This window comes from Acidovorax bellezanensis (assembly GCF_025421555.1).
Lineage (GTDB): Bacteria > Pseudomonadota > Gammaproteobacteria > Burkholderiales > Burkholderiaceae_C > Comamonas > Comamonas bellezanensis.
The window spans coordinates 1-54,346 of the sequence record NZ_JAODYH010000006.1; the positions used below are offsets into that span (position 1 = coordinate 1).

Annotated in this window: 55 protein-coding genes and 2 riboswitches (1 of these 57 cut by a window edge); of the genes, 43 read left to right on the forward strand and 12 right to left on the reverse strand. The window is 66.3% G+C overall.

Going from position 1 to position 54,346, the window contains the following annotated elements; all coding sequences use genetic code 11:
• Both N0K08_RS13435 and N0K08_RS13440 read left to right on the forward strand, forming a co-directional pair.
• On the forward strand, positions 1–287 hold a 287-nt coding region (locus tag N0K08_RS13435; protein ID WP_408642953.1), incomplete at its 5' end, for an AMP-binding enzyme.
• Positions 288–467: 180 nt separating this feature from the next.
• Entirely contained in the window at positions 468–929 is a 462-nt protein-coding gene (locus N0K08_RS13440; protein WP_261500904.1) for a LapA family protein, read from the forward strand.
• A 197-nt stretch (positions 930–1,126) separates the two neighbouring features.
• Here the strand turns inward: N0K08_RS13440 and N0K08_RS13445 are convergent, their stop codons facing one another.
• Positions 1,127–1,432: a c-type cytochrome gene (locus tag N0K08_RS13445; RefSeq protein ID WP_315968005.1), complete on the reverse strand. Its 306-nt coding sequence runs from the start codon at positions 1,430–1,432 to the stop codon at positions 1,127–1,129.
• A 95-nt stretch (positions 1,433–1,527) separates the two neighbouring features.
• Here N0K08_RS13445 and N0K08_RS13450 point away from each other — a divergent pair, with 95 nt between their 5' ends.
• The 7 genes from N0K08_RS13450 (at position 1,528) to N0K08_RS13480 (ending at position 9,855) form a co-directional block, all read left to right on the forward strand.
• Positions 1,528–1,764, forward strand: coding sequence for a TIGR04438 family Trp-rich protein (locus N0K08_RS13450; protein ID WP_261500905.1), 237 nt, complete (start codon positions 1,528–1,530; stop codon positions 1,762–1,764).
• Between the two features lie 134 nt (positions 1,765–1,898).
• Positions 1,899–3,758, forward strand: coding sequence for a dihydroxy-acid dehydratase (gene ilvD / locus N0K08_RS13455; protein WP_261500906.1), 1,860 nt, complete (start codon positions 1,899–1,901; stop codon positions 3,756–3,758).
• 172 nt (positions 3,759–3,930) lie between these two features.
• Positions 3,931–4,746 (forward strand): prolipoprotein diacylglyceryl transferase, encoded by an 816-nt coding sequence (lgt, locus tag N0K08_RS13460; protein ID WP_261500907.1) that lies wholly within the window; start codon positions 3,931–3,933, stop codon positions 4,744–4,746.
• Positions 4,747–4,869: 123 nt separating this feature from the next.
• Positions 4,870–6,318, forward strand: a complete 1,449-nt coding sequence (locus N0K08_RS13465; RefSeq protein WP_261500908.1) for a malonyl-CoA decarboxylase — start codon at positions 4,870–4,872, stop codon at positions 6,316–6,318.
• A gap of 75 nt (positions 6,319–6,393) precedes the next feature.
• The gene (locus N0K08_RS13470) at positions 6,394–7,386 is read left to right on the forward strand and encodes a Bug family tripartite tricarboxylate transporter substrate binding protein (protein WP_261500909.1); all 993 of its coding nucleotides are present in this window, start codon (positions 6,394–6,396) and stop codon (positions 7,384–7,386) included.
• Positions 7,387–7,432: 46 nt separating this feature from the next.
• The gene (locus tag N0K08_RS13475) at positions 7,433–8,263 is read left to right on the forward strand and encodes an enoyl-CoA hydratase/isomerase family protein (RefSeq protein WP_261500910.1); all 831 of its coding nucleotides are present in this window, start codon (positions 7,433–7,435) and stop codon (positions 8,261–8,263) included.
• Between the two features lie 32 nt (positions 8,264–8,295).
• Complete coding sequence (locus N0K08_RS13480) at positions 8,296–9,855, forward strand: malonate--CoA ligase (protein ID WP_261500911.1); 1,560 nt, start codon at positions 8,296–8,298, stop codon at positions 9,853–9,855.
• Positions 9,856–9,952: 97 nt separating this feature from the next.
• On the opposite strand, the gene N0K08_RS13485 is transcribed toward N0K08_RS13480, so the two are convergent.
• On the reverse strand, positions 9,953–10,396 hold the full coding sequence (locus N0K08_RS13485) for a universal stress protein (protein WP_261500912.1): 444 nt from the start codon (positions 10,394–10,396) through the stop codon (positions 9,953–9,955).
• Positions 10,397–10,560: 164 nt separating this feature from the next.
• On the opposite strand from N0K08_RS13485, the gene N0K08_RS13490 reads away from it, so the two are divergent.
• From N0K08_RS13490 to N0K08_RS13525, 8 genes are all read left to right on the forward strand, one after another.
• Positions 10,561–12,987: a heavy metal translocating P-type ATPase gene (locus tag N0K08_RS13490; RefSeq protein WP_261501013.1), complete on the forward strand. Its 2,427-nt coding sequence runs from the start codon at positions 10,561–10,563 to the stop codon at positions 12,985–12,987.
• Positions 12,987–13,124 carry a cbb3-type cytochrome oxidase assembly protein CcoS gene (gene ccoS / locus N0K08_RS13495; protein WP_261500913.1) on the forward strand — a complete coding sequence of 46 codons (138 nt, stop codon included), beginning with the start codon at positions 12,987–12,989 and terminating at the stop codon, positions 13,122–13,124. Before N0K08_RS13490 ends, ccoS begins: the two co-directional genes overlap by 1 nt.
• A 63-nt stretch (positions 13,125–13,187) precedes the next feature.
• Complete coding sequence (ccoN, locus tag N0K08_RS13500; protein ID WP_261500914.1) at positions 13,188–14,627, forward strand: cytochrome-c oxidase, cbb3-type subunit I; 1,440 nt, start codon at positions 13,188–13,190, stop codon at positions 14,625–14,627.
• A 16-nt stretch (positions 14,628–14,643) separates the two neighbouring features.
• Positions 14,644–15,273, forward strand: coding sequence for a cytochrome-c oxidase, cbb3-type subunit II (gene ccoO, locus N0K08_RS13505; RefSeq protein WP_261500915.1), 630 nt, complete (start codon positions 14,644–14,646; stop codon positions 15,271–15,273).
• A 12-nt stretch (positions 15,274–15,285) separates the two neighbouring features.
• Positions 15,286–15,423: a cbb3-type cytochrome oxidase subunit 3 gene (locus tag N0K08_RS13510; RefSeq protein ID WP_261500916.1), complete on the forward strand. Its 138-nt coding sequence runs from the start codon at positions 15,286–15,288 to the stop codon at positions 15,421–15,423.
• Positions 15,424–15,452: 29 nt separating this feature from the next.
• A complete protein-coding gene (gene ccoP, locus N0K08_RS13515; protein ID WP_261500917.1) occupies positions 15,453–16,364 on the forward strand; it encodes a cytochrome-c oxidase, cbb3-type subunit III in 912 nt (303 codons plus the stop codon).
• 142 nt (positions 16,365–16,506) lie between these two features.
• The gene (locus N0K08_RS13520) at positions 16,507–16,794 is read left to right on the forward strand and encodes a FixH family protein (protein WP_261500918.1); all 288 of its coding nucleotides are present in this window, start codon (positions 16,507–16,509) and stop codon (positions 16,792–16,794) included.
• 85 nt (positions 16,795–16,879) lie between these two features.
• Positions 16,880–17,140 carry a hypothetical protein gene (locus N0K08_RS13525; protein ID WP_261500919.1) on the forward strand — a complete coding sequence of 87 codons (261 nt, stop codon included), beginning with the start codon at positions 16,880–16,882 and terminating at the stop codon, positions 17,138–17,140.
• Positions 17,141–17,220: 80 nt separating this feature from the next.
• On the opposite strand, the gene fnr is transcribed toward N0K08_RS13525, so the two are convergent.
• Entirely contained in the window at positions 17,221–17,943 is a 723-nt protein-coding gene (gene fnr / locus N0K08_RS13530) for a fumarate/nitrate reduction transcriptional regulator Fnr (protein ID WP_261500920.1), read from the reverse strand.
• A 191-nt stretch (positions 17,944–18,134) separates the two neighbouring features.
• On the opposite strand from fnr, the gene hemN reads away from it, so the two are divergent.
• The 5 genes from hemN to N0K08_RS13555 all read left to right on the forward strand — a co-directional run bounded on the left by hemN (position 18,135) and on the right by N0K08_RS13555 (position 25,283).
• Positions 18,135–19,529 (forward strand): oxygen-independent coproporphyrinogen III oxidase, encoded by a 1,395-nt coding sequence (gene hemN / locus N0K08_RS13535; RefSeq protein WP_261500921.1) that lies wholly within the window; start codon positions 18,135–18,137, stop codon positions 19,527–19,529.
• 3 nt (positions 19,530–19,532) lie between these two features.
• A complete protein-coding gene (locus tag N0K08_RS13540) occupies positions 19,533–20,240 on the forward strand; it encodes a sulfite exporter TauE/SafE family protein (RefSeq protein ID WP_261500922.1) in 708 nt (235 codons plus the stop codon).
• A gap of 111 nt (positions 20,241–20,351) precedes the next feature.
• Entirely contained in the window at positions 20,352–21,608 is a 1,257-nt protein-coding gene (locus N0K08_RS13545; RefSeq protein WP_261500923.1) for an HD-GYP domain-containing protein, read from the forward strand.
• Complete coding sequence (locus N0K08_RS13550; protein WP_261500924.1) at positions 21,608–24,100, forward strand: sensor domain-containing protein; 2,493 nt, start codon at positions 21,608–21,610, stop codon at positions 24,098–24,100. Before N0K08_RS13545 ends, N0K08_RS13550 begins: the two co-directional genes overlap by 1 nt.
• A gap of 46 nt (positions 24,101–24,146) precedes the next feature.
• On the forward strand, positions 24,147–25,283 hold the full coding sequence (locus N0K08_RS13555) for an aminotransferase class V-fold PLP-dependent enzyme (protein ID WP_261500925.1): 1,137 nt from the start codon (positions 24,147–24,149) through the stop codon (positions 25,281–25,283).
• 148 nt (positions 25,284–25,431) lie between these two features.
• Here the strand turns inward: N0K08_RS13555 and N0K08_RS13560 are convergent, their stop codons facing one another.
• The 4 genes from N0K08_RS13560 to N0K08_RS13575 all read right to left on the reverse strand — a co-directional run bounded on the left by N0K08_RS13560 (position 25,432) and on the right by N0K08_RS13575 (position 28,613).
• Entirely contained in the window at positions 25,432–26,022 is a 591-nt protein-coding gene (locus N0K08_RS13560) for a GNAT family N-acetyltransferase (protein ID WP_261500926.1), read from the reverse strand.
• A 90-nt stretch (positions 26,023–26,112) separates the two neighbouring features.
• A complete protein-coding gene (locus N0K08_RS13565; RefSeq protein ID WP_261501014.1) occupies positions 26,113–27,597 on the reverse strand; it encodes a sensor domain-containing diguanylate cyclase in 1,485 nt (494 codons plus the stop codon).
• A 426-nt stretch (positions 27,598–28,023) separates the two neighbouring features.
• Positions 28,024–28,401 carry a cell division protein ZapA gene (locus N0K08_RS13570; protein ID WP_261500927.1) on the reverse strand — a complete coding sequence of 126 codons (378 nt, stop codon included), beginning with the start codon at positions 28,399–28,401 and terminating at the stop codon, positions 28,024–28,026.
• Positions 28,398–28,613, reverse strand: a complete 216-nt coding sequence (locus N0K08_RS13575) for a cell division protein ZapB (RefSeq protein ID WP_261500928.1) — start codon at positions 28,611–28,613, stop codon at positions 28,398–28,400. The genes N0K08_RS13570 and N0K08_RS13575 overlap by 4 nt, the downstream gene beginning before the upstream one ends.
• 178 nt (positions 28,614–28,791) lie before the next feature.
• Positions 28,792–29,030, forward strand: a riboswitch (cobalamin riboswitch).
• A 78-nt stretch (positions 29,031–29,108) separates the two neighbouring features.
• Between N0K08_RS13575 and N0K08_RS13580 the strand changes: the two genes are divergently transcribed.
• The 14 genes from N0K08_RS13580 (at position 29,109) to cobT (ending at position 43,085) form a co-directional block, all read left to right on the forward strand.
• Positions 29,109–30,953 (forward strand): TonB-dependent receptor domain-containing protein, encoded by a 1,845-nt coding sequence (locus N0K08_RS13580; RefSeq protein ID WP_261500929.1) that lies wholly within the window; start codon positions 29,109–29,111, stop codon positions 30,951–30,953.
• Positions 30,935–32,380, forward strand: coding sequence for a cobyrinate a,c-diamide synthase (locus tag N0K08_RS13585; RefSeq protein WP_261500930.1), 1,446 nt, complete (start codon positions 30,935–30,937; stop codon positions 32,378–32,380). The genes N0K08_RS13580 and N0K08_RS13585 overlap by 19 nt, the downstream gene beginning before the upstream one ends.
• Before the next feature lie 3 nt (positions 32,381–32,383).
• A complete protein-coding gene (locus N0K08_RS13590) occupies positions 32,384–32,968 on the forward strand; it encodes a bifunctional adenosylcobinamide kinase/adenosylcobinamide-phosphate guanylyltransferase (RefSeq protein WP_261500931.1) in 585 nt (194 codons plus the stop codon).
• Positions 32,965–33,849, forward strand: coding sequence for an ABC transporter substrate-binding protein (locus tag N0K08_RS13595; RefSeq protein ID WP_261500932.1), 885 nt, complete (start codon positions 32,965–32,967; stop codon positions 33,847–33,849). The genes N0K08_RS13590 and N0K08_RS13595 overlap by 4 nt, the downstream gene beginning before the upstream one ends.
• Before the next feature lie 26 nt (positions 33,850–33,875).
• Positions 33,876–34,862: a FecCD family ABC transporter permease gene (locus tag N0K08_RS13600; protein ID WP_315968009.1), complete on the forward strand. Its 987-nt coding sequence runs from the start codon at positions 33,876–33,878 to the stop codon at positions 34,860–34,862.
• Positions 34,859–35,650, forward strand: a complete 792-nt coding sequence (locus N0K08_RS13605; protein ID WP_261500934.1) for an ABC transporter ATP-binding protein — start codon at positions 34,859–34,861, stop codon at positions 35,648–35,650. The genes N0K08_RS13600 and N0K08_RS13605 overlap by 4 nt, the downstream gene beginning before the upstream one ends.
• Positions 35,651–35,708: 58 nt before the next feature.
• Positions 35,709–36,278 carry a cob(I)yrinic acid a,c-diamide adenosyltransferase gene (gene cobO / locus N0K08_RS13610; protein ID WP_261500935.1) on the forward strand — a complete coding sequence of 190 codons (570 nt, stop codon included), beginning with the start codon at positions 35,709–35,711 and terminating at the stop codon, positions 36,276–36,278.
• A gap of 129 nt (positions 36,279–36,407) precedes the next feature.
• Positions 36,408–37,106 carry a 5,6-dimethylbenzimidazole synthase gene (gene bluB / locus N0K08_RS13615; RefSeq protein WP_261501015.1) on the forward strand — a complete coding sequence of 233 codons (699 nt, stop codon included), beginning with the start codon at positions 36,408–36,410 and terminating at the stop codon, positions 37,104–37,106.
• 16 nt (positions 37,107–37,122) lie between these two features.
• The gene (gene cbiB, locus N0K08_RS13620; protein WP_261501016.1) at positions 37,123–38,115 is read left to right on the forward strand and encodes an adenosylcobinamide-phosphate synthase CbiB; all 993 of its coding nucleotides are present in this window, start codon (positions 37,123–37,125) and stop codon (positions 38,113–38,115) included.
• Positions 38,108–39,118, forward strand: a complete 1,011-nt coding sequence (locus N0K08_RS13625) for an aminotransferase class I/II-fold pyridoxal phosphate-dependent enzyme (RefSeq protein ID WP_261500936.1) — start codon at positions 38,108–38,110, stop codon at positions 39,116–39,118. The genes cbiB and N0K08_RS13625 overlap by 8 nt, the downstream gene beginning before the upstream one ends.
• Entirely contained in the window at positions 39,115–40,668 is a 1,554-nt protein-coding gene (locus N0K08_RS13630) for a cobyric acid synthase (protein ID WP_261500937.1), read from the forward strand. The genes N0K08_RS13625 and N0K08_RS13630 overlap by 4 nt, the downstream gene beginning before the upstream one ends.
• Positions 40,669–40,958: 290 nt before the next feature.
• Complete coding sequence (locus N0K08_RS13635; RefSeq protein WP_261500938.1) at positions 40,959–41,246, forward strand: hypothetical protein; 288 nt, start codon at positions 40,959–40,961, stop codon at positions 41,244–41,246.
• A gap of 108 nt (positions 41,247–41,354) precedes the next feature.
• Positions 41,355–41,888, forward strand: a complete 534-nt coding sequence (locus N0K08_RS13640) for a DUF1697 domain-containing protein (RefSeq protein WP_261500939.1) — start codon at positions 41,355–41,357, stop codon at positions 41,886–41,888.
• Between the two features lie 120 nt (positions 41,889–42,008).
• Positions 42,009–43,085 (forward strand): nicotinate-nucleotide--dimethylbenzimidazole phosphoribosyltransferase, encoded by a 1,077-nt coding sequence (gene cobT / locus N0K08_RS13645; RefSeq protein ID WP_261500940.1) that lies wholly within the window; start codon positions 42,009–42,011, stop codon positions 43,083–43,085.
• Positions 43,086–43,094: 9 nt separating this feature from the next.
• Here cobT and nth read toward each other — a convergent pair whose 3' ends face one another.
• Entirely contained in the window at positions 43,095–43,733 is a 639-nt protein-coding gene (gene nth, locus N0K08_RS13650) for an endonuclease III (RefSeq protein WP_261500941.1), read from the reverse strand.
• A 121-nt stretch (positions 43,734–43,854) separates the two neighbouring features.
• Between nth and N0K08_RS13655 the strand changes: the two genes are divergently transcribed.
• Together N0K08_RS13655 and N0K08_RS13660 are read left to right on the forward strand one after the other, a co-directional pair.
• Complete coding sequence (locus N0K08_RS13655) at positions 43,855–45,051, forward strand: aminotransferase-like domain-containing protein (protein WP_261500942.1); 1,197 nt, start codon at positions 43,855–43,857, stop codon at positions 45,049–45,051.
• A 3-nt stretch (positions 45,052–45,054) separates the two neighbouring features.
• A complete protein-coding gene (locus N0K08_RS13660) occupies positions 45,055–45,291 on the forward strand; it encodes a SlyX family protein (protein WP_261500943.1) in 237 nt (78 codons plus the stop codon).
• A gap of 498 nt (positions 45,292–45,789) precedes the next feature.
• Here the strand turns inward: N0K08_RS13660 and N0K08_RS13665 are convergent, their stop codons facing one another.
• Entirely contained in the window at positions 45,790–45,933 is a 144-nt protein-coding gene (locus tag N0K08_RS13665) for a DUF3149 domain-containing protein (protein ID WP_213301719.1), read from the reverse strand.
• Positions 45,934–46,017: 84 nt separating this feature from the next.
• Positions 46,018–46,956 (reverse strand): HTH-type transcriptional regulator ArgP, encoded by a 939-nt coding sequence (locus tag N0K08_RS13670; protein ID WP_261500944.1) that lies wholly within the window; start codon positions 46,954–46,956, stop codon positions 46,018–46,020.
• A 70-nt stretch (positions 46,957–47,026) separates the two neighbouring features.
• On the opposite strand from N0K08_RS13670, the gene N0K08_RS13675 reads away from it, so the two are divergent.
• Positions 47,027–47,662, forward strand: coding sequence for a LysE/ArgO family amino acid transporter (locus tag N0K08_RS13675; RefSeq protein ID WP_261500945.1), 636 nt, complete (start codon positions 47,027–47,029; stop codon positions 47,660–47,662).
• Positions 47,663–47,825: 163 nt separating this feature from the next.
• Here the strand turns inward: N0K08_RS13675 and N0K08_RS13680 are convergent, their stop codons facing one another.
• Together N0K08_RS13680 and N0K08_RS13685 are read right to left on the reverse strand one after the other, a co-directional pair.
• Positions 47,826–48,152: a hypothetical protein gene (locus tag N0K08_RS13680; RefSeq protein ID WP_261500946.1), complete on the reverse strand. Its 327-nt coding sequence runs from the start codon at positions 48,150–48,152 to the stop codon at positions 47,826–47,828.
• A 200-nt stretch (positions 48,153–48,352) separates the two neighbouring features.
• Positions 48,353–49,141, reverse strand: a complete 789-nt coding sequence (locus N0K08_RS13685; protein WP_261500947.1) for a MetQ/NlpA family ABC transporter substrate-binding protein — start codon at positions 49,139–49,141, stop codon at positions 48,353–48,355.
• A 264-nt stretch (positions 49,142–49,405) separates the two neighbouring features.
• Positions 49,406–49,642, forward strand: a riboswitch (cobalamin riboswitch).
• Between the two features lie 216 nt (positions 49,643–49,858).
• Here N0K08_RS13685 and N0K08_RS13690 point away from each other — a divergent pair.
• The 4 genes in view from N0K08_RS13690 to N0K08_RS13705 are tightly spaced (at most 8 nt apart) and all read left to right on the forward strand, a layout consistent with a single transcriptional unit that may run on beyond the window.
• The gene (locus N0K08_RS13690) at positions 49,859–52,063 is read left to right on the forward strand and encodes a TonB-dependent receptor (RefSeq protein ID WP_261500948.1); all 2,205 of its coding nucleotides are present in this window, start codon (positions 49,859–49,861) and stop codon (positions 52,061–52,063) included.
• An 8-nt stretch (positions 52,064–52,071) separates the two neighbouring features.
• Positions 52,072–53,001, forward strand: a complete 930-nt coding sequence (locus N0K08_RS13695; protein ID WP_261500949.1) for an ABC transporter substrate-binding protein — start codon at positions 52,072–52,074, stop codon at positions 52,999–53,001.
• Positions 52,998–54,005, forward strand: a complete 1,008-nt coding sequence (locus tag N0K08_RS13700) for a FecCD family ABC transporter permease (RefSeq protein WP_261500950.1) — start codon at positions 52,998–53,000, stop codon at positions 54,003–54,005. The genes N0K08_RS13695 and N0K08_RS13700 overlap by 4 nt, the downstream gene beginning before the upstream one ends.
• On the forward strand, positions 54,002–54,346 hold the 5' portion of the coding sequence (locus tag N0K08_RS13705) for an ABC transporter ATP-binding protein (protein WP_261500951.1). It continues 417 nt past the right edge of the window; only the first 345 of its 762 coding nucleotides appear in the window; it begins with the start codon at positions 54,002–54,004; its stop codon lies beyond the right edge, outside the window. The genes N0K08_RS13700 and N0K08_RS13705 overlap by 4 nt, the downstream gene beginning before the upstream one ends.

Here is a 54,346-nt window from a genome sequence, read left to right on the forward strand (position 1 = left end):
ATGTGACGGGCGAAGCGATCTGCGCGTTCGTGGTCTTGAAGCGCCCCCGTCCCACGGGCGAGGAGGCCAAGCAGATCGCCAAGGAGTTGCGCGACTGGGTGGCCAAGGAGATCGGCCCCATCGCCAAGCCCAAGGAAATCCGCTTTGGCGACAACCTGCCGAAGACGCGCAGCGGCAAGATCATGCGCCGCCTGCTGCGCGCGCTGGCCAAGGGCGAAGCCATCACCCAGGACACCAGCACGCTGGAGAATCCGGCGATTCTCGAGCAGTTGTCGCAAGCCAACTGAGGCTGGGCTGCGCCGCCGGTGGTCGGGCCGGGGGCGCAGCCCAGCTCTTTCTCCTCGTTTTGTAGGACAGCGCCGGGCTTGCCTGAGTCTGTGGCGCCTGCGAGCCGCGACATCGGTTACAAACGCAGGGTACCGGCCGCCAGACCCGTGGCGGCCTGCCTACCGAGGAGAAGAACAAGCATGAATTTTCGAACCATCATTCTGGCCCTGACCGTGATCGCCATTGCCTTGCTGGCGGCGCTCAACTGGACAGCGTTGACGACGCCGTCGCAAGTGGAGCTGGGACTGAGCACGGTGCAGGCGCCGCTGGGCTTGATCATGCTGGCGCTGACCGTGCTGCTGGGCATTTTCTTCATCGCCTATGTGCTGGCGCTGCAAGGCTCGGTGCTGCTGGAAACGCGCCGTCACAGCAAGGAAATGCACGCCCAGCGCGAGCTGGCCGACAAGGCCGAAGCTTCGCGCTTCACCGAGCTGCGCGCCGTGCTCGAAGCCCAGCACCAGCAAGGCCAGAACGCGCTGATGACCCGCATCGACGCGCTGGAAGCCCATTGGCAGGCCCGGGCGCTGGAGATGGAAAACAGCACGGCCGCCTATCTGGCCCAGCTGGAGCAGCAGCTAAGGGTCAGTCGCCCCGAGGTCTGAAACGAAAAAACCGCCAGCAAGGCGGTTTTTCACGTCTGAACCATCTGCAGCGCGAGCGGAGGGCGCCGGTGAATATGGCAGAGCGTCAGAGTAGATGACACTCGCCGCCGCCGGGCCGCCCCTGGGCGGCCCCCCCAAGGCGGCGACGGCCCCCTCGGGGGGGCAGCGGCTACGCGAAGCGAGCAAGCGTGGGGGCGTTATTTCTGCGCCAGCACCCAGGCGGCCAGCGTCTTGGCGTCGGCTTCGCTCACGGCGGCGTTGGCAGGCATGGGCACGGGGCCCCAGACGCCGCCGCCGCCCTTGATGATCTTGGCGGCCAGCTTTTCGGTGGCGTCCTTCTGGCTGGCGTACTTGGCAGCCACGTCCTTGAAGGCCGGGCCGACCAGCTTCTTGTCGACGGCATGGCAGGCCATGCAGTTCTTCGATTTTGCCAAGGCCAGATCGGCCATGGCGGGGGCTGCGGCGGTCAAGGCCAGGGCGAGAGTGATCAGGGTGCGCTTCATCGTAATTTTTCCATCAAGGTATCGTTTTGGGTCAAATTGTAGTGGCCGCTGTGTCGGTACGCGGCCATACTGGCATGAAGTTGAAGGAGTTGTCCATGTGGATGTTGATGATCGCGCTGTTGCTGACGGTGCTGAAGTTCCTGGAAGTCGGGCCGCTGACGCAGTGGTCCTGGTGGTGGCTGCTGGTGCCTTATGGCTTGACCGCGGCCTGGTGGAGTTATGCGGATTTCTCGGGTTATACACGGCGCAGGGTCGAGGACGAGGAAGGCGCCCGCGTGAAGCGGCGCATCCAGCGGCAAAAAGACGCCATGGATTCGCGCAAGCCGCGTTGATGCCGGGCGACGGGCCGCTTGCCTGGCCCCGGCCCGGCAACAGACCATGATGGTCGCTGCCATGGGGCAGGTGCGACATAATTGAGCAAGTCAGCACTTCCCTGCTTCCCTGCAACTTATCTCTCGAGATCACCATGCCCGTATACCGTTCCAAGACTTCCACTGCCGGCCGCAACATGGCTGGTGCGCGCTCCTTGTGGCGTGCCACTGGCATGAAGGACGACGATTTCAGCAAGCCCATCATCGCCATTGCCAACTCCTTCACCCAGTTCGTGCCCGGCCACGTGCATTTGAAGGACCTGGGCCAGCTGGTGGCGCGCGAGATCGAGAAGGCGGGCGGTGTCGCCAAGGAATTCAACACCATTGCCGTGGACGACGGCATTGCCATGGGCCACGACGGCATGTTGTATTCGCTGCCCAGCCGCGACATCATTGCCGACTCGGTCGAGTACATGGTCAATGCCCACTGCGCCGACGCGCTGGTCTGCATTTCCAATTGCGACAAGATCACTCCCGGCATGCTGATGGCCGCCATGCGCCTGAACATCCCGGTGATCTTCGTCTCGGGCGGCCCCATGGAAGCGGGCAAGGTCAAGCTGGCCAACCCCACGACCCACAAGATTGAATTCCGCAAGCTGGATCTGGTCGACGCCATGGTGATGGCCGCCGACGACCAGTACACCGATGCGGAAGTGGCGGAAGTCGAGCGCTCGGCCTGCCCGACCTGTGGCTCCTGCTCGGGCATGTTCACGGCCAACTCCATGAACTGCCTGACCGAAGCCCTGGGCCTGTCCCTGCCGGGCAACGGCACGGTGCTGGCCACGCACTCCGACCGCGAGCAGCTGTTCCTGCGCGCCGGCCGCACCATCGTCGAACTGGCCAAGCGCTACTACGAAGGTGATGACGAACGCGCGCTGCCGCGCTCCGTGGGCAAGAAGGCCTTCGAGAACGCGATCACGCTGGACATCGCCATGGGCGGCTCCACCAACACCATCCTGCACCTGCTGGCGATTGCCCAGGAAGCGGAAATCGACTTCGGCATGGCCGACATCGACCGCATGTCGCGTACCGTGCCCCAGCTGTGCAAGGTCGCGCCCAATACCAACAAGTACCACATCGAAGACGTGCACCGCGCCGGCGGCATCATGGCCATCCTGGGTGAACTCGACCGCGCGGGCCGCCTGCACACCGACGTGCCCACGGTCTATGGCGCTTCGCTGAAGGAAGCGCTCGACGAATGGGATATCGCACGCGCGCCCAGCGAAGCCGTGCAGACTTTCTACAAGGCCGGCCCTGCGGGCATCCCCACGCAGACGGCTTTCAGCCAGAGCACGCGCTGGCCCAGCCTGGACACGGACCGCGCCGAAGGCTGCATCCGTTCGGTCGAGCATGCGTTCTCGCTGGAAGGCGGCCTGGCCGTGCTGACGGGCAACATCGCTGTCAACGGCTGCGTGGTCAAGACCGCGGGCGTGGACGACGCCCTGCTGGTGTTCGAAGGCCGGGCCCATGTGACCGAGTCGCAGGACGAAGCCGTGGAAAACATCCTGGCCGACAAGGTCGTGGCCGGCGACATCGTCATCGTGCGCTACGAAGGTCCCAAGGGCGGCCCGGGCATGCAGGAAATGCTCTACCCCACGAGCTACATCAAGTCCAAGGGCCTGGGCAAGGCCTGCGCGCTGCTGACCGACGGCCGCTTCTCGGGCGGCACTTCGGGCCTGTCCATTGGCCACTGCTCGCCCGAAGCCGCCGCCGGTGGCGCCATCGGCCTGGTGCAGGACGGCGACCGCATCCTGATCGACATCCCCAACCGTGCGATCAACGTACTGGTCAGCGATGAAGAGCTGGCGCGCCGCCGCGAAGCGCAGAACGCCAAGGGCTGGAAGCCCGCCAAGCCACGCCCACGCAAGGTCTCGGCCGCGCTCAAGGCCTATGCCATGCTGGTGATGTCGGCCGACAAGGGCGCCGTGCGCGACCTGTCCTTGTTGCCAGACTGAAGCTGTTTTCTTCGCGTCCAAGCGGCGCGAAGAACTGGGCGTGCTCCAACTCAGAGGCACCGAGCAAGGGCCGCCCCGCAGCGATGGTGCCGTCCCCCTCCACCGAAGGATGAGAGGGGGAAGCGGCGCCAGCCGCTCAGGGGGTGATATTTCATACGGCACAATCACCCGCATGCTGATCTATCCTCACATCGATCCCATCGCCTTGCAGATCGGCCCCCTGGCCGTGCATTGGTACGGGCTGACCTATCTGGCCGCTTTCGGCCTGTTTCTGTTGCTGGGCTTCAAACGCCTGCGCCATCCGCCCTTTGCGGCGCTCACGGGCGACCAGGCCTGGACACGCAAGGACGTCGAGGACATCCTGTTCCTGGGTGTGGTCGGCGTGGTGATTGGCGGGCGCCTGGGCTACTGCCTGTTCTACAAGCCGGGCTATTACCTCTCGCACCCGCTCGAAGTGTTTGCGGTCTGGCAGGGCGGGATGGCTTTCCACGGCGGCCTGCTGGGCGTGGTCGCGGCCATGCTGTGGTTTGCGCATTCGCGCCGGCGGCCCTGGCTGCAGGTGGCCGACTTTGTCGCGCCCTGCGTGCCCACGGGCCTGGCGGCCGGGCGCATCGGCAACTTCATCAACGGCGAACTCTGGGGCCGGTTTTCCAGCCCTGACCTGCCTTGGGGCATGGTGTTCGCGCAAAGCGGCTCCATGCAGCCGCGCCATCCTTCGCAGATCTACCAGTTCCTGCTCGAAGGCCTGCTGCTGTTCGTGCTGCTGTGGCTGTATGCGCGCAAGGAACGTCGTCAAGGCCAGGTGGCTGCGGCCTTCCTGATGGGCTACGGTCTGTTCCGCTTCATTGCCGAATACTTCCGCGAGCCCGACGATTACCTGGGGCTGCTGTCCATGGGCCTGAGCATGGGCCAGTGGCTGTGCCTGCCGATGATGGCTGGCGGGGTCGTGCTGTGGCTCTGGGCGCAGCGCCAGCCGAGCAAGGCTTAGTCGCTTCGGAGACAGGTCCGTTGGCGTGGCCGGCGTAGCCAGGGCAGGGCAACCCATAATGGCGCAAGGGCCTTGGCGCGGGCATGCTGAGGCTTCCATTGCCATCTCTCATAAGGACCTGCTATGAACCTGGCTTCGGAATGGATTGCGCGCGGCGTATCCAGACTGCGCACCACGGAATCGCCGGATGCTACGGCCGGGGCCAAGGCGCCCGCGACGGTGCGTACCACCCATGAGCGCCTCAAGGCGACTTTGCGCCGCGGCGAGGAGGTCTTGCCTCCGCGGATGCTGCGCCGCTTGATGGAAGATCTGCAGGCCGCGTCGGCCGAGCAGGTCAGCGACGTCGAAGGCGGGCGCCGCGCCAAGGACGTCATGGACTGGTATGCGACGGCCTCGGCCGCCGAACGCCAGGACCTGTGGCTGCTGATCTGCCAGCAGTTCGGCCCCGATGCCCAGCGCCTGCAGCTGGCGCGCCAGCACTATGACAAGGCCGATTCCGATGTGGAACGCGGCCAGGCCGAGATCGGCTTGCGCCGCGCGCTGTCATCGGCGCGCACGCGGCTGATGCAGCGTTTTGCCGTGCCCGCGGGCGGCATGCGCTTTCTGCTCGATCTGCGCGCCGAATTGCTGGCCCTGCCCAAGTCTGACAAGCGCTTCGCGGCCCTGGATGCCGAGCTCGAATACCTGTTCTCGTCCTGGTTCGATGTGGCTTTTCTGAAGTTGCAGCGGCTGAGCTGGGACTCGCCGGCCTCGTTGCTGGAAAAGCTGATCCAGTACGAAGCGGTGCACGACATCCGCAGCTGGACGGACCTCAAGAACCGGCTCGACAGCGACCGCCGCTGCTACGGGCTGTTTCACCCGCTGCTGCCGGGCGAGCCGCTGATCTTTGTCGAAGTGGCGCTGGTCGATGCGCTGTCGGACAGCATCACGCCGCTGCTCGATGAAAGCGCGGCCACCACCGACATCAGCCGCGCCAGCACGGCCATTTTCTATTCGATCAGCAACACCCAGGCCGGTCTGCGCGGCGTGAGCTTTGGCGACTCGCTGATCAAGCATGTGGCGCAGACGCTGAGCGCCGAATTCCCACGCCTGCGCACTTTCGCCACGCTGTCGCCGATTCCGGGCTTTCGCGCCTGGCTGGCCAAGCACGGCACGGCCTTGCTCGCCAAGATGGACGACAAGCCGCGGGGCGAGCTGGCCCGTGCGCTGGGCCTGGCGCCCAAGGCGTCGGTGGAGGCCGCGGCCCTGCTGGCGGCGGCCGAGCCGGCGGCACAGCTGCCCGCGCAGTCGCCGGTGCGCCGGGCGCTGCTGTGGTGCGCCGCGCACTACCTGGGCAAGGAAAGCGACAACGGCCGGCCGCTCGATCCCGTGGCCCGCTTCCACCTGGGCAACGGCGCGCGCGTGGAGCGGCTGAACTGGGCCGGCGACCCGTCGGCCAAGGGCGCCAAGCAGTCGCTGGGACTGATGGTGAACTACCTCTACGACCTGAAGAAGATCGACAAACATCGCGACTTGCTGGCGCAGGGTCGCATGCCGGTGTCACGCGACATCGAAAGCCTGCTCAAGGGGTGAGCGGCACCTGCGCAGCAGCGCAGGTGCAAAGGGTGGGGGGCGCGCCGGATTCATAAAAAAACGAGGAGACAAGCGATGCCGGATATCTTCATTCAACGCCGCGACGCATTGCGCGCGGCGGCCGCGGCCATGGTCGCGCTCACGGGCAGCAGCTGGGCGCAAAGTCCGGGCTGGCCGACCAAGCCCGTCAATCTGGTCGTGCCGTTTCCGGCCGGCGGCGGCACCGATGCCTTTGCGCGCCCGCTGGCGGCGCAATTTGCCAAGAGCACCGGCAAGGCCTTGATCATCGACAACCGCGGCGGCGCGGGCGGCACCCTGGGTGCGAGCTTCGCCGCCAAGGCCATGCCGGACGGCTACAACTTCTTCATGGGCGGCACCCACCATGTGATCGCCCCTTCGGTCTATGCGCGCCTGGACTATGACCTGGAACGCGACTTCATTCCCCTGGCCCTGCTGGCCAGCGTGCCGCAGGTGGTGGTGGTCAATCCGCGCACCGTCACGGCCAAGACCATACAGGAGCTGATTGCCGAGCTGCGCCGCAAGCCCGGCAGCTTCAACTACGCTTCGGCTGGCGCGGGCACTTCCCACCATCTGGCTGGCGAGCTGTTCAAGCTGCAAAGCAATACCTTTGTCACCCACATTCCCTACCGCGGCGCGGGCCCGGCACTGCAGGACCTGATAGGAGGCAATGTGGACATGATGTTCGACGGCCTGGGTTCGTCGGCGGCGCACATCAAGGGCGGACGCATCAAGGCCTTGATGGTGTCGGGCAACAAGCGCAATGCTTCGCTGCCGGATGTGCCGTGCGCGGCCGAAGTGGGCCTGCCCGATTACAACGTGACCACCTGGTATGGCCTGTGGGCGCCCAAGAACACGCCCGTCGAGCAGCAGAACCATATGATCGAAGAGGTGCGCCGCCTGGGCCGTACGGACGAAATCAAGGCCATCTGGGCCCAGAATGGCGCCGAGTACGGGAGCTTGAGCAAAGAGCAGTTCGCGGCCATGGTCTCGGGCGAAGTCAAGCGCTGGGCCCAGGTGGTCAAAGCCTCGGGCGCCAAGATCGAATGATCGCGGCGGGGCCTTTTCGACGGGTACGCACAAGGAGTGTTGAGGAATGTCCGGAGAAGTGAAAGTAGTGGCGGCCGATGCGGCCGGCATCGTGCGCGTGCAGCTGTGCCATGCGGGCAAGCGCAATGCCATGTCGGTGCAAATGTGGCGGGCCTTGCGCACGGTGTTCGAGGCAATACAGGCGGATGCCCGCGTGCGCTGCGTGCTCATCGAAGGCGGCGGAGCCGGGGAGGGCGATGCCGGTCTGGTCGCTTTTTGCGCGGGCGGAGATATTTCCGAATACCCGGGCTTTCGCTTTGATCCCCAGGCCTTGCGCGACTTCCATGAAAACGCGGTCTGGGGTGGCCTGTCGGCCATGCTGGCCTGCGACGTGCCCATCGTCGCGGCGATTTCCGGCGCCTGCATGGGCGCGGGCGTGGAAATAGCCGCCTGCGCCGATCTGCGCCTGGCCGGTGCGTCGGCGCGTTTTGGCGCGCCCATTGCCCGCCTGGGCTTTGCCATGGCCCCGCGCGAAGCCGCGCTGGTCGCGGGCGCCGTGGGCGCGCTGACGGCGCGGCAGATGCTGCTCGAAGCCGCGACGTTCAGCGCCGCCGAGATGGCGGCCCGGGGCTTTGTCGGCAGCGTGGTGGCCGATGACCAGCTGCTGGCCGAAGCCCTGGCCAGCGCCGGCCGCGTCGCCGCCCTGGCGCCGCAAGCCGCGCGCAGCACCAAGCAGATGCTGCGCGCCTTGCTGGCCGCGCCGCTGGCCGCCGCGCAGACGCTGGCCCAGCAGGGCACGGACGGCCGCGCCGGCGAGGATGTCTACGCTTATGCCGACACGCCCGAGCACCGGGAAGGCATTGGGGCTTTCCTGGCCAAGCGCGCACCCCAGTTTTGAGTCTGATCTGAATTTTTAGCCAGAGATTTTCCATGCCTTCTGACGACAACCTTTTTGGCGCGCTGCGCGCTGCCTTTCCCGCCGACCTCGAAGCCACGGCTGTCGAAGCCATTGGCGCCGACGGCCATAGCCTGTTCTACACCTGGAACGATCTGGACCGGGCCAGTGCGCGCATCGCCAATCTGCTGGATTCGCTGAATCTGCCCGCCGGCAGCCGCGTTGCGGTGCAGGTCGAGAAATCGGTCGAAGCCATGCTGCTGTACCTGGCCACGCTGCGCGCCGGCCATGTGTTCCTGCCGCTCAACACGGCCTACCAGAGCGCCGAGATCGAGTACTTCATAGCCAACGCCGAACCGGCCGTGGTGGTCTGCGCGCCGGCCAACTTCGGCTGGGTGTCGAAGATCGCCTTCAAGGCCGGCACGCAGTCGGTGTTCACGCTGGGCGACGACCGCAGCGGTACGCTGCTCGACCGCGCGGCCCACCACAGCGATGCCCATCAGTGCGTGGCGCGCACGGCCGATGACCTGGCGGCCATCCTCTACACCAGCGGCACGACGGGGCGCAGCAAGGGCGCCATGCTGACGCACGGCAATCTGCTGTCGAACGCCCAGGTGCTCAAGGACTACTGGGGCTGGCAGGAAGGCGATGTGCTGATCCATGCACTGCCCATCTTCCACGTGCACGGCCTGTTCGTCGCCATCCATGGCGCGCTGCTGAACGGCAGCAAGATGCTGTGGTTCGCGAAGTTCGATCCGGCCGCCGTGATCACGCGCATGCGCGACGCGACCGTGTTCATGGGCGTGCCCACGCTGTACGTGCGCATGCTGGCCGATGCGCGGCTCACGCGCGCGGCCACGGCGAAGATGCGGCTGTTCATTTCGGGCTCGGCGCCCATGCTGCTGGAAACCCACCACGCCTGGCAGGAGCGCACGGGCCACACCATTCTCGAGCGCTACGGCATGAGCGAGACCATCATGCTCACCTCCAACCCCTGGCAGGCCGATGCCGCCCATGGCGGCCAGTCGCAGCGCCGCCCCGGCACGGTGGGCTTTCCCTTGCCCGGCGTGGGCGTGCGCGTGCAGACCGATGCAGGCGAGCCCGCGGCGGTGGGTGAGATCGGCAATCTGGAAGTGCGCGGACCGAATGTGTTCCCGGGCTACTGGCGCATGCCCGAGAAGACGGCGCAGGAGTTCACCGCGGACGGCTGGTTCAAGACCGGCGACGTGGGCCGCATCGACGAACTGGGCTACGTGAGCATCGTCGGGCGCAGCAAGGACTTGATCATTTCCGGCGGCTACAACGTCTACCCGGCGGAAGTCGAAAGCTTCATCAACGACCTGCCCGGTGTGAATGAAAGCGCGCTGGTCGGCGTGCCGCACCCGGATTTCGGCGAAGTCGGCGTGGCGGTGGTCGTGCCCAAGCCCGGCGCAGAGCTGGAACCCCAGGCCTTGATTGATGCGCTCAAAGGCCAGTTGGCGAATTTCAAGATTCCCAAGCGCTGCTTCATCGTGCAGGAGCTGCCGCGCAACACCATGGGCAAGGTGCAGAAGAACCTGTTGCGCGACCAGCATCAGCAGCTGTTCACTGCCTGAATGCAGAAAACGCCCTTGCCGGGCCCCTCACCTTGAACAGTGAGGGCCCGGGAGGGCGTTTTTCATGGTCGCTGCCCTTTACGGGCGGCGGCCTGGTTCAGCGCAGGACCAGCACCGGAATGTGCGAGTGGGTCAGCACATGCTGGGTTTCGCTGCCCAGCAGCAGGCGCTTGATGCCCTTGCGGCCATGCGAGGCCATCACGATCAGGTCGCAGTCGTGCTCCTTGGCCATGTCGATCAGCGATTCCGCGATCAGGTCCGACTTGAGGACACTGGTGGTGACCGTCACGCCGCGGGCTTCTCCCAGCGCCTGAACGCCATTGAGCTGCTGCTGCGCACTGTGCACCCACTGGTCTTCGATGCGCTTGACATCGTCAATGCTCATGAAGTCGCCGCCTTCCATGAAGCTGCGTGCATAAAGGGGCACTATTTTCGCCGCCACCACGCTGGCTTTGCACAAGGAGGCAAGTGAGAGCCCACTTTCGACCGCCTGGTCGGACAGTGGGGAGCCATCGGTCGCTATAAGAATGCGTTTGTACATACGGGCCTCCATCAAAGAAACTGTGATCGTTTACCGTTAACTGAAGTCGCAGCCTAAGCTTATCCTCGTTTTAGCAGTTGATGCAGGTCAATACGCGTATGATTCGCCCCAGTTACGCTAGAGCAATGTCCTACACCAGTCCAGAACCGTCCTACCCGGCGGAAATGGCAGCGCTCGATGTCGGCCCCCCACCGTCCTCACAGGCAAGCGTTGCGCTGTTGGACGATCCACACGAGTGGAGCTTGTTTGGGAGGCCCGTCGGGCCGACTGCCCCCCACGATCCAGAAAATACGACCGATGCCTCCCTCACATGGGATTCCCACGTCGTTTTGCAAGGGATGCATTGTGCCGCCTGTGCACTGACGATTGAAGACGCGCTGCGCAGCGTGCCAGGCGTCGAACGGGTGGAAGTCAGTGCCGCCACGCAGCGTGCGCGCGTGGTCTGGAAACCCTCTCAGGTCCTGCCTTCGCAGTGGATGGGCGCCGTTCAGCGCGCGGGCTATCAGGCCTTCCCCGCACGCGACGCCTTTGCGCGCGAGATCCGCAAGCAGGAAAGCCGGCGCGCACTGTGGCGCTGGCTGGTGGCCGGCCTGTGCATGATGCAGGTCATGATGTACGCCTGGCCCGCGTACTCGTCCAAGCCCGGCGATCTGACCCAGGAAATGGAAACGCTGTTGCGCTGGGCCTCGTGGGTGCTGTCCCTGCCCGTGGTGCTGTTTGCCTGCGGCCCGTTTTTCTCCAGTGCGCTGCGCGACATCCGCGCGCGCCGCGTGAGCATGGACTTGCCAGTGGCGCTGGGCATGCTGATCACTTTCGTCGTCAGCTCCATGGGCACGTTCGATCCTTCGGGCCCGTTCGGCCACGAAGTGTTCTATGACTCGCTGACGATGTTCGTCTTTTTCCTGTTGTCGGGCCGGCTGCTGGAAATGCGCCTGCGCGACCGCACGGCCGGCGCGCTCGAAGCCGTGATGAACCGCCTGCCCGACAGCGTCGAGCGGCGCAAGGCCGACGGCAGCTGGGAACGCGTGGCCACGCGCCGCCTGCAGGTGGGCGACACGGTGCGCGTGCTGCCCGGCGAAGCCTTTCCCGCCGACGGCCGCATCAGCCAGGGCCGTACCCATGCCGACGAAGCCCTGCTTACCGGCGAGTCGACGCCGCTGCCCCGCGCCGTGGGCGACGTGGTCACGGCCGGCAGCTACAACCTCGATGCCGCGGTGGAGATGCAGGTCGCGGCCGTGGGCGAAGGCACGCAGTTCGCGCAGATCGTGGCCCTGATGGAAAGCGCTTCGCTGCAAAAGCCGCGCCTGGCCCAGCTGGCCGACAAGGTCGCGCGGCCCTTCCTGCTGGCGGTGCTGGGCGCCGCGGCGCTGGCGGCCGTCTGGTGGTGGCCCACCGATCCCAGCCGCGCCATGATGGTGGCGGTGGCGGTGCTGATCGTGACCTGCCCCTGTGCGCTGTCGCTGGCCACGCCCGTGGCCATGCTCACCGCTGCCGGCACGCTGGCGCGCAGCGGCGTGCTGGTGCGCAACCTGCAAGGCCTCGAAGCCCTGGCCGGTGTCGACACCCTGGTCTTCGACAAGACCGGTACGCTGACCCGCGACGGCATGGCCGTGCGCAGCGTGCAGGCGGGGGGCGGCGTTGATGCCGCGCAGGCGCTGGCCCTGGCGGAACTGCTGGCCAGCCAATCGATTCACCCGGTATCGCGCGCCGTGGCCCGCGCCGCCCAGGCGGATGCCGGGGCGCAGGCGCTGGCCGGGCGCTGGCAGATTGCGCAAGTGCGGGAAATCGCCGGCTTCGGCATGGCTGCCGAGGTGATCGACAGCCTGCGGCCGGGCCAGGTGCTGCACCTGCGCCTGGGCTCGCTGCGCCACACCGGCGCTGCGGAAGATTCCCAGGCCATGGCCCAGGGTCTGTCCCAGCAGGCGGTGCTGACCCAGGAAGTCGATGGCCGACAGATGGAGCTGGCGCGCTTCGGCCTGAGTGAAGACCTGCGCGCCGAAGCCCCGGCCGTGGTGGCGCAGCTGCGCGCCGCCGGCGTGCGCGTGCTGCTGCTGTCAGGCGACCGCGATGCCGCCGTGCAGCGCATTGCCGCGCAGACCGGCATCGCCGAAGCCGTGGGCGACTGCACACCCCAGGACAAGCTGGCACGCCTGCAAGCCATTCAGGCTGAAGGCCGGCAGGTGGCCATGGTGGGCGACGGCCTCAATGACGGCCCGGTACTTGCTGGTGCACATGTTTCATTTGCTTTCGGAAGAGCGGTTCCGCTGGCACAATCACGGTCTGATTTTGTCGTCCTGGGCGACCACCTCGAGTTGGTCGCCCAGACGCTGCTGCTGGCGCGGCGCACTTTGCGCACCGTGCGCCAGAACCTCTGCTGGGCCGCGGCCTATAACGCGGTCTCGGTGCCCTTGGCTGTGGTGGGCTGGATGCCCGCATGGCTTGCCGGTCTGGGCATGGCCTTGAGTTCCCTGCTGGTCGTGCTCAATGCAGCGCGGCTGGCGCGTGCAGTGCCGCTGTCAGCGCCTGCGGCGCCGGCGCAGGGCCTGTCTTCGTTGCCCGCGGCCGAGGCCGCCATGTCCGGAGTGGGTTGATGGAAATTTTGTATTTACTGATCCCCTTGTCAGTGATTCTGGTGCTGGCCATCGTGGCTGCCCTTTGGTGGGCGGTCTATCGCGGCCAGTTCGAGAGCGTCGAGCAAGAGGGAGAGCGGATTCTAAGAAACGATTGATATGTATCAATACACAAAAAACTCAATCAATGAACACTTTGCAAGCAATCTGAGAGGTGCCCGATGGATGCAATAAAGAATAATGCGGTGCATTACGACGACAAGGTCGTAAGGCAGTTTTCAATCATGGCTGTTGTCTGGGGGGTGATAGGCATGGCCGTAGGCGTGCTGATCGCCGCCCAGCTGGCCTGGCCCGAACTCAACTTCGGCGTGCCATGGCTGAGCTTCGGCCGTCTGCGGCCACTGCATACCAATGCCGTGATTTTTGCGTTCGGCGGCAGTGCCCTGTTCGCGACCAGCTACTACGTGGTGCAGCGCACCTGCCAGACCGGGCTGTTCATGCCCAAGCTGGCCAGCCTCACTTTCTGGTGCTGGCAGCTGGTCATCATCGGCGCCGTGATCAGCCTGCCCCTGGGTTACACCCAGAGCAAGGAATACGCTGAGCTCGAGTGGCCCATCGACTTGCTGATCCTGGTGACCTGGGTCAGCTATGCCATCGTGTTCTTCGGCACCATCGGCATCCGCAAGGTCAAGCACATCTACGTGGCCAACTGGTTCTTCGGTGCCTACATCATTGCCATTGCGCTGCTGCACATCTTCAACAACATCGCCATTCCCGCGAGCTGGATGAAGAGCTACTCGGCCTATGCCGGCGTGCAGGACGCGATGATCCAGTGGTGGTACGGCCACAATGCCGTGGGCTTCCTGCTCACCGCCGGCTTCCTGGGCATGATGTACTACTTCATCCCCAAGCAGGCCGGTCGCCCGGTCTACAGCTACCGCCTGTCCATCGTCCACTTCTGGGCGCTGATCTTCACCTACATGTGGGCCGGCCCGCACCACCTGCACTACACGGCACTGCCCGACTGGACGCAGTCCGTGGGCATGGTGTTCTCCATCATCCTGCTGGCTCCCAGCTGGGGCGGCATGATCAACGGCGTGATGACGCTGTCGGGCGCATGGCACAAGCTGCGTGACGACCCCATCCTGCGCTTCCTGATCGTGGCCCTGTCGTTCTACGGCATGTCGACGTTCGAAGGCCCGATGATGGCCATCAAGACCGTGAATGCGCTGTCGCATTACACCGACTGGACGATTGGTCACGTGCACTCCGGCGCCCTCGGCTGGGTGGGTCTGATCACCATGGGCTCGCTCTACTATCTGATCCCGCGCCTGTTCGGCAAGGAAAAGATGCACTCCGTGCCCGCCATCGAGCTGCACTTCTGGATGGCCACCATCGGCATCGTGCTGTACATCGCCGCGATGTGGATTGCCGGCGTGATGCAGGGCCTGATGTGGCGCGCGGTCAACCCCGACGGTACGCTGACCTACACCTTCGTCGAAAGCGTCAAGGCCACCTATCCGTTCTACGTGATCCGCGTGGTCGGCGGTCTGCTGTACCTGGGCGGCATGTTGGTCATGGCGTGGAATACCTGGATGACTGTCATTTCGGGCCGTGCCGTCAAGGTCGCCATTCCCGCAGTGAACCCGGCGCACGCCTGAGTTCAAGGAGCCTCACATGTCTGATCAAAACAAAAAAGCAAGCGGCTTCTCCCATGAGAAGGTGGAAACCAGCAATTTCTGGCTGATCGCCCTGACGCTGCTGGTGGTTGCCATCGGCGGCCTGGCGGAAATCGTGCCGCTGTTCTTCCAGAAGTCGACCACCGAAGCCGTGGTGGGCGTCAAGCCCTACACATCGGTGCAACTGGTGGGTCGCGACATCTACCAGCGCGAAGGCTGCTACAACTGCCACTCGCAGATGATCCGCCCCTTCCACGCCGAGACGCTGCGCTACGGCCACTACTCGGTGGCTGGCGAGTTCGTCTACGACCATCCCTTCCAATGGGGTTCCAAGCGCACGGGTCCCGACCTGCACCGCGTGGGTGGCAAGTACAGCGATGAATGGCATCGCATCCACTTGAACAACCCCCGCGACGTCGTGCCCGAGTCCAACATGCCCGCCTACTCGTGGCTGGAAAAGACCCCGGCCGACCACGCCTCCATCGCTTCGCACATGACGGCGCTGCGCAAGGTCGGCGTGCCTTACTCCGACGAAGAGATCAAGGCGTCGACGGATGAGGTCAAGGGCAAGACGGAAATGGAAGCCGTGATTGCCTATCTGCAGGTGCTTGGCACCGCGCTCAAGTGAGAGGACTGCTCCATGGACGTCACTACTCTGCGCATCGTGGCCACGCTGGCATCGCTGGCGTGTTTTGTGGGCATCTGGTGGTGGGCTTACTCCAGCCGCAACCAGGCCCGCTTCGACGAGGCAGCGCGGCTGCCGTTTGAGCAAGACTGAACGTCTTCTCACCATAACGAGAATATTTCATGAGCGACTTCGTAAACAATTTCTGGTCGGTGTATGTGACCCTGATCACTCTGGGGGGCATCATTTTCTGTGCCGTGCTGCTGTTCGTGGTGGCCCGCAAGAAAGTCGTCTCCGCACCAGACAACACCACGGGCCACGTCTGGGACGGCGACCTGCGGGAGTTGAACAACCCCATGCCGCGCTGGTGGATGTGGCTGTTCATCATCACCGTGATCTTCGGCGTCGCCTATCTGGCGGCCTATCCTGGTCTGGGCTCGTTCACGGGCAAGCTGGGCTGGACGCAGGTCGGTGCCTATGAGGCCGAGCAGGCCAAGGCCAAGGCGCAGATCGCGCCCCTGTATGCGCGTTTTGCGGCGATGACGCCGGAAGAGCGTGCGCAAGACCCCCAGGCCATGGCCATTGGCGAGCGTTTGTTCATGAACAACTGCGCGCAATGCCACGGCTCGGACGCACGCGGCGGCAAGAGCTTTCCGAATCTGACGGACGGCGACTGGCTGCATGGCGGCACGCCCGAGAAGATCCAGGAAACCATCACCGAAGGCCGTGTCGGCGTCATGCCGCCTATGGCGGCTGCCGTGGGAACGCCCGATGACGTGCGCAACCTGGCCCACTACGTGCTGAGCCTGTCGGGCAGTCCCTCGGATTCGCTGCGCGCTTCGCTGGGCAAGTCCAAGTTCACGGCCTGCGCTGCCTGCCACGGCATGGACGGCAAGGGCAACCAGGCCCTGGGCGCGCCCAACCTGACCGATGACGTCTGGTTGCACGGCTGGGGTGAAGCGGCGATCATTGACATCGTCAACAACGGCAAGCAAAACCACATGCCGGCGCAAAAGGACAAGCTGACACCCGAGCAGATCGGTGTGCTGGCCTCCTATGTGTGGAGCCTGTCGCATAAGCAGGGCACCCCCTGAGCCGCTGACGCGGCTTCCCCCTCTCATCCTTCGGTGGAGGGGGACGGCGCCCTCGCTGCGGGGCGGCCCTTGCTCGGCGCCCCCTGGCTGGGGCGCGCCAGTTTCAGGCGCAGCCCCTGAAACGCAAATCTGAAAGTACCCCATGTCGAAAACTCCCTCCAACGCACCCGCACACGATCCCCGTCCCTGGTGGAAATTCGGTTTTGTCTGGATGGTGGTCGGCGGCCCGGCCGTGGTGGTCGTGGCTGGTCTGGCCACGTTCTGGATCGCCGCGGCCAACCCCGACCCGGTGATCGACCCGGATTACTACCGCCACGGTATTGAAATCAACCAGACGCTGACCGGCAAGCCCGATCTGAGCCTGGCACCGGCCGTCACCGGCCGCAACCATGCGGCAACGCCCGCGGAGCACGCGCCCACCGACCGTTGAGCGGGCCATGCGCGGGTTTTCCGCAGCGCCAGGGACTTCGATTGCTTGCAGAATGAAAGCGTTGCTGCGGCACAAGGAGTTCCTGATGTTGGCAAAACGCTTGATGTGGATTCTCTGGCCGGCCTTTCTGGCCGCCTGTGCGATGGAAATGCTGGTGTTCGGGCTGGTCGATCCGAGCGAAATCCAGTGGCGGGGCGAGACCCTGAACTGGGGCCGGCAGGCGTTCTATACCCTGTCTTTCTTTGCCTTCTGGCTGGTCACCAGCGCTGCCAGCGGCTTGACCTGCCTGCTGGGCATGGGGCCGGCGGAAGTCAATGGCGGGCACCGCGCTCCCGCGCTCGACTGAACAACTGACTGTATCCCTTGGCCCGTTCTCCCTGAGCTTGTCAAAGCGGGGCGCAAGGGGTTTATCAGCGGGGGAGGGGCTTAGTCACACTCGCGTTGATGGTTCACGATGCGCTTGAGCGCGTCGGTGTCGAGAATGCGGATGTGGCGCTGCTTGACTTCGACGATGCCGTCGTCGACGAACTTGGAGAAAGTGCGGCTCACGGTCTCCAGCTTGAGGCCCAGGTAGCTGCCGATTTCCTCGCGCGTCATGCGCAGTACCAGCTCCGACTGGGAAAACCCCCGCGTGTGCAGGCGCTGCACCAGATTGAGCACAAACGCCGCCAGACGCTCCTCGGCCCGCATGCTGCCCAGCAGCAGCATCACGCCATGCTCACGCACGATTTCACGGCTCATGACCTTGTGCACATGGTTTTGCAGCACCGTGATTTCGCGCGACAGATCTTCCAGGCGATCAAAAGGCATGACACAGACTTCGGCATCCTCGAGCGCCACCGCGTCGCAGGTGTGGTGGTCGTTGACGATGCCGTCCAGGCCGATGATTTCGCCCGCCATCTGAAAGCCCGTCACTTGGTCACGTCCGTCCTCGGTGGCCACGCTGGTCTTGAAGAAGCCGGTGCGAATCGCATACAGCGAGGAAAACGCCTCGCCGTTGTGAAACAGCATGCCGCCCCGCTTGATCTTGCGGCGCACGGCGACGATGTCGTCGATGCGCTGCATTTGCTCGTCGCTCAGGCCTATGGGCAGGCACAGTTCGCGCAGGTTGCAGTTGGAGCAGGAGGCTTTGATGGTTTGTAAATTCATGGGACTGGACCTCGAAGCTGGCGGTGGATAACACGGAAGGGGCGGTCGCATGGGCTGCCGACAGCGCACAGGCCCGAGGTCATGGCTGACATATATCAAATTGTCGCAGCATGTGGGTGAGCAAGTCTTGATCGACATCAAGGACGCAGGCATTGGGATGCGGCACAGTCGGGAAAAGCCAAGGAAACACCATGACCGCAGCCCCCCCCGAGCTCACCCCTGCGTTGCTGCAGCGTTTTGACGTGCCTGGCCCCCGCTATACCTCCTACCCGACGGCAGACCGGTTTGTGGAAGCCTTTGGTCCGGATGATTACACACTGGCGCTCAAACAGCGCCGCAATGGCGCGGTGGGCCTGGCGCGGCCGCTGTCGCTGTATGTGCACATCCCGTTCTGCGAATCGCTGTGCTACTACTGCGCCTGCAACAAGATCGTCACCCGTCACGCCGAACGCGCCCAGACCTATCTGCAATACCTGGCGCGCGAAGTCGCGCTGCACACCCGGCATTGCGGTCCGGGTCAGACGGTGAGCCAGCTGCACCTGGGCGGCGGCACGCCCACTTTCCTGAGCGACGAGGGCCTGGCCGAACTCATGGACCTGCTGCGCAGCCATTTCACGCTGCAGCCCGGCGGCGAGTATTCGATCGAAGTCGATCCGCGCACGGTGACGCCCGAGCGCCTGGCCTTTCTGGCGCAGCTGGGTTTCAACCGCCTGAGCTTTGGCGTGCAGGATTTCGATCCCCAGGTGCAGAAGGCCGTGCACCGCGAGCAGCCCGCCGAGCAGGTGTTCGCGCTGGTGCAGGCCGCGCGCGAGCTGGACTTTGACTCCGTCAACGTGGACCTGATTTACGGCCTGCCATGCCAGACGCCCGAATCGTTCGAGCGCACGCTGGCGCAGGTGTGCGAATTGCGGCCCGACCGCATTGCCTTGTACGCCTATGCCCATCTGCCCGAGCGCTTCAAGCCGCAGCGGCGCATCGACACCGCGGCCTTGCCCGACGCCGGCGCCAAGGTCGGCATGCTGGCGCGCTCGCTCGCCATGTTCCAGGCCGCGGGCTATGTCTATGTGGGCATGGACCATTTCGCGCTGCCCACGGATTCGCTGGCCGTGGCCAAGCGCCAGGGGCGGCTGCACCGCAATTTCCAGGGCTACAGCACCCAGCCCGACTGCGACCTGATCGCGCTGGGCGTGTCGGCCATAGGCCGTGTGGGCGCGACCTACAGCCAGAACGCCAAGACCCTGGATGAGTATTACGACCTGCTCGACCAGGGGCGGCTACCCGTGGTGCGGGGGCTGGCCCTGGGCCGCGACGACCTGATACGGCGCGCCGTGATCATGGCGCTGATGTGCCAGGGCGAGCTGCTGTTCGAGGCGTTGGACCAGGCCTGGTTGATCGACGGCCGGCGCTATTTCGCCGCCGAGCTGGAAATGCTCGCCGGCCTGCAGGCGCAGGGCCTGGTGGAGATCAGCGAGGAAAGCGTGCGGGTCACGCCCATGGGCTGGTACTTCGTGCGCGCAGTAGCCATGACTTTTGACCGCTATTTGCAGGCCGACAGGAACCGAGCGCGGTTTTCAAGGATCATCTAGCGGATGCTGTTTTCGCTAGTTTGGACTTCTGCCGTGATGGGCCTCGTAGGCGGGCCCCATTGTCTTGCAATGTGCGCCGCACCCTGCGCCGTGGTGACGTCGCGCCCGGGCGCCACCAGCGTGGTCACTGTGCATGGTCTGCGCAGTCGGCTGTGGCAACGCACTGCACTGTTCCATGGCGGCCGGCTCGCCGGCTATGCCAGCCTCGGGGCGCTGGCGGCGCTGGCCGTGGAAGGCCTGGCCTGGCTGAACGCCCAGACCACGGCGATGCAGCCGGTCTGGACCTTCATGCACCTGGGCATCATGGTCTGGGGCATCCTGATGATGGTTCAGGCGCGCCAGCCGGCCTGGATAGAGTCGGCCGGGCGCGCGCTGTGGCGGCGCGTGCAGCCGGTGGTGGCGGCGCCTGGCGGAACCTTTGCCACCGGCTTTGTCTGGGCCTTGATGCCTTGCGGACTGCTGTACTCGGCCTTGCTGGTGGCGGGGCTCAGCGGCGGGGCCGCGGCCGGCGCCTTGTCCATGGCGGCCTTTGCCGTCGGCAGCGGGCTGTGGCTGCTGGCCGCGCCCTGGCTTTGGGGCTGGCTGCGCCGGCACCTGAACACCGTGCGCGCCGACTGGGGCAGCCGGGCCGCAGGACTGATGCTGTTTGGCGTTGCCGGCTGGGCGCTGTGGATGGACCTGGTCTACAAGCCTTCGCTATGGTGTCGCTGATACGCCACTTGTGCTAAAAATAACGCAAACGTTTCAACCGTTCAAGAACTGGCGATAATTGTCGAAACAACCGGACAGTGGTGCAACTTTTGCACTGTCTTGCTTTCAAGTGTGAACACATCTGTCCTGATTGATCCCCGTTCGTTGCGCGTAGGTATGTACATCCAGCTGGAAGTCGGCTGGATGCGCCATCCTTTTCCCGTCAACAGCTTTCGTATCGTTTCAGACGTTCAGCTCAACACCGTCAAGGCCCTGGGTCTGGAAGCCGTGCGCTACTTCCCCGACAGAAGCGATCCCGAACTCGGCGCGGAGACCTCGGACGAGGTTGCGGGTGAAGCGGATGGCGAGGTCGTCGGCGCAGCCTCTCCCGTGCCGCCGCAGATCGCAGCGCTGGAGCCGCAGGCGGCCGCAGCCCTGTCCCCGCAGATGTGGGCGCGCTGCAATGAGCGCTTTCGCGCCGCTGCACGCGAGTACACGCATTTGCAGGCCTGTGCGGCCGCCCAGCCCCAGCAGGCCCTGGAGCAAAGCCATGGTCTGGTCGACAGCTATATCGAGGAAGTACTGCCCGCGGGCGATCTGGTGATTCGGCTGCTGTCGGAAAGCTCGGGCAACCGCCAGGCCGAACACCCGGTGAACGTGACGGTGCTGAGCCTGCTGCTGGGCAAGGTCCTGGGCCTGAATGCTGGCGGCCTGTACGAGCTGGGCATGGCGGCCTTGTTGCACGACATCGGCAAGGATGGCAAGCCCGGCGGGCGCGTGCCGCGTGAAGAATACGAGCGCCATGTCGGCGATTCGGTGGCCCTGGCCATGGGCATGGGCGTGTCCAGCGATGTGCTCACGGCCATGGCCCAGCACCATGAGTTCGCCGACGGCAGTGGCTTTCCCCTGCATTTGATCGAGGAAGACCTGAGCACGGCGGGCAAGGTGTTGTGTCTGGTCAACAGCTATGACCGCCTGTGCAACCCGGAATTCGCGCAGGAAGGGCAGACGCCGCACGAAGCCCTGGCCATGCTGTACGCCCAGTTCCGCGATCGCTTCGATCCGGCCATCTTGCGGGCCTTCATCCGGATGATGGGCGTGTATCCGCCGGGTTCGGTGGTGCAGCTCGCGGACGGGCGCTTCGCCATGGTGGTGTCGGTCAATTCGTCCCGCCCGCTCAAGCCCCAGGTGCTGGTCTGCGACCTGCAGGTGCCACTGGCGCAGGCGCGGCCGCTGGATCTGGAAATGAGCCCGGACATCGGTATTCGGCGCAGTCTGCGACCGGACCAGTTGCCGCGCGAGGCGCTGAGCTATCTGTCGCCCCGGCAGCGTATCTGCTACTTCTTTGAACGAGCCGTGGAGCCTGGCGCCCCGGGGAGCGCTGCGTGATGACCCCATCGCTCGAAACCCTGTGGCACCAGGCGCTGGACGAGTTGCTCGAGGCCGTCTGGCTGATCGACGAAGAGACGCTGTGCATTCATTTCGCCAACCGCGCGGCCGAGAAGCTCACGGCCTATGAACGCCAGGCCATGCAGGGCATGCCGGTGCAGGCCCTGGCCGCCACGCCAAAGGACTTGTGCCTCTGGGACGACGAGGGCCAGTGGCGCGCCGGCTCGCAAACCCTGACCCAGGTGCTGTGCCGCGATGGCTCCTTGCGACCGGTGGAGCAGCGCGTGCAGCGCATCGCTTCCCCCGATGGCAGCGAGGCGGGATGGATACAGATGACCATGCTCGATCGCAGCGAGCAGGCGCACAACGAGCAGGAGCTCGAAGCCCTGCTGTCCGATCTGCGGGCCACGCTCGACTCGGCCGCCGACGGCATGCTGGTGTGCAGCCAGGATGGCAGCATCCGCGCGTTCAACCACCGCCTCGCCGCGATCTGGGGGCTGCCGCCCGACATGCTGGTCCAGCGCAACGATGCGGCGGTGCTCACGCACATGGCCGACAAGGTGGGCGATCACGCGGCCTATGTGCAGCGGCTCGAGGAGCTGCAGCGCCAGCCTTTGCTCGAAGCCACCGATGTACTGACCTTGCACGGCGGCCAGATCATAGAGCGGCGCTCCGTGCCCCAGCTCAAGCGTGGTGCGCCCATAGGGCGTATCCATTCGTTCCGCGACATCACCCGCGAGGTGGAAGTGCAGGCCGGCCTGGAGCTGGCGGCGCGGGTGTTCGAGTTCAGCCTGGATGCAATCTTCATTGCCGATGCCGAGCACCGGCTGGTGCGCGCCAATCCGGCCTGCCTGCGCCTGATGGCGGCGCAGGACTGCAAGGGCCGTGAGGTGCAAGGCCTTTTTGGCGGCAGCACGCCGGCCAACTGGTATGCGTCGGCGGCCCATGAATGGCGCCGCGGCGGTTTCTGGCAAGGCAATCTCTGGCTGGAGCAGGGCGGGCAGCAGCGCTGCGCCGTGCGCTTGTCCTGGGTTGCGCTGCGCGATGCGCAGGGCTCCGTGTTCCAGACCATAGGCTTCATGCGGGACATGACGCAGCAGCAGCAGGCCCAGCAGCGCATCGAAGAGCTGGCCTATAGCGACGCGCTCACCGGCCTGCCCAATCGGCTGAGCCTGTCCACCCATGTCGCCCAGGCCATCGAGCAGGCGAAGAGCTCGGGTGGCGTGTTCGCCATTCTGTACATCGACCTGGATCACTTCAAGATCATCAACGACTCGCTGGGCCACCAGTTTGGCGACCGCGTGCTCAAGCTGGTCGCCGAGCGCCTGCAGGCCTGCCTGCGGTCGGTGGACTTGCTCAGCCGCCTGGGCGGAGACGAGTTCGTGCTGTATCTGCACGGCTGCGACGAGGCGCTGGCGGCGAGTGTCGCCCAGCGCATCCTGCGTGAAATGCTGCACCCCTTCCTGCTCGACGGTCTGGGCTTCTCCGTGCAGTGCAGCATTGGCGTGGCCCAGTACCCCAGCCATGGCGACACACTGGACGAACTCATCAAGCAGGCCGACACGGCCATGTACCGCGTCAAGGAACGCGGGCGCGGGCATTACAGCTTTTACCAGCCGCAGATGAACTCCGGCCTGCTGTCGCGCATGAAGCTGGAACACGCCATGCGCCAGGCCCTGGAGCATGGCCGCATGGCGGTCTATTTCCAGCCCCAGGTGCACATCGGCAGCAACAAGATCATGGGGGCCGAAGCGCTGTTGCGCTGGACGGACCCGGAGTTCGGCGTGGTGTCGCCGGCGGTCTTCATTCCCATGGCCGAAGAGTCGGGCTACATCGTCACGCTCGGCGCCTGGGTGCTCGAGGAGTCGATCCGTGAAGCCGTGCACTGGAGCACGCAAGGCCTGCCGCTGCAGGTCTCGGTCAATGTGTCGGCGCTGGAATTTCGCCAGACCGATTTTGTCGAGCGCCTCAAGAGCCTGCTGGTCAAGCATGGCCTGCCTGCCCATCTGCTGGAGCTGGAGCTCACGGAGAGCATCCTGCTGCAGGACGCGCAGGAAATGGCCGCCCGGGTGCGCGCCATTGCCGACCTGGGCGTGGGCCTGGTGATCGACGATTTCGGCACGGGCTACTCCAGCCTGGGCTACCTGAAGAAGCTGCCGATCGCCAAGATCAAGATCGACCAGTCCTTTGTGCGCGGCTTGCCGCACGACGCGGGCGACCGCGCCATCGTCACCGCCATCATCAGCCTGGGCCAGGCCCTGGGCATGGAAGTCGTCGCCGAAGGCGTGGAAACCTGCGCGCAGCGCGACTGCCTGCGCGACATGCACTGCCATTTCTTCCAGGGCTTTCTGTGCGCTCCCGGTCTGCCGGCGGAAGCGTTCAGCGAACGCATGCGCAGCCAGGGCGTGGCCCACGACGACGACTGGGGCGCGGGCCCGGATGCCACGAACAACTGGATTGCCAGCCAGACCGAGGGGCGCGGGCCGCAGTAGGCCGGTTGCCGCCAACGGCGTGTCTGGCGATTTTTTTTCATCCGAAATGCATTACCTGAACCATGCCGCCTGCGGGCTTTTGCCGGACGCAGCCCTCCACGCCATGCACGGCTACGCCCAGCGCGAGCAGGCCCTCGGGGCCTACGGCGCGGCAAGGCAGGTGCAAACCGAGATCGAGCAGCTGTACCAAGGCATTGCGGCAACGATCCATGCCCAGCCCGGGGACATCGCCCTGACCCAGGGCAATAGCGACGGCTGGAGCCTGGTGGTGAGCGCCATGGACTGGAGCGGCGGCGGGCGCATTCTGGCCCCGCGCAGCGAGTGGGGCGGCAACCTGGGCATCCTGATGCAGTTGTCGGCCCAGTACGGCGTGCAGGTCGAGGAAATCCCCAGCGACGCCGACGGTGCCGTGGATCTGGAGGCGCTGGAAACGCTGCTGCGCACGCCTGCCAGCCTGGTGGTGCTCACCTGGATGCCCGCGAACAGCCCGCTGGTTCAACCGGCCGAAGCTGTGGGCGCGCTGTGTGCCCAGGCGGGCGTACCCTTGCTGGTGGATGCGGCCCAGGCGGTGGGCCAGTGGCCCGTGGACGTGCGGCAATTGCAATGCGCGGCCTTGACGGCGCCCGGCCGCAAATGGCTGCGCGGGCCGCGTGGCACGGGCTTTGTCTACGTCCACCCGGATTTTCTGCCACGCCTGCGGCCCTTGACCGCTGACCATTTCTCGCGCCCCTGGCAAACCGGCAATAGCTGGGCCTACCGCGCGGACGCCCGGCGCCTGGAGCAGTCCGAAGCTTCCGTGGCCTTGCGGCTGGGCCTGGGCGCCGCGCTCGCTGCCTGGAATGCCCTGGGCATGGAACACATACACAGCGAAATCCAAAAGCGTGCCGACTGGCTGCGCGACGGCCTGGACCGCCTGCCCGGCATTCGCGCCCATCGCAGCGGCCGGCATGCGTCCTCGGGCATCGTGACGCTGGAATGCAGCAGCCACGACGCAGCGGCCTTGCACCTCGGCCTGCAGGAGCGCGGCGTGGAGGCCGCGCTGAGCCCCGTCGCGTTCACGCCCTGGGACATGCAGGCGAGGGGGCTGAGCGCCGTGCTGCGCCTGTCTGCGGGGCATGACACGGCGTGGGACAGTCTGCAGTCTTGCCTGGATGCGCTGGCCGAGCTTGTCGAGAGGCGGTAGTCAGCGGCAACTGGTTGCTGTCACCGTGCGACGCTGGGCAAGCGGTCGAGAAACGGGCAATCGACTGGACGGCGCCTTGGTGGGTTGAGGTCGAGCGTCTGCAGTCGACCCTTGGCAGACGTTGGCTGCGTTCGCATTGCGAGCATCGTTATACAAAATCTGACGCCCGTTCGTCTGCGTAGGCCCGATACAAAAGATGTTCACGCAAGGGGTGCCCCGAAGGCAAGGACGGGTGTTCGAACGTTTGCGGCTCTCGCTTCATGCCCAGGCGTTGCATAACGCGTTCGGAAGCTGCGTTAGTCAGGGTTGTAAAGGAAACGACTTCAGGCAGGGCCAACTCACCAAATGCAAAGGAGAGTGCTGCACTGGCCGCTTCTGTTGCAAAACCATTTCCCCATGCTGCTCTGGCAAGGCGCCAAGCAATTTCAACGCATGGGGTAAACGGCAGTTCATCCGTAGGCTTGTGCAATCCGGTGAAGCCAATGAACTTTGCCGTCGTCTTTTCCTCCACAGCCCAGACACCCCAACCTTGCTGCGCAATGAGGCCACGACAGTACCTCGCCAAGTCATTGCTCTGTTCAACGGTAAGTGGCGCGGGGAAAAAGCGCATGCTCTCCACGTCTGCATTGATGCGCGCAAACAAAGGGTAGTCAGAGTCTTGCCATTGCCTAAGACGCAATCGCTCGGTCTCTATTTCCTGAATGCGCATCACTAATCCCTCGTTTTTTTGCGCAACCATTCCTGGAGGACCTGGGCGTTTGCGCCGTGGTTATCGCCGCAACACTCGAGAATGGGCTGCCGAATGAGGTTGCAAGCGTCACTTGCATCGTCAACCGTAGCGGGTTGGGTCTGGATTTTTGTGGGCTCCCCGGATGTCAGCCCTCACCCCCGCATCCGCCCGCCTGTCCTGCTGCTGCTCGGTGTAGAACCGGGCCTTGTCCGCATACATCGCCTGGTCCGCGCGGTGCACCACGGCCTCCAGGGATGCGCCTGCCTGGCCGCAGGCATGGCCCATGGACACATGGATGGTCTGGCCGGGATAGAACTGGTTGTTCAGCTCCAGCAGGGACAGAATGCGCTCCTGCAAGGCCTGGGCGCCGCGCTCGTCGGTGCCGGGCAGCAGCGCCATGAACTCGTCGCCACCGATGCGGGCCGCGCAGGCCGGCGCATCCACGGCCTTGGCCAGCACTTCGCCCAGGCGGCGCAGCATGGCATCGCCGGCAGCATGGCCGTGCTCGTCGTTGACGGCCTTGAGGCCGTTCATGTCGATGGCGAGCACCGACAGCGGCCAGGGGCCCTTGCGCGACAGGCGGTTGAGTTCTTCCGTGTAGTAGGCGCGGTTGCGCAACTGGGTCAGCACATCGTGCTTGCCCAGGTACTCCAGATACGCCTCGGCTTTCTTGCGGGCGGTGATGTCCACCAGGGACAGCAGCACCAGCTCCCAGTTCTGCGCGTGGCTGCCCATGATGGACAGCTCGAGGTGGATGTACAGCACATCGCCCGTGAGCGCGTAGTTCATCACTTCGCGCTGCTGCACCAGCTTGCCTTCCCACAGGTCCTGCAGCTGTTCGGCGAAGGATTCGTACATTTCCCCGCGAAAGACCCGGGACAGGTTCTGCAGCAGCTCGGGCTTGCTGCGGGCGCCAAACATTTCCAGCGTCTGCTGGTTGACGTCGATCACGCGGATTTCCTGCATGCAGCGCGTGACGAATTCGGGGTGTACTTTGAGGAAGGTACGGAAGTCGCGTATGCCGCGTGCGCGCACTTCATCCAGCAGCCGCTTGACCTCGCTGAAGTCTTCCACCCACAGCGATACCGGGGAGTATTCGAACAGGTCGCGCGCGTATTGCTCGCTGTGCCGCAGCTGCTGCGTGCCTTGCACTTCGGCCGTGACGTCCTCGAGCGAGACCAGTACCCGGGCCCAGCTGTCCTCGTAGCCCGGCAGCACGCGGGCGCGGATATGGACATCCATGCGGCGGCCGTCGAGGTCGTAGTTCACCGAGCGGGTCTCGAAGTTCAGCCGGCCTTCCCACAGTGCCTGCAACTCGGGCACGATGCTGGTGAGCATGTCGCCACGGAAAACCTCGTGCAGCCGGCTTTGCAGCGTCTGCTGATCGGCGGCCTTGAACAGGTCCAGGGTGTACTGGTTGACGCGCAGCACCTTGTAGGACTGGCTGCAGCGCTGCAGCCGTTGCGGATCCTCGCGCAGGAACGCGAGCAGATCCGTGACACCTTCGGCACGCCACTGGTCGAACAATTGTTTGAGTCCGCTGTAATCCTCCATCCACAGCGATGCAGGAGCCAGGTCGAACATATCGTCAGAGTTCAAGCCTGTTGCGAGAGAAATGGTCAAGATCAACACCTCCAGCGGCGATTATGCCGAGGTCCTCCCGCGCTGAGTAGGGCCATAGGGGGCGAGGCTGGGCGGGTGGCGCGCGAAGATCCATCCCAGGCATTCGGCGCGGCAATGCGCAGACGTAAAAAAGCCCGCGAGGCGCGGGCTTTTCAACTCAAATAAGGTGTCTGCAAAACACCGGACCGGCATCCTGAACCGGGGTTCAGGGGGGCAAGGGCAGCCTGACGTTGGGTTCGTCTAACGCGAGACGATCACGCTCATCAGGCAATGTACCAAGCCCGGGCTCTATGAGCATTGGTTCAAGGAAATATAAAGCCCGGCAGATTTGCAGACGGTTCCATTGTAGTGCGGCCGGACGGTGGTTGCCGGTGTTGCCGCAGTTTTTTACAAAAGCTGTGCGTCGGCGACCAGGGCCTGGTCCAGGCGCTCGAGCAGGGCGGCGATGCGCTGGGCATCGGCCTGCTGCTGGATCATGGCCTGGGCCCAGGCGGCGTCGGCGTCGGCATTGGTTTCGACGTCGGCGTCGGTTTGCATTTCTGCCTCAGGGGCCGGTGTCTGGCGCTCGGCGGTGACGATGTCAAAAGCCATGTTCAGCGCGGCCAGCACCGCCACCCGTTCGCGCGAGCGCACCTTGCCGGCATCGCGGATGCGGGCCATGGTGTCGTTGACGCGGGCCACGGCTTCCAGCAAGCGCTCTTCGTGGCCTTCGGGGCAGGTCAGCAGATAGCTCTGGTGCAGGATTTGCACATCCAGCTGTTTCATATGCCAGCCCCTTCATTGCTAGGCAGGCGCTCGATCAGCGCATCCACCCGGGCCCTCGCGGCACTCAGGCGTGAGCGCAGCGAGTCGCGCTCCTGGGTCAGCGCGGCGACCTGCTCGGCCAGCAGGGCGTTGGTGCGCTGAAGCTCCTCGTGGCGCAACAAAAGTCGCTCCACGCGGTCGGAAATAAGGTCGAGGGGTGACAGGGCAGACATAGGCCTTCCAATTGTAGAACTTGCAGCCCCTTGTGTGCGTAAAAAAGGGTAGTGCCCAGGCCCTGGAAGCCCTGAAATTTCCCGCCAGGACTGGAAATGCTCTCTCGTCCTACAAAAGTAGGCGGGGCTTGGCCTTGCCGGCGGCATTTTCCCTGGGCGTGTGTGCGGCCGGTCTGCGGCTACAATCGCCGGCGTTGGTGCTCATGCGTTTGGTTCTCAAGCGCATAGTTCAACGGGAAGCAGGGAGGAAATGTCGTTCACGCGGCGGCTCCGGGCCTGCGCTGCCCCCGCAACGGTCAGCGGATGAGCATCCTTGGATGCTCGGCTCTTCTTTACTTGCCACTGGCGCTGTGCTGGGAAGGCTTGCAAGAGTGTGCTCCGCCCAGCCCGGATACCGGCCAACAACGTGGTGGTCTGCTGTCGCTGGTCGACGTGGATTGCTTTGGCCCATGGTCGACGGGGAGGTCGACGCCGGGCGCTCTCACGTTGATTTTCATGTCTTCACATTCTTTTGGTGCAGCCCTGCTCGCGCCTTGCGCTGCGCGCCCCCACGTCCTGGCCCTGGCCTTGTCCGCTGCCTTCTGGGGGCTGTCCGCACAGGCCCAGTCATTGTCTGAAACCGTGGTCACTGCCGCGCGTGCACCGCAGACGGCCCAGGAACTGCTGGCCGATATGTCGGTGATCGACAGGGCCGAGATTGAGGCCAGCGGCGCCAGCGGTCTGGCCGATGTGCTGGCCCGCCTGCCGGGCATACAAATGGTTCGCAACGGCGGCATCGGCAACACCACCAGCCTGATGCTGCGCGGCGCGGACACGGCCTATACGGCGGTCTATATCGACGGCATCCGTTTTTCCTCGCAAAGCGGCAGCGGCGGCCCGACCTGGGAAAGCATTCCCCTGGCCATGATCGACCGCATCGAAGTGCTGCGCGGCCCGGCGGCGGCGATTTACGGCTCCGACGCCATCGGCGGCGTGGTACAGATCTTCACGCGCCGCGGCCAGCAGGCCTTCGCGCCATCGGCGTCGGTGGGTGTGGGATCGCAGGGCACACGGCGCGCCCAGGCCAGCGTCAGCGGCGTGCACAAGAATTGGGATTACGCGCTGGACATCGCCAGCGAGCGCAGCGACGGCTTCGATGTGCGTCCGAGCGTGAACACCGACCGCGACGGCTACAAAAGCCTGGCGGCCGCGGCCCGCCTGGGCTGGCAGATCAATGACAGCCACCAGCTGCGCGCTTCGCTGCTGGCCAACGATATCGACGCGGGTTACGACGCCAGCACCAAGAAGGGTGTCGACGACCGGGCCAAGCACCGCATGCACGCGGCCGGCCTGGAGTGGAACGCCCAGTGGAGCGAGCGCTGGAGCAGCGTGCTGGCGTTGAACGCTTCGGAAGACCGCTACGAGACCACGCCTTCGCCGTATCTGAGCACCACGCAGCTGCGCGGCCTGTCCTGGCAGAACAGCTGGCATGTGGGCACGCAGACCTTCTCGGCCACGCTGGAGCGGCGCGAGGATGCGCTACAGAACGTGCCAGTGGACCGCGAGCGTGCGCAGAACGCGCTGGCCCTGGGCTACCAGTGGCATGCGGGCAAGCAGCATCTGCAGGCCCAGGTGCGCCATGACCGCGACAGCGAGTTCGGCCACAAGAACACCGGCAGCCTGGCCTATGGCTACGACCTCACGCCCCAGTGGCGCGCCACGGCCTCCGCGGCCACGGCGTTTCGCGCGCCCACGCTGTACCAGCGCTTCAGCAATTACGGCACGGCCGCTCTGACGCCGGAAAACGCACGCAACCTGGAAGCGGGCCTGCGCTACCGCGCGGACCGCAACGAGTTCTCGGCCACGGCCTACCGCAATCGCATCAGCGACCAGGTCTCGTTCCAGGCCGGCGCGACCGGCTGCGCGAGCTCCCAGGGCTGCTATGTCAGCGTGGCCCAGGCGCAGTACCAGGGCCTGACGCTGGCTGCGGCCACCCAGGCCTGGGGCCTGCGCCTGCATGGTTCGCTGGACATCAACGCGTCCAAGGACCGCTCCACGGGCCGGTACCTGGCGCGGCGCGCCAAGCAGTTCGGCAATCTGGGCGTGAGCCGCCAGATGGCTGGCTGGCAATGGGGTACGGACGTGCTGTGGAGCGCTAGCCGCTTCGACACCGCGGCCAACACCCGCGTGCTCGGCGGCTATGCACTGTGGAACTTCACGGCCAGCAAGCAGCTCGATCGCGACTGGAAGCTGCTGGCGCGCCTGGACAATGCCTTGGACAAGCGCTATGAAACCGCCTACACCTACGCCACCGCAGGGCGGCGTTTCTTCGTGAGCCTGCAATGGACACCAGTACCTTGACGCTATCGAGCGCCGCACCCGCGCGCTGCCCCGCGCTGTTGATCACGGCGCCGGCTTCGGGCCAGGGCAAGACCACGCTGACGGCGGCCCTGGCGCGCCTGCACACGCGCCAGGGTCGGCGCGTGCAGGTCTTCAAATGCGGGCCGGACTTTCTCGACCCGCACTGGCACCAGTTGGCCAGCGGCTCGGCCGTGCATTCGCTGGACCTGTGGATGACGGGCGAAGCCGATGCGCGTGCGCGCCTGCATGCGGCCGCGCAGACTTCCGATCTGATCCTGATCGAAGGCGTGATGGGCTTGTTCGACGGCAGCCCCAGCGCGGCCGATCTGGCGCAACTGCTGGACATTCCGGTGCTGGCCGTGATCGACGCTTCGGCCATGGCCGGCACGCTGGGCGCGCTGGCCTACGGCCTGCAGCATTACCAGCCGGGCCTGCGCTGGGCGGGCGTGCTGGCCAACCGCGTGGCCAGTGCGCGCCATGCCGAGTTGCTGCAGGCCGGCGTGCGCGCGGACAGCCACTGGCTGGGTGCGGTGGCGCGGATTCAGCTCGATACGGCGCCGGCGGGCCAGGCCGGGCCGCGGGAGGCCGCGTTGCTGCCGCAGCGCCATCTGGGCCTGGTGGCGGCGCAGGAGCTGGCGGACGGCATGCAGCGGCTGGACGCTGCCGCCGATGCACTGGCGGTGACGCCGCTGGGCCAGCGCAGCTGGCAGGACTGGCAGCAATGGGCGGTGGACTTCGCGCCGCCGCCGGCCGGAGCGCCGGATTCCGCGCCCGACGCCGCCGAAGCCATGGGCCCGTGGCTGGCGGGCCGCGTGATCGCCGTCGCCCAGGATGCGGCCTTCAGTTTTGTTTACCCGGCGAATCTTGACTGCCTGCGCGCCATGGGGGCGCAGCTGCGGTTTTTCTCGCCGCTGGCGGGCGAGCGCCTGCCGACCTGCGACGCGCTGTGGCTGCCCGGCGGCTACCCCGAGCTGCACGCGCAGCAACTGGCGCGGCAAACGGCTTTGCAGGCCGACATCCTGGCCCACTGGCAGGCCGGCAAGGCCATCTGGGCCGAGTGCGGCGGTATGCTTGCGCTGTGCGAAGGCGTGACCGACAAGGACGGCCAGTGGGCCCCTCTGTGGGGATTGCTGCCGGGCAAGGCGCAAATGCAAAAGCGTCTGGCCGGACTGGGCATGCAGCAGCTGCCCACGCCCTGGGGGCTGCTGCGCGGCCACAGCTTTCATTACGCGCGGCTGGACAGCAGCGCAGAGGTGCAGGGGCGCAGCAGCCGGCCGCAGGCATCGGCCACGCCCGACCAGGGCGAGTTGCTGTACCGCCATGGCAGCCTGTACGCGAGTTTTTTTCATGCCTGGTTCGCCTCGCATCCGCGCGCCGTGGCGGCGCTGCTGGGCGCACGCGAAAATAGCGAAAACCGAGGAGACTGAACAATGGCCATTGAGGGCAGCGCAGGACTGGAGCGCAGCGAGTTGATTCTGGGCGGACAAAAAAGCGGCAAGTCGCGCCGCTCCGAAACCTTGGCCCAATCCTGGCTGCAAGGCGGGGCAGGGCGCAGCGCCTGGCTGCTGGCCACGGGCATGGCGTTCGATACGGAAATGCAGGCGCGGATTGCGCGCCACCAGCGCGACCGCGCCGAGCGCGTGCCTGGCATGCAGACGGAGGAAGTGCCGCTGGACCTGGCGGCTGCCCTGCGCGAGCGCAGCCAGCCGGGCTGCCTGCTGGTCATCGATTGCCTGACCATGTGGCTGACCAACTGGATGATGCCGGCGCAAGGCACGTACAGCGAGCAGGCCTGGGGCGCGCAGCGCACGGCTTTTCTGCAAGCGCTGGCCCAGGCCCGCGGCCCGGTGGTGATCGTCGGCAACGAAATCGGCCTGGGCGTGATTCCGCTGGGCAGCGAAGTGCGGGCCTTTGTCGATGCGCTGGGCGTGCTCAACCAGCAGGTGGCCGCAGCCTGCAGCCGGGTCACGCTGATGTGCGCCGGCCTGCCGCTGACGCTCAAGGACGGCGCATGAAGTCTGTTCTGCGGGCCTGCGCCGCGGCGCTGATGCTGGCCGCGACCGCGCTGGCGGCTGCGGCTCCCGCCATCGTCATCACCGATGGGCGCGGCGCGACCGTGCGCCTGGACCGGCCGCCGCAGCGCATCGTGAGTCTGCTGCCCTCGCTGGCCGAGTCGGTCTGCGCCCTGGGCGCCTGCGACCGCATCGTGGGCGTGGACCGCTACACCGTCTGGCCGCCGTCGCTGCAGCACTTGCCGCGTCTGGGCGGCGGGCTGGATCCGCAGATCGAAGCCGTGGTTGCCTTGCGCCCCGACGTGGTGCTGGTCACCGTGGCGTCACGCGCCATACAGCGCCTGGAAGCGCTGGGCCTCAAGGTGATTGCACTTGAGCCGCGCACCCATGACGAAGTGCACAGCACGCTGCGCACACTGGGCACCATGCTGGCCATCCCCGCGGCCCAGGGTGCGGATCCTATCTGGGCGCGCATCCAGCAGGGGCTGGCGCAGGCCGCGCAGGCCATGCCCGCGCGGGCGCGCGGCCAGCGCGTGTTCTTCGATGCCAGCCGCGGTCCGGTGGCCGCGGGCGAAAAGTCCTTCATCGGCGAGACCCTGTCCCGGCTGGGCCTGGTCAACATCGTGCCTGAGGCCCTGGGGCCGTTTCCCCGGCTGAACCCCGAATACGTGGTGCGCGCCGACCCGGACCTGCTGATGGGCGGCGAGCGCAGCCTGGGCGAAAGCGGCGTGCCCTATCCGGGCTGGTCTGCGCTGCGGGCCGTGCAGGCCGGCCGGGTCTGCCGCTTTGCCGGTGCGCAGGCCGATCTCATGATCCGCCCCGGCCCGCGCCTGGCCGAAGCGGCCATGGTGATGGCCAATTGCGTGCAAAGGCTTTACCCATGAACGGCACCGGTCTGCGTCCGGCCTGGCTGGCCCTGGGACTGCTGCTGTTGAGTCTGTTGCTGCTGGTGCTCGGCGCGGGCGTCGGCAGCACGGGCTGGGAAAGCGTCTGGAAGATTCTGGGCCAGGAACCAGCCGACCCGCTGGCCTGGCAGATCGTGCGCGACATCCGCTTGCCGCGCACCACCGGCGCCTGGCTCGCCGGCGCCTTGCTGGGCCTGGCGGGCGCCGTGGCCCAGGGCGTGTTTCGCAATCCGCTGGCCGATCCTTATCTGCTGGGCAGCGCTTCTGGCGCATCGCTGGGCGTGGCCCTGGCCATGGCGGCGCTGGGCGTGTCGCCGTTCGCGCTGCAAGGCCTGCTGCGCCTGGGCATCACGGGCGCGGCCTTTGTCGGCGCGGCCGCGGCGGTGCTGCTGACCCTGGTGCTGGCCAAGGGCGCGCACAACACCATGCGCCTGCTGCTGGCCGGCGTGGTGGTGGGCGTGGTGCTGGGCGCAGCGTCGTCGATGGTGCTGCTGCTCACGCCCGAAATCATGCAGGCCATGCAGTCCTTCATGCTGGGCAGCACGGCCTTTGTCGGCTGGAGCGCCTGCCTGCTGATGGCCGCGGTGCTGGCCGTGGTGTTGCTGGCTTCCTGGTCGCTGAGCCGGGTGCTCGACGGGCTGGCGCTGGGCGAGGCCACGGCGCAAAGCCTGGGCCTGCCGCTGGCGCCGCTGCGCATGCTGCTGATCGTGCTGCTGGCGCTGGCCACGGGCACGGCCGTGGCGCAATGCGGCCTGATCGCTTTTGTCGGCCTGGCCGCGCCGCACCTGGTGCGCTCGCTGGTGCGGGCCATGCACCGCTGGCTGCTGCTGCTCAGCGCCGGCATGGGTGCGGTGCTGCTGCTGTCGGCCGACCTGCTGGCGCGCTGGCTGATTGCGCCCCAGGAGCTGCCCGTGGGCGTGCTCACGGCGGTGCTGGGCGGCAGCTATCTGCTGTGGCTGATGCACCGCCGCAATGTGCAGGAGATCTCATGACGCCAGACCATGCATGGGCCTTGCAGGCCGAAGGCCTGTCGGTGTCGCTGGGCGGCCAGCCGGTATTGCGTGACTTGACGCTGCGCATTGCGGCCGGGCGCTGGACCAGCGTGGTCGGCCCCAATGGCGCCGGCAAATCGACGCTGCTGCGCGCGCTGGCCGGCATGGGCCACGACCAGGGCAGGGTGCTGCTGCAGGGGCGCGAGCTGCGCCAGTGGGGCGGCCGCGCGCGTGCGCGCACCTTGGCCTGGCTGGGACAGAATCAGACCGCGGCCAATGACATGTCGGTCTACGACGTGGCCATGCTGGGCCGCTTGCCGCACCAACCCTGGCTGGGCGCGCCCACGGCGCAGGACCACGCGGCGGTGGAACAGGCGCTGCGCCAGACGCAGAGCTGGGACTGGCGCGGGCGCAGCCTGGGCCAGCTGTCGGGTGGCGAGCGCCAGCGCGTGCTGCTGGCGCGCGCACTGGCCGTGCAGGCCCAGGTGCTGTTGATGGACGAGCCCCTGGCCAATCTTGATCCACCGCACCAGACCGACTGGCTGCATTGCGTGCAGGAACTCGTGGCCCAGGGCACGACCGTGGTCAGCGTGCTGCATGAAATTTCGATGGCGCTGCAAGCGCAGGACCTGGTGGTGCTGGCCCAGGGCCGCGTGCTGCACCAGGGCGCCTGCGCCGATGCCGGCACCCGCCAGGCGCTGGAGCAGGTGTTCGACGAGCGTATCCAGGTGCGCGAAATCGACGGCCAATGGGTGGCCTTGCCGCGGCTGTCGCCGCGCAGCGCTTGACCTTGCTCTTTTCTCCAGGCATTGCGCCTGCCCCTTTTTCCGACTCAAGGACTCCCCCATGGAAATCGAACAAGCCCCGACCGAAAAACCGTACACCAAGCCCGAAGGAGAACGCCGCGGACTGGTGCTGGTGAACACCGGCAACGGCAAAGGCAAGAGCACGGCCGCATTCGGCCTGGCGCTGCGCGCCCACGGCCGCGGCAAGTCGGTGAAGCTCTACCAATTCATGAAGGTGCCCACGGCGCGCTTTGGCGAACACCGCATGTTCGAGCAGCTGGGCATTCCCATCGAAGGCCTGGGCGACGGTTTCAGCTGGAAAAGCCAGGACCATGAGCGCTCGGCCCAGCTGGCGCGCGACGGCTGGGAGCGCGCGCGTGCCTCCATCCTGTCGGGGGATCACTTCCTGGTGGTGCTCGATGAAATCACCTATCCGCTGATCTACGGCTGGCTGTCGCTGGAGTCCGTGCTGCAGACGCTGCGCGATCGCCCGCGCCAGGTGCACGTGGTGCTCACCGGCCGCCGCTGCCCGCAGGAAATCATCGATCTGGCCGATACCGTCACCGAGATGACGCTGATCAAGCACGCGTTCCAGGCGGGTGTGCCCGCGCAGCGCGGTATCGAGGACTGAGTTCGCCGGCGCGCCGGCGATCAACCCTCTCGCGCGAAATCCGGGCTGGCGTTAAATTGACGGCATGCCCGCGACTGAAAAATGGCCTGACACATGACCCACACTTCTTCCCCCTCTTCGGACGGCACCATGCCCGGTGCCACGCTCGCGGCCGAGCCGTTCGACGCGGCCGCGCGTGCCGCCGTCTACCGCGCCATCCATGAGCGCCGCGACATGCGCCACTTCAGCGGCGGGGTGGTGGAAGAAGACGTGCTGCTGCGCCTGCTGCGCGCGGCCCACCATGCGCCCAGCGTGGGGTTCATGCAGCCCTGGCGTTTCGTGCGCGTGCGCAACCGCGCCATGCGCGAGCGCATCCATGCCTTGGTCGAAGCCGAGCGGGAGTTCACGGCCCAGGCCCTGGGCGAGCGCGAAAGCGAGTTCATGCGGCTGAAAGTGCAGGGCGTGCTCGATGCCGCTGAAGTGCTGGTGCTGGCCATGCCGCCCGGGCGCGACAAGCATGTGTTCGGCCGCCGCACCCTGCCGGAAATGGACGTGGCTTCGGCCGCCTGCGCCATCCAGAACATGTGGCTGGCGGCGCGTGCCGAAGGTCTGGGCATGGGCTGGGTGTCGCTGTTCGATCCGGTGGCGCTGGCGGCCTTGCTGGGCATGCCCGAAGGCAGCCGGCCGCTGGCCGTGCTGTGTCTGGGGCCCGTGCCGGCGTTTTACGCCGAGCCCATGCTGCAGCAGGAGAAATGGGCCTTCCGCGCGCCTTTGACCGACATGCTGTTCGACGAAACCTGGGGCCAGCCCGCGGCCGCGAATTCTTCGGCCCCTGACCATGTGGGCTGAGGCGGCGGGCTGGGGCATGTGGGGTGGCTGGGGTGCGGGCCAGGCCTGGAGCACGGCCGGCTTGGCGGTGGCCATGCTGCTGGCACTGGCCCTGGACCGCTTCTGGGGCGAGCCGCCGGCGCGCCTGCACCCGGTGGTGGGCATGGGCTGGCTGCTGGCCCGGTGCGGCCGCTGGGTAGGCGCCAAGAAGGCGGTCCATCCCGATGGCTGGCGCTGGGCGCTTGGGGCGCTGGTCTGGAGTCTGCTGGCGGCCTGCGTTGCCAGCCTGTACGCCGGGCTGCAAGGGTGGCTGGGCCAGGCGCCCGCCTGGCTGGCCGTGCCGCTGCTGGCCCTGCTGCTCAAGCCGCTGTTTGCCTGGCGCATGCTGCATTCCGAAGTGCAGGCCGTGGAGACCGCCTTGCAGCAATCGCTGGACGCGGGGCGCGCGCGCCTGGCCTGGCTGGTCAGCCGCGACGTGACGCAGCTGAGCGAAGGCGAAGTGCGGGAAAGCGCGCTCGAGACCCTGGCCGAGAACCTCAACGATTCGGTGGTGGCTCCGCTGTTCTGGTTTGCGCTGCTGGGCCTGCCCGGCGCGGCGCTGTACCGTTTCGCCAATACCGCTGACGCCATGTGGGGCTACCCCGGCTGGCACCAGAACCGCTACTGGCAATGGGGCGGCAAATGGGCGGCGCGGGCCGACGATGTGCTGTCCTGGATTCCGGCGCGGATCACGGCGATGCTGCTCGCGCTGTGCGCCGGCGGCCTGCCCATGGGGCAGCTGCGGCGCGAAAGCCGGCGCACGCCGTCGCCCAATGGCGGCTGGCCCATGGGGGCCCTGGCCCTGGCTCTGGATGTGCGCCTGGGCAAGCCCCAGGTCTATGTGCTCAACGCCGAAGGCCAGGTGCCGCAGGCCAGGCACGTGGCGCAGGCGCTGGCGCTGACACGCCAGGCGGTGCGCGTGCTGGGCAGTCTGGCGCTGTGGGTGCTGTTTGGCGCGGGCTTTCTGGCCGCGGTGGGCACCCATGCGTGATGCCGCGCCAGTGGTGCATGGCGGCACCGATGCGCTGGGCGTGCCAGCGCACGATTTCTCCACCAACCGCAATGCCTGCGGCCCCTGTCCGCTGGCGCTGGCGGCCTTGCAGGCCGCGCATGCGGCCCAATATCCCGACCCGACTTATACGGCGCTGCGCCAGCGGCTGGGCCAGTTCCACGGCGTGGCGGCGGCGCGCATCGTGCTCGCCGGCAGCGCCAGCGAATTCATCTACCGCATCAGCGCCCATGCCGCGCGCCAGGGCCTGCGCCAGGTGGTGCTGCCCAGTCACAGCTACGGCGACTACGCGCAGGCGGCCGGCGTCTGGGGCCTGGAGCAGGGCACGGGCGCTCCCGCCTTGCATTGGGCCTGCGAGCCTTCGAGCCCGCTGGGCCAGGCCGATCCGGCCCTGGCGCAGTGGCATGGGGCGGCGCCGGCCGGCCTGCGCGTGCTGGACTGCGCCTACCAGCCGCTGCGCCTGACTGACGAGCACAGTCCCATGCCTGCGGGCGTCTGGCAGGTCTGGACGCCCAACAAGGCGCTGGGCATGACGGGCGTGCGTGCTGCCTATGCGATCGCGCCAGAAGCCGCGGAGACTGACGTGGCCGCGCTGCAGGCCCTCGCGCCTTCGTGGGTGGTGGGCGCGCACGGCGTGGCCATGCTTGAAGCCTGGACCACGCCAGTGGTGCAGCAGTGGCTGGACCACAGCCGCGGCCAACTCGCGCAGTGGAAGACGGCGCAGATGGCGCTGTGCACGGCGCTGGGCTGGCAGGTCGCACCCGGCAGTCTGGCGAATTATTTCGTGGCGCACTGGCCCGCGGCGCTGCAGGGCCAGATGCCCCAGCGCCTGGCCTGGCTGCGCCGTGAGCACGGCATCAAATTGCGCGACGCGGCCAGCTTCGGCCTGGCCGGCGCCGTACGGCTGGGGGTCTTGCCTCCGGCATCACAGCAGGCGCTGGCCCTGGCCTGGCGCGCTGCACAGAACATCGAATGGGCTCCATGAATACGACGAATCTTCCCTTGCCCCAGCCCGGGCAGCGCCCGGCGCTGTGCGTCATGGTGCTGGGCACCAGCAGCGGCGCGGGCAAAAGCTGGGTCACCACGGCCCTGTGCCGCTGGTACCGCAACCAGGGCTTCAAGGTCGCGCCTTTCAAGGCCCAGAACATGAGCAACCATGCGCGCGTGGTGCCCACCGCCGACGGCGCCTGGGGCGAGATGGGCACGGCGCAATACCTGCAGGCCCTGGCCGCGGGCTGCGAGCCCGATGTGCGCATGAACCCGTTGCTGCTCAAGCCGGAAGCCGACACGCGCAGCCAGGTGGTGTTGCTGGGCCAGGTGGACCAGCAGCTCACGCAGCTGCCCTGGCGCGAGCGCAGTGCCCAGGTCTGGCCGCACATCACCGCTGCGCTCGATGACTTGCGCAGCGAGAACGATGTGGTCGTGATCGAAGGCGCGGGCTCGCCGGCCGAAATCAATCTGCACGCCAGCGATGTCGTCAACATGCGCGTCGCCCGCCACGTGCAGGCGCATTGCCTGCTGGTCAGCGACATCGACCGCGGCGGCGCCTTTGCCCATCTCTACGGCACCTGGGCGCTGCTGCCGCCCGAGGAGCAGGCGCTGATCCGCGGCTTCGTGCTCAACAAGTTCCGCGGCGATGCGCGCCTGCTGGCGCCCGCTCCCCAGATGCTGCTGGAGAAGACCGGCGTGCCGGTGGTGGCCACGATTCCCATGCAGTTGCGCCACGGCCTGCCCGAGGAGGATGGGGCCTTCGACGCCGACGTTTCGGGCGCCGGTGCGTCGGGCGCCGCTGCGTCGGGTGTCGGCGCGCCGGGCGTATCCACGCTGGTGCAGACCACGGTGGCCGTGGTGGCCTATCCACGCGCCAGCAACCTTGATGAATTCCAGCCGCTGCTGAACGTGCCCGGCGTGCGCCTGGTCTGGGCGCGCACGCCGGCGCAGCTGCAAGGGGTGGACTGGGTGATCCTGCCCGGCACCAAGGCCACGGCCAGCGACCTGCGCTGGCTGCGCAGCCAGGGGCTGGACGCGGCCATTGCCGAGCATGTGGCCCAGGGCGGGCGGCTGTGGGGCATCTGCGGCGGCCTGCAAATGCTGGGCGAGGCCTTGATCGACCTGCATGGCGTTGACGACAACGAAGCCGGCCTGGGCTTGCTGCCGCTGGTCACCGTCTTCGAAGTCGAGAAGCGCTTGTGCCGTGCCCAGGTCACCATGGGCGCGCTGGACGCCCCCTGGCAGGCACTGACTGACCTGCCCATGCAAGTCTATGAAATCCACCATGGCCGCACGCAGCTGCGCGACGACATGCTGGCCGCAGGCATGCTCGCGCACGAGCGCGTGCCGGGCATGGTCTGGCAAAGCGCCGACGGCCGCATCCTGGCCAGCTACTGGCACGGCATGCTGGAAAACGCGGCGGTGATAAAGGCCTTGCTGGGTGTGAGCGCGCCCACGCTGGACAGCGTTTTCGATCGACTGGCCGCGGGGGTCGACGGCTGGTTTGCCAGCGACGCGCAGGGCAGTGAGGCGGCCGGTCTGTAGGCGGTCTCCTGCAATGGCAGGCGGGATGGGCCGATAAGTTCCATGGTGGAACTGTCGCAAGCTGTGAGATGTAGTGGTGTGGCTGTTCTGCACCGCTTTATGTCCCATTGACTCTGGAGAACGCTGTCATGCCATCTACCTGGTCCCACTCCCTCAAATTGAGCCTGTGCGCTGCTGCCGTATGCGCCCTGGGCGTTGTCAACGCACAAACCCCGGCCCCGGCTGCGGCCCCGGCCGCTCAGGCGGCGGCGCCACAGGCCCAGGCGCACGAGGGCAAAAAGCCCCAGCACATGCATCACCACCACCGGCCGCACAAGCAAGGCCACCACGGCAAGTACGCCACGCCGCAGGAGCGTGAAGCCGCGGCGGCGCGTGCCGAAGAACGCTCGGGCCGTATGCCCCGGAGCGAAGGCATGGACCAGTACCAGCGCAATGCGCTGGCACGCTGCGAAGTGTTCCGCGAGCCCGAAGACCGCCGCTCCTGCGTCGAGCGCGTGCGTACGGCGCCGGTCAGCGGCAGCGTCGAGGGCGGCGGCGTGCTGCGCGAATACTCGGAGCAGGTGCCGGTGAAGCCGTAATGGCATTGCCGCCTCATGCATCAAGGCCCTGCGGGGCCTTTTTTCATGGCGCTCGCTGTGATGCCGTCTATGCTTGGCCTAGGCGATCCAGCATATTCACAGCGAACCATGAAGACACACATCATTCTCCTGCGCGGCGTCATGCCGACCGGCAAAAACAAGCTGTTCATGGCACCGCTGCGCGCCGCGCTGCAAGACGCCGGTCTTTGCAATGTGAGGACCTACATCCAGAGCGGCAACGTCATCGCGGCTACGCACCTGGAGCCGTCCGCGCTCGAGGACCTGGTGCACGCGGTCATCGCGCAGCGGTTTGGCGGCGACATCAAAGTCCTGGTCCGGTCCCCCGCGTATTTCCAGGATGTGCTGGAGAACAACCCGTTCCAGGGGGCTGATCCCGGCCGGCTGTATTTCACGCTGCTCGCGTCCAGGCCCGAGGCCGCCTTGCTGCACGCCTTCCATGGGCTGGAGCATGCGCCAGACCAGGTGAAGGTGGTCGGTGACATGGCCTATGTGCTGTGCGCCACCAAGTACAGGGACCTGAAGGCCAACAACAACTTCATCGAGCGAAAGCTCAAGCTGTCCGCGACGACGCGCAATTTCAATACGATCACGAAGCTCGTGGCGCTGGGCGCCGCGGCCTGACATCGCCCGGAAACACGGTTTTCCCTGTCAGGACCATGGTCCAGGAGTGCACGGCGCGCACGCGCGCGCGGCCGTCGGGCGATACTCGCGTTCTTGTTGACTTCGCTGGCCGGCTTCGCGATGACTAGTTTTCTGCCTGAAATCCCTTCCCTTTACGACTCCGCTCACAGCGCCCGCGTGCAAACGCTGATCGACCAGAAGACCAAGCCCGTGGGCGCACTGGGCACGCTGGAGCGCCTGGCCCACCGACTGGCCTGCATTCTGGGCAGCGATGCGCCGCAGCTGGTGCAGCCGCAAATGGTGGTGTTTGCCGCCGACCATGGCCTGGCGGCGGCGCGTGGCGTCTCGGCCTTTCCCGTGGACGTCACCTGGCAAATGGTGGAGAACTTCCTCGCCGGTGGCGCGGCGGTGAGCGTGCTGTCGCGCCAGAACGGCCTGGACCTGCATGTCGTGGACTGCGGCGTGGCGCGCGACATTCCCGAGCGCGCCGAGGCTCCCGGCCAGCCCCGGCTATGGCACCGCAAGGTGGCCTACGGCACGCAGGACTGCTCGCGCGCGCCGGCCATGAGCGCCGCGCAGTGCGACGCGGCCATGCGCCACGGCGCGGCCCTGGTGCAGGCACTGCCGGGCAATGCGCTGCTGCTGGGCGAAATGGGCATCGGCAATACTTCCTGCGCTTCGCTACTGCTGGCGCGTCTGTGCGCCGTGGATGTGGCCCAGGTCACGGGCGTGGGCACGGGGCTCAACGCCGCGGGGCTGGCGCGCAAGGTGGCGGTGCTGCGCGAAGTGCTGGCGTTTCACAGCCAGGTGCGTGAGCCGCTGGAGGTACTGGCCGCCATGGGCGGGCTGGAGATCGCGGCCATGGTCGGTGCCGTGCTGCAGGCCGCGCAGGAGCGTCGCGTGATCGTGGTCGACGGCTTCATCACCACGGCCGCCGTACTGGTCGCGAGCCGCCTGTGCCCGGCCGTGCTGGAGCGCTGCGTGTTCGCCCATCGCTCGGGCGAGCCCGGCCATACCATCGTGCTCCAGGCCCTGGGCGCCGAGCCGCTGCTGGACTGGGGCCTGCGCCTGGGCGAAGGCTCGGGCGCGGCGCTGGCCTGGCCGCTGCTGGTCTCGGCCTGCGCCATGCTGCGCGACATGGCCAGCTTTGCTTCGGCCGGTGTGGCGGGGCAGGAAGCGGAATCCGTCAGCGCCTGAGCCCCGGGCTCAGGGCGCCGGCGTCTTCGGCTGGAAATCGCAATACGTCGAGACTATGCACTCCCAGCAGCGCGGCTTGCGCGCCTGGCAGACGTAGCGCCCCAGCAGGATCAGCCAGTGGTGGGAGTCGACGGCGTACGCTGGCGGAACCCGCTTCATCAACTGCTTTTCCACCGCCAGCACATTCGCGCCGGGCGCCAGGCCCGTGCGGTTGCTGACGCGGAAGATATGCGTGTCCACGGCCATGGTGGGTTCGCCAAAGGCCACGTTGAGCACCACGTTGGCCGTCTTGCGGCCGACGCCGGGCAGGTCCTCGAGTTCCTCGCGCGTGCGCGGCACCTGGCCGCCGTGGCGCTCCATCAGCCGGCGGCAGGTTTCCATCAAGTGCTTTGCCTTGCTGTGGTACAGGCCTATGGTCTTGATATATGACTCCAGGCCTTCGAGGCCCAGGTCCAGGATGGCCTGGGGCGTATTGGCCACGGGAAACAGCCGGCGCGTGGCCTTGTTGACGCCCACGTCCGTGGCCTGGGCCGACAGCAGCACGGCCGTCAACAGCTCAAAGACGCTGGTGTATTCCAGCTCGGTGTTGGGCAGGGGATTGGCGGCCTTGAGGGTGGCGAAAAAGGGAACGATCTGTGCAGTCTGCATGGGGTGGATTGTCGGCCATAACGCGTGACAGTGGCCCGGCGTTGCGTGCGCAGGGCAAAATGGTGGCCTGGCAGCCGCGAGCGACTGCCGCCGAATCTTGTTGTTGGAATGGAATCAATCTATGCAATTCGCCGAGCGCCTGAACAATGTGGAGACTTCCGCAATCCGTGAACTTTTCAAGTTGCTGGGCAAGCCGGGCATCATCAGCTTCGCCGGTGGCTTTCCCGACAGCGCCCTGTTTGATGTCGATGGCATCCGCGCCGCATCCGAGCGCGCCCTGACCGAAGAGCCCGGCGCCGCACTGCAGTACGGCGCGACCGAAGGCTACCAGCCGCTGCGCGAGCAACTGGCCGGCTTCATGGCCGGCAAGGGCGTGACGGACGTGGCCCCCAGCGACTTCCTGGTCACCACGGGCAGCCAGCAGGCCTTGGACCTGCTGGGCAAGACCATGCTCGGCCCCGGTGACAAGGTCATCGTCGAAGGTCCGACTTTCCTGGCCACCATCCAGTGCTTTCGCCTCTACGGCGCCGAAGTGATCAGCGCCCCGGTCGATGACCAGGGCGTGAACACCGAAGCGCTGGAAAAGCTCATCGCCGAGCACAAGCCCAAGATGGTCTACCTGATCCCCACCTTCGGCAACCCCAGCGGCGCCACGCTGACTTTGGCGCGCCGCAAGAAGGTGCTGGAGCTGGCCGTGAAATACCAGACGCTGGTGGTCGAAGACGACCCTTACGGCGACCTGTACTTCGGCGAAGCACCGCCGCCCAGCCTGCTGGCGCTGTCGGCCCAGGTGCCGGGCAGCCGCGCTTGGCTGGCGCATTGCGGCAGCCTCAGCAAGGTGCTGAGCCCCGGCCTGCGCATTGGCTGGCTGGTGGCTCCGGAAGCGCTGCGTGAGCGGGCCGTGATGTGCAAGCAGTTCAGCGACGCCAACACCAGCACCTTTGCCCAGGCCACGGCCGCCCAGTACCTCAAGGCCGGCCATATGCCCGCCACGCTGGCCCAGGTGCGCAAGGTCTATGCCGAACGCGCCCAGGCCATGGGCGACGCGCTGCGCAAGGAATTGGGCGATGCGATCACTTTCGTCGCGCCCCAGGGCGGTCTGTTCCTGTGGGTGAAGCTCACCGGCGCGCGCGGCCAGTTGCAGGATGCGAATGTCTTCGCCCAGCGCGCCATAGCCAAGGGCGTGGCCTTTGTGCCGGGCACGCCGTTCTTTGCACAGAACCCGGACAACGCCACCTTGCGCCTGTCGTTCGCGACGGCCGACGTGGCCAAGATCCAGGAAGGCGTGGCCCGTCTGGGTCAGGCCCTCGCGGCTTAAGCCATGTCGGACACGCAAACCAGTGATGCGCTGCACAGGGCGCAGGAACGCATCACCGAGCTGGAAATCAAGTCCAGCTATGTGGAAGACACGCTCGATCAGCTCAATATGACGATTTACCGCCAGCAGCAGCAAATCGATGCGCTGATCGCCGAAGTGCGGAATCTGCGGCAGCAGGTGCCGACGGATGGGGGTGGGGGCGGGCGCAATCTGCGCGATGAATTGCCTCCGCATTACTGAGGTTTTTCCTGAAGCAGGGGGCAGTTTTTACGACATGCCGTTGCCACGGGCTGGGGCCGGGTCTCGGCCCGGCGGCCGACCTACTTTCTTGTCGCGCGACAAGAAAGTAGGCAAAGAAACGCGCCCTGCTGTCTGCGTCCCTGCGCGTCGTTCCGGGCAACCTGTCGTGCTCGGTCACGGGCTGCACCGTAGAACTCACTTCGCGCCAAGGCGCTACGTTCGAACAACTACGGTGAGTCAGATCACGCAGTCGGTGTGTCCTGCGGCACACCGACCAGCCCGAGCCCTGTGCGCGTCAGGCGCAGCCAGAAGGGGGGGCGGGATAGCTTCGTTTGGTGTGAGCGGCGTGTACCGTTGCTGGCGGAGGGCGCCGCTAGACGCAGCAGAGTGCCCGAGATGACCACCCCCCGCCGCCGCCGGGCCGCACCTCGGCGCAAGATGGATCTGGGGGGCTCCGCCCCCCAGCGCGGCTACGCGAAGCGAGCAAGCGTGGGGGCCCTATTCAGGCACCTTGTTGGCAATGGTCTTCATCTTGCCCAGGAACAGGCGCAGGAAGAACAGGCCCATGCCAATGATCAACAAGATGGAAATCAGGCTCATCAGGCCGTAGTCGGTCGAAAACAGGTCTATCCACAGTTTCATTGCATCGCTCCAGTCTGGCCGGGTGAGGGTACGGCGCCATGCGACAACTATCACCGCGGATGCCCTGCGGGGCCTTGCGCCAGATCAAGGGCCAGGGCTTCTGCCCTTGGGCGCTTCATCCGGCAGGGGCTGCAACAGGCCGGCCGCGGCCGTGATCACGCAATGCGTGAGGCGCTGCAGCCCGGCTTGGGCATTGCGCGCATGGGCCCAGTACAGCGGAATGTCCACGCCCGTGTCCGGCCGTATTTCCACCAGCGTGCCGTTGTCGAGGTGGCGCTGGATCAGCAGCGTGGGTTGCATGGCCCAGCCCACACCGGCTTCGCAGGCGCGCACGAAAGCATAGGCCGAAGGCAGCCAGTGCTTGGGGGGCGCCTGGCGCGAGGCCAGGCCCTGGGCGTGCAGCCATTTGTCATGCATGCTGTCCTTGCGGTCATAGCTGAGCATGGGCGCGCGCGCCATGGCTTCGGGCGTGACGCCCTGTGAGAAGTGCTGCTGCATGAAGGCCGGACTGGCGGCGGCCACGTAGCGCATGGAGCCCAGCGGCCAGGTGTTGCAGCCGGTGATGCTGGTCGATGTGGCCGTGACGGCCGCCATGACTTCGCCTTGCTTGATGCGCTGGGCCGTGTGGTCCTGGTCGTCGATGCTGATGTCCAGCAACTCATTGCCGTCGCGCGTGAAAGCCGCCATCGCGTCCATGAACCAGGACGACAGCGAATCGGCGTTGACGGCCAGCTTGAGCGTCGGGGGCATGTGCTGGCCGTCGGGCATCAGCGCCGGATTGGTGCGGCGCAGTTCGTTTTCCAGCAATGCCACCTGCTCTGCATGCAGGCACAGCCGGCGCCCGGCTTCCGTGCCCGTGCAGGGCTGGCCGCGCAGCACCAGCACCTGGCCCAGGCGTTCTTCCAGCAGCTTGATGCGCTGCGAAACCGCCGAGGAGGTGATGTGCAGCTTGCGCGCTGCCCGTTCAAAGCTGCCTTCGCGCACCACGGCGACCAAGGCTTCCAGTCCTGCGTAGTCGAGCATTCAGTTTGCCTTAAGAGGTGTCATAGGATTTAATTTTACTTAATATCCTGCCCCGTCCACAATTTCCCTTATGTGGACTACGACTATCTCTTCTTCCTGGGTTGCGGGCTTTACCGTGTGCCTGTCGCTGATCATCTCCATCGGCGCGCAAAACCTCTATGTGCTGCGCCAGGCGGTGCAAGGCCGGCATGTGCGGGCCTGCGTGGCCTGGTGCGTGGTCAGCGACGCGCTGCTGATTGCGGTAGGTGTGGCCGGCATGTCGCAGCTGATCGCGGGCGCGCCGGAAATGGCCTATTACCTGTCGGGCGGCGGTGCGCTGTTCCTGCTGGCATACGGTCTGTATGCGTTATGGCGTGTGGTGTTTGCGGCCGACGTAGTGCCGCATGGCGCGGGCGTGGCGCAGCGCGGGCTGCTCAGCGTGCTCAGCACCCTGGCCGTGATCACCCTGCTCAACCCCCATGTCTACCTGGACACCGTGCTGCTGGTCGGCAGCATAGGCGCGCGCCAGGAAGGGGCGCTCAAAGCGGTGTTCGTGGCCGGAGCGGCCTGTGCCAGCCTGGTGTGGTTTGTGCTGCTGGCGCTGGCCGGCCGGCGCATGCAGCACTGGTTTGCCCACCCGCTGCCCTGGCGCGTGCTCGACGCCTTGACGGGCGTGATGATGCTGGCGCTGTCGTGGTGGGTGTGGACGGGAATGAACACCCCCTGAGCCGCTTCGCCGGATGGCCGGCCCCGCCTTCCCCCTCTCAACCTTCGGTGGAGGGGGACGGCAGCCTCGGTGCGGCGCGGCCCTTCCTCGCTGCCCCTTGCTGGGCCGCGCCAGTTGCGCAGGCAATGGGCTTTGGGAGCGCTGAAAAAAGCCCCTCTGGGTTTCAGGCCAGTTGCGCCAGTATTTCCAGCAGGCCCCATTGGTTGCACTGGACCTGGTAGTGGCCGCTGGTGCCGCGCTTCTGGCTCTGGCCTTCGATCACGATCACATGGCCCATGGCCTTGGCGACCGACAGGGGGCGGATCTTGTCGTATTGGTTGGCTTCGGCCACATCGCCGCGAAACAGCAGCAGCGCGGCGTTGGCATCGGGTTGGCCGTATTTGCGCTCGTACAGCTCCAGGGTCTTGTCACGCGTGACTTCGTTCAAGCCGATGCGGACGGCCTTTTCAAGGGAAAGGGCTGGGGAAGGGGACAGCGTATCTTCAGACATGGAGAAATCCTGTGGGCCGAGGGCAAAATGCCGTCTGGAAAAATGGGATCAAGCAGACGATGGCGGCTATTTCACCATAGGCGACACGAGTTGTGTTGCATCCACTTACACATTTACATATTTTTGAGGCCAGACCGTTTTGCGGCGCCCACAAAAAAGCGCTGCCAGGCAGCGCTTGATTGGGGTGGGGCAGGCCGCGCTCAGAACGCCGGAACGACCGCGCCCTTGTATTTTTCCTGCAGGAACTTCTTCACGTCTTCGCTGCGCAGGGCTTGCATCAGCTTGGCGATGGTCGGGTCGTTGGCGCGGTCCTGGCGGGCGACCACGATGTTGGCGTAGGGCGAGTCCTTGCCTTCGATGAACAAGGCGTCCTTGGTGGGGTTGAGCTTGGCTTCGATGGCGTAGTTGGTGTTGATCAGGGCCAGATCCACGTCCGCCAGGGCGCGTGGCAGCAAAGGCGCTTCCAGTTCCTTGAACTTGAGCTTCTTGGGGTTCTTCACCACATCCATCGGGGTCGGGGTCAGGCTCTTGGGGTCCTTGAGCTCAATCAGGCCCTGCTTGGCGAGCAGGATCAGGGCGCGTCCGCCGTTGGACGGGTCGTTGGGGATGGCCACGGTGGCGCCGTCCTTCAAATCCTTGACGTTCTTGACCTTGCTGGAGTAGGCACCAAACGGCTCGACATGGACCTTGCCGTTGGGCACGGCCACCAGGGAGCTCTTGCGGTCCTTGTTGTAGCTGTCGAGGTAGGGCTGGTGCTGGAAGAAATTGGCGTCGAGCTGCTTGTCTTCCACGGCCGCATTCGGCTGGACGTAGTCGCTGAATTCGCGCACCTGCAGATCAATGCCCTGCTTTTTCAGCACGGGCTTGATGTGGTTGAGGATTTCGGCCTGGGGCACGGCAGTGGCCGCGACCTTGAGCACCACGTCGGCCGCGTGGACCGTCAGGGCCAGGCTGGCGAAGGCAAGAGCAGAGAGGGTTTTCTTCAACATACAAAAGGCTTTCTTGGATGGGAATGGCAACAAACGACCTGCGCCTCAACCAGTGAACCTGCAGCGCAGCAAGCCTCTAGTCTAGTGGCGCGCAAGCCGCATGAAAACCAGGAATGCAATTCTGGTTATAAGAATGTGGTTTTTTATGCAAATATGCAGTTTTTGATGCCTGCGGTAGTCCGGCCCGGGCTCGCCGCGGAGAAATGGCGCTTTCCCCTGATAATGCGGCCAGGCGTCGATCGGGTGGTGAGACTTCACTTCCCGGTGGCGCCCAGATTCGAAGGTGTTCGACAAGCAGGTGCGCTGGGCTTCAAAGTCTCGCAATTCCTGCGCTGCCCCCGCAACGGTAGGCGAAATCTCAGGTCCTCAGGCTGGCCCATTCATGGCTGGCAGTCACTGCGTCGATGTATGGCGTGGGAAGGCGAGGGCTGAGTCGGAGTGCTCTAAAGAGCCCGCCGGCGTTTCGCAAGCCCGGATACCGGCCTTTGTGATCGCTTCGGACGCCGCGGGAGTGCGCATGTCTGGGCAGGTGGGCGGCTGGCTTGTGCGTGGCCGCCAACTTGCCCCCTGGCTGCGTGCACTGCGGTGGGTATTGATCTGTGCGTTTCGCGGGTGAGCGAAGCGCACGTTTGAAATCTTCGCATGCACTCCTTTGTCAGTTCGTGGCCGACACGCGGCCGCGCCGCTTCGTCTTCGCCCTCTTTTTCCGCGTACTCCATGGCCGCCTTGCGCCCGGGCTTTCGCTTGCAGCGCTCGGCCGCACTGTGCCTGCTGGCCTGCGGCGCGGCGCTTGGCGGCATCGCTCCCGCCGCCGCGGAAGTCACGGGGAATAAAAATCCCCAGGCGCTGGAGGATGTGTTCGTCACGGCCACGGCGCGTCCCGAAGACCGTTCGCGCATCGCCGCCACCACGCAGACCATAGACCGCGCGGAAATAGAGCGCTCCTCGGCGCGTTCGGTCACGGACCTGCTGGCCGAGCATGCGGTCGGCTTTCTGAGCGAATGGACGGCCGCCCAGACTTCGCTGAACCTGCGCGGCGCCTCCACCGACGGCCAGGGCCGCGACTACCGCAGCCAGGTAGCGGTGCTGCTCAACGGGCGGCGCGCGGGCACGGCCAATCTGTCCAAGCTCAGCCTGTCGGATGTGGAGCGCATAGAAATCGTGCGCGGCCCGGCCTCGGTGGTCTACGGCAGCCAGAACATGGGCGGGGTGATCAACATCATCCTGCGCACCGGCGCCAGCGGCGGCGGCAATCGCGTGTCCGCCGTGGGCGGCAGTGCGGGCCTGTGGCGTGCCGATACGCAGCTCAGCGGTGCCAATGAGCAGTGGGACTGGTACATAGGCGCGAACGTGGGCGGGCGTGACGATTACACCTCGGGCAGCGGTGGCTCCGAGATGACGAACACCAGCTACAAGCGCCGCGGCGCGACCGGCGCGCTGGGCTGGCAGCTCGCCGATCTGCACCGCCTGGAATTGCAGTTGCGCACCGACGGCATCTACAACGCCGGCTTTCGCGGTTCGGGCGCCAACATCTACAGCCGTGACAACCGCTACAACCAGTCGGCCGATCTCAAGTACGAGGGCGCCTTGCCTGGCCAGCGCGTGAGCTGGCTGGCGCATCTTTATAGCTTCACCGATGTGGACGAGTTCAACTGGGCCTCGCCGGTCATCAAGTCGGGCGTGAATGCCGTGCCCGGCACGGCGCGCGACTACAACATCCGCAAGCTCGACGCCACCGGCTTGCGCCTGCAGCCGCGCCTGCGCCTGAGCGATTCCAACGACTTGCTGCTGGGCTTTGACTACGAGAAAAACCGCCTGCGCTCGGACCGCGAACGCAGGGCCATGCCGGGCGGCCCCGCAGGCCAGGTCGCGCCCTACGACAACAACCAGACCGAGCACACCCATGCGCTGTACCTGGAAGATGCGCAGAACTTCCTGGGTGACCGCGTGACGCTGCGCGCCGGCGTGCGCAAGACCTGGGGCGAGACGCGTTTCGACCAGACGCCGAACGTGCCCATGGCCGTGACCACGACGCGCGATTACGACAAGCTCACCTGGTCCACCGGCGCGACCTGGAAAGTCACTGACGCCTGGGCCTTGCGCACAGGTGCCTCCACCGGGTTTCGCGCGCCCACGGCGAGCGAACTGTCGTCGGATTTCACGGCCGTGGGCGGCGGCCGCATCTTTGGCAATGCGAATCTCAAGCCGGAATCGAGCCGCCAGTTCGAAGTGGGAACCAGCTTCAGGCAAAGCGCCTGGAAAGTCGACGCCGCGCTTTTCCAGAACACGATTTCCGACCGCATCATCACCGTCTCGCGCGGCCCGGCGACGAATACCTCGGACTACGCTAACAACAGCGCCGACATCGTGGCGCGCGGCCTGGAGCTCAGCGCCCACGCGGACGTGGGCAAGCTGCTGGGCGCGCCGCTGGCCGGCCATACGCTCACGGCATTCGGCAACGGCTACTACCACTTCGAGATGAAAGACAAGGGCGCGGCCGCTTCGCTCAACACCGACAAGGTGCAGCGCATGTACCGCTATGAAGCCGCTTTCGGCATGCGCCTGGCGCGCGGCATGGACCGCAATGCGGGCGACTGGAATGCGCAGCTGACGGCGCTGCTGCGCGGACCGATGTGGTACGACACGGAAGAGAACCTGCTCATCCCGCGGGGCGAGCCCAGCAGCACTTTCATCCACCGCAAGGGAGCGTTCACGGTCTGGAACCTGCGTGGCGAGTACCGCCTGAGCCGCGGCGTGAAGCTGTTCGCCGGTATCAACAACCTCTTCAATCTCAACCGCCATCCCATCTTCATTGCCCAGGACCAGCGGCCTTGCATCGCCAACCCTATCTTCCAGAACGGCGGCTGCGGGACCTCGATGCCGGGCCGCGAATGGATGGCCGGTCTGCAGGCCGAGTTCTGAGCGCGACCATGCGCCCACTAGGCGGCAGCTTCCCCATGCTCCCACGGCGCGGCTTGGTGCGCGCCGGTGGGGGCCTGGCTTTGGCCACGCTGCTGCCCGGCGCGCGCGCGGCCGCGCCCATAGCGCTGCGCGATGCCCTGGATCGCCCCGTCGTGCTGAGCCGGCCGGCGCAGCGCATCGTGACGATTTTTTCGTCCAACACCGAGCTGGTGGCATCGCTGGGTTTGCTGGAGCGCATCGTGGGCGTGGAGGAGTACACGCGCTTTCCCGCGCAGGCTGCCGCGCTGCCCAAGGTCGGCGGGCGCCTGGGTTTTTCGGTGGATGCGGTGGTCGCGCTGCGCCCGGATCTGGTCATCGTCACGCCCGCGCGCCAGGCCGCGAACCAGCTGGTGGACCCGATGGAGCGCATAGGCGTGCCGGTCATGGTGCTGCTCAGCCGCAGCCTGGAGGAAGTGATGGACAACGTGCTGCGGGTCGCGCAGGCCGCGGGGGTGGAGGCGCGCGGCAAGGCGCTGGCGGCTTCGCTGGCGCAGCGCCTGCGGGCCGTGGACCGGCAGATGGAAGGCCGGATCGCGCCGCGCAGCCTGATGATCACCGGGCGCATGGGCAACGGCATGCTGCTGGTCGCGCGCCCCGGCACCTATACCAGCGAAGCCATCGTGCGCGCCGGCGCCCGCCACGCCATGGCCGACATCGGCACGTTGGCCCAGGTCTCGCCGGAGGCGGCGCTGGCGGCCGACCCCGATGTGCTGCTGTTCGCGGGCACGCAGGCCGCGCTCGATGAGCTCACAGGCCGTCCCGGCTGGCGCGACATGCGCGCCGTGCGGGCAGGCCGCGCGATCACCGTGTCGCGTTCCGAATTCCTGATTCCCGGTCCGCGCACTTTCGATGGCATCGAATCCCTGGCGCGCTGGATCACGCAGAAAGGGCAGGGATGAATCCCTCTGGAAAAATCTGGTGGCCTGCATTCGCGGTGCTGGGCTTGAGCATTCTGCTGGGCGTCTGTGCCGGCCACCAATGGGCCTCGCCGGCGGACATCTGGGCCGCGATCACCGAGCGCGACACGCTGCGCAGCCGCCTGCTGTGGGAGTGGCGCATGCCGCGCGTGTTTGCCGCGGCCTGCGTGGGCGCGCTGCTGGGGCTGTCCGGCGCCGTGTTCCAGGGCGTCTTTCGCAACCCGCTGGCCGAGCCCTATCTGCTCGGCGCTTCGGGCGGCGCGGCCTTGGGCGCGACGATTGCGCTGCTGGTGCCCCTGGGGCTGCCGCAGTCCTGGCTGCTGCCGGTGCTGGCCTTTGGCGGCGCCTGGGGCTCGACGGTGCTGGTGCTGGGCGTGGCGCGCGTCGCCGGCGCGCTCGATGCATCGGGCATGCTGCTGGCGGGCGTGGCCATGGCCGCCATGCTGGGCGCGATCCGCTCGTTTCTGATGCTGGCGCTGTCCGACGAAACCGTGAGCCTGCAAGTCGTCATGAGCTGGGTGCTGGGCGGCATCCAGACGCCGACCTGGAGCGGCCTGGGCTGGCTGGCCTTGATCACGCTGGCCTGCATGCTGGGCACGCAGACGATTGCGCGCGGCCTGGACCTGCTGGGGCTGGGCGACTCCACGGCCCAGTCGTTTGGCCTGGATGTGGCGCGCTTCGTGCCGCGCGCCGTGCTGCTGGGCTCGCTGGTGGTCGCGGTGGCCGTGGCCTACGGCGGGCTGGTGGCTTTCGTGGGGCTGGCCGCGCCGCACATCGCGCGCTGGTGGGTGGGCCCGCTGCACCGCTGGGTGCTGCCGACCAGCGCGCTGGCCGGGGCGATCGTGGTGACGCTGGCGGATGCCATCGCGCGCAGTGTGCTGCCGCCGGCCGAAGTGCCGCTGGGCCTGGTCACGGCCGTGGCCGGCGGGCCGTTCTTCATCCTGCTGCTGGCGCGCCGCCTGCGCGCCTACGCAGGCCGCGCATGAGCGACAACAACGTCATGCTGGGCGCTGTCGATCTTTCGCTGGCGCGCCAAGGCCGGCGCCTGCTGGACGGCATTTCCCTGGCGCTGCCGGCACGCGGCGCGGTGGCGCTGATCGGGCCCAACGGCGCGGGCAAGTCCACCTTGCTGAACCTGCTGGCCGGGCAGATGGCAGCCGACCACGGCGCCGTGTCGCTGCAGGGCCGGCCGTTGCAGGCCTTCAGCGTGCGCGAGCGGGCACTGCGCATCGGCTATATGCCCCAGCGCTTCGAGCCCCATTGGGACGTGACGCTGGAAGACCTGGTGCGCATGCGCGTGCCGGGCCTGGGATCGGCTGAGCAGGTG

What these genes read in the sequence shown, in the direction of transcription:
- fnr (WP_261500920.1), bottom strand. Translation starts at nt 17,943, where the DNA reads ATGAATTTACAAACCATCAAAGCCTCCTGCTCCAACTGCAACCTGCGC.
- ilvD (WP_261500906.1), top strand. Translation starts at nt 1,899, where the DNA reads ATGCCCGTATACCGTTCCAAGACTTCCACTGCCGGCCGCAACATGGCT.
- N0K08_RS13630 (WP_261500937.1), top strand. Translation starts at nt 39,115, where the DNA reads ATGAATACGACGAATCTTCCCTTGCCCCAGCCCGGGCAGCGCCCGGCG.
- N0K08_RS13470 (WP_261500909.1), top strand. Translation starts at nt 6,394, where the DNA reads ATGCCGGATATCTTCATTCAACGCCGCGACGCATTGCGCGCGGCGGCC.
- N0K08_RS13695 (WP_261500949.1), top strand. Translation starts at nt 52,072, where the DNA reads ATGCGCCCACTAGGCGGCAGCTTCCCCATGCTCCCACGGCGCGGCTTG.
- N0K08_RS13675 (WP_261500945.1), top strand. Translation starts at nt 47,027, where the DNA reads ATGTGGACTACGACTATCTCTTCTTCCTGGGTTGCGGGCTTTACCGTG.
- N0K08_RS13465 (WP_261500908.1), top strand. Translation starts at nt 4,870, where the DNA reads ATGAACCTGGCTTCGGAATGGATTGCGCGCGGCGTATCCAGACTGCGC.
- nth (WP_261500941.1), bottom strand. Translation starts at nt 43,733, where the DNA reads ATGCAGACTGCACAGATCGTTCCCTTTTTCGCCACCCTCAAGGCCGCC.
- N0K08_RS13665 (WP_213301719.1), bottom strand. Translation starts at nt 45,933, where the DNA reads ATGAAACTGTGGATAGACCTGTTTTCGACCGACTACGGCCTGATGAGC.
- N0K08_RS13660 (WP_261500943.1), top strand. Translation starts at nt 45,055, where the DNA reads ATGTCGGACACGCAAACCAGTGATGCGCTGCACAGGGCGCAGGAACGC.
- N0K08_RS13445 (WP_315968005.1), bottom strand. Translation starts at nt 1,432, where the DNA reads ATGAAGCGCACCCTGATCACTCTCGCCCTGGCCTTGACCGCCGCAGCC.
- N0K08_RS13580 (WP_261500929.1), top strand. Translation starts at nt 29,109, where the DNA reads ATGTCTTCACATTCTTTTGGTGCAGCCCTGCTCGCGCCTTGCGCTGCG.
- N0K08_RS13690 (WP_261500948.1), top strand. Translation starts at nt 49,859, where the DNA reads ATGGCCGCCTTGCGCCCGGGCTTTCGCTTGCAGCGCTCGGCCGCACTG.
- N0K08_RS13590 (WP_261500931.1), top strand. Translation starts at nt 32,384, where the DNA reads ATGGCCATTGAGGGCAGCGCAGGACTGGAGCGCAGCGAGTTGATTCTG.
- bluB (WP_261501015.1), top strand. Translation starts at nt 36,408, where the DNA reads ATGCCCGGTGCCACGCTCGCGGCCGAGCCGTTCGACGCGGCCGCGCGT.
- N0K08_RS13560 (WP_261500926.1), bottom strand. Translation starts at nt 26,022, where the DNA reads ATGGTTGCGCAAAAAAACGAGGGATTAGTGATGCGCATTCAGGAAATA.
- ccoO (WP_261500915.1), top strand. Translation starts at nt 14,644, where the DNA reads ATGTCTGATCAAAACAAAAAAGCAAGCGGCTTCTCCCATGAGAAGGTG.
- N0K08_RS13585 (WP_261500930.1), top strand. Translation starts at nt 30,935, where the DNA reads ATGGACACCAGTACCTTGACGCTATCGAGCGCCGCACCCGCGCGCTGC.
- N0K08_RS13550 (WP_261500924.1), top strand. Translation starts at nt 21,608, where the DNA reads ATGACCCCATCGCTCGAAACCCTGTGGCACCAGGCGCTGGACGAGTTG.
- N0K08_RS13475 (WP_261500910.1), top strand. Translation starts at nt 7,433, where the DNA reads ATGTCCGGAGAAGTGAAAGTAGTGGCGGCCGATGCGGCCGGCATCGTG.
- ccoS (WP_261500913.1), top strand. Translation starts at nt 12,987, where the DNA reads ATGGAAATTTTGTATTTACTGATCCCCTTGTCAGTGATTCTGGTGCTG.
- N0K08_RS13605 (WP_261500934.1), top strand. Translation starts at nt 34,859, where the DNA reads ATGACGCCAGACCATGCATGGGCCTTGCAGGCCGAAGGCCTGTCGGTG.
- ccoP (WP_261500917.1), top strand. Translation starts at nt 15,453, where the DNA reads ATGAGCGACTTCGTAAACAATTTCTGGTCGGTGTATGTGACCCTGATC.
- N0K08_RS13670 (WP_261500944.1), bottom strand. Translation starts at nt 46,956, where the DNA reads ATGCTCGACTACGCAGGACTGGAAGCCTTGGTCGCCGTGGTGCGCGAA.
- ccoN (WP_261500914.1), top strand. Translation starts at nt 13,188, where the DNA reads ATGGATGCAATAAAGAATAATGCGGTGCATTACGACGACAAGGTCGTA.
- N0K08_RS13700 (WP_261500950.1), top strand. Translation starts at nt 52,998, where the DNA reads ATGAATCCCTCTGGAAAAATCTGGTGGCCTGCATTCGCGGTGCTGGGC.
- N0K08_RS13485 (WP_261500912.1), bottom strand. Translation starts at nt 10,396, where the DNA reads ATGTACAAACGCATTCTTATAGCGACCGATGGCTCCCCACTGTCCGAC.
- N0K08_RS13640 (WP_261500939.1), top strand. Translation starts at nt 41,355, where the DNA reads ATGAAGACACACATCATTCTCCTGCGCGGCGTCATGCCGACCGGCAAA.
- N0K08_RS13680 (WP_261500946.1), bottom strand. Translation starts at nt 48,152, where the DNA reads ATGTCTGAAGATACGCTGTCCCCTTCCCCAGCCCTTTCCCTTGAAAAG.
- N0K08_RS13440 (WP_261500904.1), top strand. Translation starts at nt 468, where the DNA reads ATGAATTTTCGAACCATCATTCTGGCCCTGACCGTGATCGCCATTGCC.
- cbiB (WP_261501016.1), top strand. Translation starts at nt 37,123, where the DNA reads ATGTGGGGTGGCTGGGGTGCGGGCCAGGCCTGGAGCACGGCCGGCTTG.
- N0K08_RS13525 (WP_261500919.1), top strand. Translation starts at nt 16,880, where the DNA reads ATGTTGGCAAAACGCTTGATGTGGATTCTCTGGCCGGCCTTTCTGGCC.
- N0K08_RS13480 (WP_261500911.1), top strand. Translation starts at nt 8,296, where the DNA reads ATGCCTTCTGACGACAACCTTTTTGGCGCGCTGCGCGCTGCCTTTCCC.
- N0K08_RS13655 (WP_261500942.1), top strand. Translation starts at nt 43,855, where the DNA reads ATGCAATTCGCCGAGCGCCTGAACAATGTGGAGACTTCCGCAATCCGT.
- N0K08_RS13635 (WP_261500938.1), top strand. Translation starts at nt 40,959, where the DNA reads ATGCATCACCACCACCGGCCGCACAAGCAAGGCCACCACGGCAAGTAC.
- N0K08_RS13540 (WP_261500922.1), top strand. Translation starts at nt 19,533, where the DNA reads ATGCTGTTTTCGCTAGTTTGGACTTCTGCCGTGATGGGCCTCGTAGGC.
- cobO (WP_261500935.1), top strand. Translation starts at nt 35,709, where the DNA reads ATGGAAATCGAACAAGCCCCGACCGAAAAACCGTACACCAAGCCCGAA.
- cobT (WP_261500940.1), top strand. Translation starts at nt 42,009, where the DNA reads ATGACTAGTTTTCTGCCTGAAATCCCTTCCCTTTACGACTCCGCTCAC.
- N0K08_RS13565 (WP_261501014.1), bottom strand. Translation starts at nt 27,597, where the DNA reads ATGTTCGACCTGGCTCCTGCATCGCTGTGGATGGAGGATTACAGCGGA.
- N0K08_RS13625 (WP_261500936.1), top strand. Translation starts at nt 38,108, where the DNA reads ATGCGTGATGCCGCGCCAGTGGTGCATGGCGGCACCGATGCGCTGGGC.
- N0K08_RS13490 (WP_261501013.1), top strand. Translation starts at nt 10,561, where the DNA reads ATGGCAGCGCTCGATGTCGGCCCCCCACCGTCCTCACAGGCAAGCGTT.
- lgt (WP_261500907.1), top strand. Translation starts at nt 3,931, where the DNA reads ATGCTGATCTATCCTCACATCGATCCCATCGCCTTGCAGATCGGCCCC.
- N0K08_RS13510 (WP_261500916.1), top strand. Translation starts at nt 15,286, where the DNA reads ATGGACGTCACTACTCTGCGCATCGTGGCCACGCTGGCATCGCTGGCG.
- N0K08_RS13570 (WP_261500927.1), bottom strand. Translation starts at nt 28,401, where the DNA reads ATGAAACAGCTGGATGTGCAAATCCTGCACCAGAGCTATCTGCTGACC.
- N0K08_RS13685 (WP_261500947.1), bottom strand. Translation starts at nt 49,141, where the DNA reads ATGTTGAAGAAAACCCTCTCTGCTCTTGCCTTCGCCAGCCTGGCCCTG.
- N0K08_RS13595 (WP_261500932.1), top strand. Translation starts at nt 32,965, where the DNA reads ATGAAGTCTGTTCTGCGGGCCTGCGCCGCGGCGCTGATGCTGGCCGCG.
- N0K08_RS13555 (WP_261500925.1), top strand. Translation starts at nt 24,147, where the DNA reads ATGCATTACCTGAACCATGCCGCCTGCGGGCTTTTGCCGGACGCAGCC.
- N0K08_RS13575 (WP_261500928.1), bottom strand. Translation starts at nt 28,613, where the DNA reads ATGTCTGCCCTGTCACCCCTCGACCTTATTTCCGACCGCGTGGAGCGA.
- N0K08_RS13450 (WP_261500905.1), top strand. Translation starts at nt 1,528, where the DNA reads ATGTGGATGTTGATGATCGCGCTGTTGCTGACGGTGCTGAAGTTCCTG.
- hemN (WP_261500921.1), top strand. Translation starts at nt 18,135, where the DNA reads ATGACCGCAGCCCCCCCCGAGCTCACCCCTGCGTTGCTGCAGCGTTTT.
- N0K08_RS13520 (WP_261500918.1), top strand. Translation starts at nt 16,507, where the DNA reads ATGTCGAAAACTCCCTCCAACGCACCCGCACACGATCCCCGTCCCTGG.